The sequence below is a fragment of the Salmonella sp. 741265116_PST genome, assembly GCF_046567715.1.
GTDB classification, from domain to species: Bacteria; Pseudomonadota; Gammaproteobacteria; order Enterobacterales; family Enterobacteriaceae; genus Salmonella; species Salmonella enterica.
Genome location: NZ_JBKFPH010000017.1, coordinates 57672 through 104034, shown reverse-complemented (window position 1 = coordinate 104034; position 46363 = coordinate 57672). Strand labels below are relative to the sequence as shown.

Annotated in this window: 39 protein-coding genes, 1 pseudogene and 1 riboswitch (1 of these 41 running past the window's edge); of the genes and pseudogenes, 27 read left to right on the top strand and 13 right to left on the bottom strand. The window is 54.4% G+C overall.

Features of this window, described 5'->3' with window-relative positions; all coding sequences use genetic code 11:
- The 4 genes from ACLD11_RS13845 to araB form a co-directional block, all read right to left on the bottom strand.
- Nucleotides 1-403: transposase domain-containing protein (locus ACLD11_RS13845; RefSeq protein WP_411015016.1), on the bottom strand; the 403-nt coding region annotated here is incomplete at its 3' end.
- A 112-nt stretch (nt 404-515) separates the two neighbouring features.
- On the bottom strand, nt 516-1211 hold the full coding sequence (gene araD / locus ACLD11_RS13840; RefSeq protein ID WP_411011804.1) for an L-ribulose-5-phosphate 4-epimerase: 696 nt from the start codon (nt 1209-1211) through the stop codon (nt 516-518).
- Nucleotides 1212-1351: 140 nt separating this feature from the next.
- Nucleotides 1352-2854 carry an L-arabinose isomerase gene (gene araA, locus ACLD11_RS13835; RefSeq protein ID WP_411011803.1) on the bottom strand — a complete coding sequence of 501 codons (1503 nt, stop codon included), beginning with the start codon at nt 2852-2854 and terminating at the stop codon, nt 1352-1354.
- A 10-nt stretch (nt 2855-2864) separates the two neighbouring features.
- Nucleotides 2865-4574 carry a ribulokinase gene (gene araB, locus ACLD11_RS13830; protein WP_411015015.1) on the bottom strand — a complete coding sequence of 570 codons (1710 nt, stop codon included), beginning with the start codon at nt 4572-4574 and terminating at the stop codon, nt 2865-2867.
- 340 nt (nt 4575-4914) lie between these two features.
- On the opposite strand from araB, the gene araC reads away from it, so the two are divergent.
- A complete protein-coding gene (araC, locus tag ACLD11_RS13825; RefSeq protein WP_000852387.1) occupies nt 4915-5760 on the top strand; it encodes an arabinose operon transcriptional regulator AraC in 846 nt (281 codons plus the stop codon).
- A gap of 118 nt (nt 5761-5878) precedes the next feature.
- Nucleotides 5879-6646: a DedA family protein gene (locus ACLD11_RS13820; protein ID WP_411015014.1), complete on the top strand. Its 768-nt coding sequence runs from the start codon at nt 5879-5881 to the stop codon at nt 6644-6646.
- Between the two features lie 38 nt (nt 6647-6684).
- On the opposite strand, the gene thiQ is transcribed toward ACLD11_RS13820, so the two are convergent.
- The 4 genes from thiQ to sgrR all read right to left on the bottom strand — a co-directional run bounded on the left by thiQ (nt 6685) and on the right by sgrR (nt 11782).
- Entirely contained in the window at nt 6685-7392 is a 708-nt protein-coding gene (thiQ, locus tag ACLD11_RS13815; protein WP_023220757.1) for a thiamine ABC transporter ATP-binding protein ThiQ, read from the bottom strand.
- Nucleotides 7376-8986 carry a thiamine/thiamine pyrophosphate ABC transporter permease ThiP gene (gene thiP, locus ACLD11_RS13810; RefSeq protein ID WP_411015013.1) on the bottom strand — a complete coding sequence of 537 codons (1611 nt, stop codon included), beginning with the start codon at nt 8984-8986 and terminating at the stop codon, nt 7376-7378. The genes thiQ and thiP overlap by 17 nt, the downstream gene beginning before the upstream one ends.
- Complete coding sequence (gene thiB / locus ACLD11_RS13805; protein WP_411015012.1) at nt 8962-9945, bottom strand: thiamine ABC transporter substrate binding subunit; 984 nt, start codon at nt 9943-9945, stop codon at nt 8962-8964. Before thiB ends, thiP begins: the two co-directional genes overlap by 25 nt.
- Nucleotides 9946-9976: 31 nt before the next feature.
- A riboswitch (TPP riboswitch) is annotated at nt 9977-10076 on the bottom strand.
- A gap of 47 nt (nt 10077-10123) precedes the next feature.
- The gene (sgrR, locus tag ACLD11_RS13800) at nt 10124-11782 is read right to left on the bottom strand and encodes an HTH-type transcriptional regulator SgrR (RefSeq protein ID WP_064043304.1); all 1659 of its coding nucleotides are present in this window, start codon (nt 11780-11782) and stop codon (nt 10124-10126) included.
- Nucleotides 11783-11874: 92 nt separating this feature from the next.
- On the opposite strand from sgrR, the gene sgrT reads away from it, so the two are divergent.
- A complete protein-coding gene (sgrT, locus tag ACLD11_RS13795) occupies nt 11875-11997 on the top strand; it encodes a glucose uptake inhibitor SgrT (protein WP_183059859.1) in 123 nt (40 codons plus the stop codon).
- Nucleotides 11998-12331: 334 nt separating this feature from the next.
- Here the strand turns inward: sgrT and leuD are convergent, their stop codons facing one another.
- From leuD to leuL, 5 genes are all read right to left on the bottom strand, one after another.
- Nucleotides 12332-12937: a 3-isopropylmalate dehydratase small subunit gene (gene leuD, locus ACLD11_RS13790; RefSeq protein WP_411015011.1), complete on the bottom strand. Its 606-nt coding sequence runs from the start codon at nt 12935-12937 to the stop codon at nt 12332-12334.
- 10 nt (nt 12938-12947) lie between these two features.
- Nucleotides 12948-14348 carry a 3-isopropylmalate dehydratase large subunit gene (leuC, locus tag ACLD11_RS13785; protein ID WP_411015010.1) on the bottom strand — a complete coding sequence of 467 codons (1401 nt, stop codon included), beginning with the start codon at nt 14346-14348 and terminating at the stop codon, nt 12948-12950.
- Nucleotides 14349-14350: 2 nt separating this feature from the next.
- Complete coding sequence (gene leuB / locus ACLD11_RS13780) at nt 14351-15442, bottom strand: 3-isopropylmalate dehydrogenase (protein WP_411011798.1); 1092 nt, start codon at nt 15440-15442, stop codon at nt 14351-14353.
- Nucleotides 15442-17013, bottom strand: coding sequence for a 2-isopropylmalate synthase (gene leuA, locus ACLD11_RS13775; protein ID WP_411015009.1), 1572 nt, complete (start codon nt 17011-17013; stop codon nt 15442-15444). The genes leuB and leuA overlap by 1 nt, the downstream gene beginning before the upstream one ends.
- 87 nt (nt 17014-17100) lie before the next feature.
- Nucleotides 17101-17187 carry a leu operon leader peptide gene (gene leuL, locus ACLD11_RS13770; RefSeq protein WP_001575587.1) on the bottom strand — a complete coding sequence of 29 codons (87 nt, stop codon included), beginning with the start codon at nt 17185-17187 and terminating at the stop codon, nt 17101-17103.
- Nucleotides 17188-17843: 656 nt separating this feature from the next.
- Between leuL and leuO the strand changes: the two genes are divergently transcribed.
- The 24 genes and pseudogenes from leuO to secA form a co-directional block, all read left to right on the top strand.
- The gene (gene leuO, locus ACLD11_RS13765) at nt 17844-18788 is read left to right on the top strand and encodes a transcriptional regulator LeuO (RefSeq protein WP_001115420.1); all 945 of its coding nucleotides are present in this window, start codon (nt 17844-17846) and stop codon (nt 18786-18788) included.
- 321 nt (nt 18789-19109) lie between these two features.
- Complete coding sequence (gene ilvI / locus ACLD11_RS13760) at nt 19110-20834, top strand: acetolactate synthase 3 large subunit (protein ID WP_411011796.1); 1725 nt, start codon at nt 19110-19112, stop codon at nt 20832-20834.
- A 2-nt stretch (nt 20835-20836) separates the two neighbouring features.
- Nucleotides 20837-21328 (top strand): acetolactate synthase small subunit, encoded by a 492-nt coding sequence (gene ilvN, locus ACLD11_RS13755; protein WP_001563086.1) that lies wholly within the window; start codon nt 20837-20839, stop codon nt 21326-21328.
- Between the two features lie 215 nt (nt 21329-21543).
- Nucleotides 21544-22548, top strand: coding sequence for a catabolite repressor/activator (cra, locus tag ACLD11_RS13750; protein WP_000762406.1), 1005 nt, complete (start codon nt 21544-21546; stop codon nt 22546-22548).
- 605 nt (nt 22549-23153) lie between these two features.
- Nucleotides 23154-23612: a division/cell wall cluster transcriptional repressor MraZ gene (mraZ, locus tag ACLD11_RS13745; RefSeq protein ID WP_000488294.1), complete on the top strand. Its 459-nt coding sequence runs from the start codon at nt 23154-23156 to the stop codon at nt 23610-23612.
- Nucleotide 23613: 1 nt separating this feature from the next.
- On the top strand, nt 23614-24555 hold the full coding sequence (gene rsmH / locus ACLD11_RS13740; protein WP_000970444.1) for a 16S rRNA (cytosine(1402)-N(4))-methyltransferase RsmH: 942 nt from the start codon (nt 23614-23616) through the stop codon (nt 24553-24555).
- A complete protein-coding gene (gene ftsL / locus ACLD11_RS13735) occupies nt 24552-24917 on the top strand; it encodes a cell division protein FtsL (RefSeq protein ID WP_000625651.1) in 366 nt (121 codons plus the stop codon). The genes rsmH and ftsL overlap by 4 nt, the downstream gene beginning before the upstream one ends.
- A gap of 15 nt (nt 24918-24932) precedes the next feature.
- The gene (gene ftsI / locus ACLD11_RS13730; protein ID WP_000642235.1) at nt 24933-26699 is read left to right on the top strand and encodes a peptidoglycan glycosyltransferase FtsI; all 1767 of its coding nucleotides are present in this window, start codon (nt 24933-24935) and stop codon (nt 26697-26699) included.
- Entirely contained in the window at nt 26686-28173 is a 1488-nt protein-coding gene (gene murE / locus ACLD11_RS13725; protein WP_023204299.1) for a UDP-N-acetylmuramoyl-L-alanyl-D-glutamate--2,6-diaminopimelate ligase, read from the top strand. Before ftsI ends, murE begins: the two co-directional genes overlap by 14 nt.
- On the top strand, nt 28170-29528 hold the full coding sequence (gene murF / locus ACLD11_RS13720) for a UDP-N-acetylmuramoyl-tripeptide--D-alanyl-D-alanine ligase (RefSeq protein WP_000626637.1): 1359 nt from the start codon (nt 28170-28172) through the stop codon (nt 29526-29528). The genes murE and murF overlap by 4 nt, the downstream gene beginning before the upstream one ends.
- The gene (gene mraY / locus ACLD11_RS13715; RefSeq protein WP_000964138.1) at nt 29522-30604 is read left to right on the top strand and encodes a phospho-N-acetylmuramoyl-pentapeptide-transferase; all 1083 of its coding nucleotides are present in this window, start codon (nt 29522-29524) and stop codon (nt 30602-30604) included. Before murF ends, mraY begins: the two co-directional genes overlap by 7 nt.
- A 2-nt stretch (nt 30605-30606) precedes the next feature.
- Complete coding sequence (gene murD / locus ACLD11_RS13710) at nt 30607-31923, top strand: UDP-N-acetylmuramoyl-L-alanine--D-glutamate ligase (protein ID WP_411015008.1); 1317 nt, start codon at nt 30607-30609, stop codon at nt 31921-31923.
- Nucleotides 31923-33167, top strand: a complete 1245-nt coding sequence (gene ftsW, locus ACLD11_RS13705; RefSeq protein ID WP_411015007.1) for a cell division protein FtsW — start codon at nt 31923-31925, stop codon at nt 33165-33167. The genes murD and ftsW overlap by 1 nt, the downstream gene beginning before the upstream one ends.
- Nucleotides 33164-34231, top strand: a complete 1068-nt coding sequence (murG, locus tag ACLD11_RS13700) for an undecaprenyldiphospho-muramoylpentapeptide beta-N-acetylglucosaminyltransferase (protein WP_000016613.1) — start codon at nt 33164-33166, stop codon at nt 34229-34231. Before ftsW ends, murG begins: the two co-directional genes overlap by 4 nt.
- A gap of 118 nt (nt 34232-34349) precedes the next feature.
- Entirely contained in the window at nt 34350-35825 is a 1476-nt protein-coding gene (murC, locus tag ACLD11_RS13695; protein WP_411011794.1) for a UDP-N-acetylmuramate--L-alanine ligase, read from the top strand.
- Nucleotides 35818-36738, top strand: a complete 921-nt coding sequence (locus ACLD11_RS13690) for a D-alanine--D-alanine ligase (RefSeq protein WP_411011793.1) — start codon at nt 35818-35820, stop codon at nt 36736-36738. Before murC ends, ACLD11_RS13690 begins: the two co-directional genes overlap by 8 nt.
- A gap of 1 nt (nt 36739) precedes the next feature.
- Nucleotides 36740-37570 (top strand): cell division protein FtsQ, encoded by an 831-nt coding sequence (gene ftsQ / locus ACLD11_RS13685; protein WP_000075728.1) that lies wholly within the window; start codon nt 36740-36742, stop codon nt 37568-37570.
- The gene (gene ftsA, locus ACLD11_RS13680; protein ID WP_000588463.1) at nt 37567-38829 is read left to right on the top strand and encodes a cell division protein FtsA; all 1263 of its coding nucleotides are present in this window, start codon (nt 37567-37569) and stop codon (nt 38827-38829) included. The genes ftsQ and ftsA overlap by 4 nt, the downstream gene beginning before the upstream one ends.
- Before the next feature lie 60 nt (nt 38830-38889).
- Nucleotides 38890-40041 carry a cell division protein FtsZ gene (ftsZ, locus tag ACLD11_RS13675; RefSeq protein WP_111753461.1) on the top strand — a complete coding sequence of 384 codons (1152 nt, stop codon included), beginning with the start codon at nt 38890-38892 and terminating at the stop codon, nt 40039-40041.
- A 100-nt stretch (nt 40042-40141) separates the two neighbouring features.
- Nucleotides 40142-41059, top strand: coding sequence for a UDP-3-O-acyl-N-acetylglucosamine deacetylase (gene lpxC, locus ACLD11_RS13670; protein ID WP_000595487.1), 918 nt, complete (start codon nt 40142-40144; stop codon nt 41057-41059).
- 566 nt (nt 41060-41625) lie between these two features.
- Nucleotides 41626-42936: a hypothetical protein gene (locus tag ACLD11_RS13665; protein ID WP_411015006.1), complete on the top strand. Its 1311-nt coding sequence runs from the start codon at nt 41626-41628 to the stop codon at nt 42934-42936.
- A pseudogene (locus tag ACLD11_RS13660) lies at nt 42937-43114 on the top strand (3,4-dihydroxy-2-butanone-4-phosphate synthase); the annotation flags it as partial.
- 394 nt (nt 43115-43508) lie between these two features.
- Nucleotides 43509-44006, top strand: coding sequence for a secA regulator SecM (gene secM, locus ACLD11_RS13655; protein WP_411011791.1), 498 nt, complete (start codon nt 43509-43511; stop codon nt 44004-44006).
- A gap of 61 nt (nt 44007-44067) precedes the next feature.
- Nucleotides 44068-46363, top strand: partial view of a preprotein translocase subunit SecA gene (secA, locus tag ACLD11_RS13650; protein WP_411011790.1) — the 5' portion only. Its footprint extends 410 nt past the window's final position; only the first 2296 of its 2706 coding nucleotides appear in the window; it begins with the start codon at nt 44068-44070; its stop codon lies off the right edge, out of view.

Here is a 46363-nt window from a genome sequence, read left to right as displayed (position 1 = left end):
CACCGTCCACCGCCAGCAGTGTCAGACCACACCAGTGCGGATGTGTTGTGGCGCCATGCCAGAGCTGGGCTGTCTGGGTGAACACCCGGCGAACCGCCTCACTTCCCAGACGCTGTCGGGCCTGGATCACAGCGCTGGGAGCGACAAAGGGGCGACTGCCGGGTAACATGATGTCCAGGTGGTTGACGATGTGATGAAGAGGCTTTTCACGCTCCAGCGCCATGCCAACAACGCACCAGACCATCATCTCCAGCGGCAGGCGACGCTTGCGCAGGGTGACAGTTCCCGCCTCTTCAAGGCATCGGGCAATCAGGTCCGGGTCAAGGTAATCCCCGAGAGAAGTCAGAGGGTTACGCAGAGAATCGTAGCGGGAAACGAGATCGAGAGCCTGTCCAATGTGCATAAAAAAATCCGGAAACGGGTGAGCATTTCCGGATTCTTACACAACCACTGGATCGGTCAACCGATCCTTAACTGATCGGCATTACCCCCAATGGGACGCGTTTTTAGAGGCATTACTGCCCGTAATAGGCTTTTGCGCCGTGTTTGCGTAGATAGTGTTTATCCAGAAGGGATTGCTGCATGCCGGGCAACTGTGGCGCAAGCTGGCGGCAGAAGATCCCCATATAGGCCACTTCTTCCAGCACGATGGCGTTATGCACGGCATCCTCGGCATTTTTACCCCAGGCAAACGGGCCGTGCGAATGGACAAGCACGCCGGGCATTTGAGCGGCGTTAATGCCTTGTTTTTCAAAGGCCTCAACAATGACATTGCCCGTTTCCCATTCATACTCGCCATTAATTTCCGCCTCGGTCATTTTGCGAGTGCAGGGAATTGTACCGTAGAAATAGTCGGCATGGGTGGTTCCTGTCGCCGGAATCGACTGACCCGCCTGCGCCCAGATAGTCGCGTGGCGCGAATGGGTGTGTACGATGCCGCCGATAGTCGGAAATGCCTGATATAACAAACGGTGGGTTGGCGTATCGGACGACGGTTTTTTATGACCTTCAACGACTTCACCAGTCTCCAGGCTGACCACCACCATATCGTCAGCGGTCATGACGCTATAATCGACGCCGGACGGCTTAATCACCAATACGCCGCGTTCGCGAACGATGGCACTAACGTTACCCCAGGTGAGGGTGACCAGGTTGTGTTTTGGCAGCGCCAGATTGGCTTCCAGTACCTGGCGTTTGAGATCTTCTAACATTGTTTTCTCCCTGCCGGATGGCGCTTCGCTTATCCGGCCTACGAGCGACGGTGTGCCGGATGGCGACATAAATGCCTTATTCGGCCTACAGGACCGTAGGCCCGGTAAACGCAGTGCCACCGGGCATTCAGACTCCACTTTTAGCGTTTTAAACCGTAATACACCTCGTTCCAGCGCAGAGCGTCCTTAAAGGCTGGCAGACGGGTATCGTTATCAATCACCGCGATTTCGATATCGTGTATTTCTGCGAACTGGCGCATATCGTTCAGATCCAGCGCGTGGCTGAAGACGGTATGGTGCGCGCCGCCAGCCAGAATCCACGCTTCGGAGGCGGTCGGCAGATCCGGCTGCGCCTTCCACAGCGCGTTAGCCACCGGCAGTTTCGGCAGGGAGTGCGGCGTTTTTACGGTGTCAATGCAGTTGACCAGCAGGCGATAACGATCGCCGAGGTCGATCAGACTGGCGACGATCGCCGGGCCGGTTTGGGTATTGAAAATCAAACGCGCCGGATCTTCCTTGCCGCCAATGCCGAGGTGCTGGACGTCGAGGATCGGTTTCTCTTCCACCGCGATGGACGGACACACTTCCAGCATGTGCGAGCCGAGCACCAGATCGTTGCCTTTCTCGAAGTGGTAGGTGTAATCCTCCATAAATGAGGTGCCGCCCTGCAGACCGGTTGACATCACTTTCATAATGCGAAGCAGAGCGGCGGTTTTCCAGTCGCCTTCGCCCGCAAAGCCGTAGCCCTGTTGCATCAGACGCTGTACGGCCAGACCCGGAAGCTGTTTCAGACCGTGTAAATCTTCAAAGGTAGTAGTAAATGCGTGGAAGCCGCCCTGTTCCAGGAAACGCTTCATACCGAGTTCAATACGCGCCGCTTCCCGCACGTTCTGGCGTTTATCGCCGTGGATCCGGGTGGCGGGCGTCAGGGTATAGCTGCTTTCATACTCGTCAATCAGAGCGTTGATATCGCCGTCGCCGATGGAATTCACCACCTGCACCAGATCGCCGACCGCCCAGGTATTGACCGAAAAGCCAAATTTGATTTGCGCGGCCACTTTATCACCGTCAGTCACTGCGACTTCACGCATATTGTCGCCGAAGCGGCAGACTTTTAGCTGGCGGGTATCCTGTTTAGAGACCGCCTGGCGCATCCAGGCGCCGATACGCGTATGGGCCTCTTTATCCTGCCAGTGGCCAGTGACGACCGCGTGCTGCTGGCGCATCCGCGCGCCGATAAAACCGAACTCGCGGCCGCCGTGCGCAGTCTGGTTCAGGTTCATAAAGTCCATATCGATGCTGTCCCACGGCAGGGCGGCGTTAAATTGGGTATGGAATTGCAGTAGTGGTTTGTTAAGGATACTCAGCCCGTTGATCCACATTTTGGCCGGGGAGAAGGTGTGCAGCCAGACCACCAGCCCCGCGCAGCGATCGTCATAATTGGCGTCACGACAAATGGCGGTAATCTCATCCGGCGAGGTGCCCAGCGGTTTTAATACCAGTTTACATGGCAGTTTGGCTTCGGTATTCAGCGTGTTGACCACATGCTCGGCATGTTGAGTGACCTGACGCAGGGTTTCTGCGCCATACAAATGCTGGCTGCCAATCACAAACCATACTTCATAATTATCAAAAATCGTCATTGTCGTGTCCTTAATGAGTCAGGATTGCCTGATTGGCCGGGGTCGTTGGCGCCGGCGCGGCAGTCGGAAGATAATGTTGTTCTGCGCTTAGCGCCCACTGCTGGTAGCGGCGGTAAAGCTGTTCGAAGCGTTGCGCCTGTTCAGGGCAAGGGCGTAGAGTGCGTTCTACCGCGCTCGCCATGCTTTGCTGGGCGGCTGGAATGTCTGCATGGACCTTCGCAGCGACGGCGGCAAAGATAGCGGCGCCTAATGCGCAGCACTGGTCGGAAGCGACGATCTGCAACGGACGATTCAGTACGTCGCAGCAGACCTGCATAATGACCTGATTTTTACGGGCGATGCCGCCAAGCGCCATCACGTTATTGACCGCAATACCTTGATCGGTAAAACACTCCTGAATGGCGCGCGCGCCGAAGGCGGTCGAGGCGACCAAACCGCCAAACAGCGCTGGCGCGTCGGTGGCGAGATTGAGATCGGTAATGACGCCTTTCAGACGCTGATTAGCGTTTGGCGTGCGGCGACCGTTAAACCAGTCGAGCACCACCGGCAGGTGATCCAGGGACGGATTTTTCGCCCAGGCGTCGGTGAGCGCTGGCAGTAGCTGCTTCTGGCTAGCGTTAATCTGATCTTTAAGTTCCGGATGCTGCGCGGCAAGCTGCGCCAGCGGCCAACTGAGTACGCGACCAAACCAGGCGTAAATGTCGCCGAAAGCAGATTGCCCCGCTTCCAGACCGATAAAGTTCGGCACCACGCTGCCGTCAACCTGACCGCAAATGCCTTTCACCGCGCGTTCGCCGACGCTCTGTTTATCCGCAATCAGAATGTCGCAGGTAGACGTGCCGATGACTTTTACCAGCGTATTGGGCTGTGCGCCCGCGCCGACCGCGCCCATGTGACAGTCGAACGCGCCGCCGGAAATCACCACGCTTTCCGGCAAGCCGAGGCGCTGCGCCCATTCGGCGCACAGGGTGCCCACGGGCAGATCGGCGGTGAAGGTTTCGCTAAATAACGGGTAGCGCAGATGACGGTTAATGCACGGATCGAGTTCATCAAAGAAGCTCGCGGGCGGCAGGCCGCCCCAGCTTTCATGCCACAGCGTTTTGTGCCCGGCGCTGCAGCGGCCACGGCGGATATCCTGCGGGCGAGTGGTGCCGGAAAGCAGCGCCGGCACCCAGTCACACAGTTCAATCCACGAGACGGCGGCCTGCGCGACGGCGCTATCCTGACGGGTGACGTGCAGAATCTTTGCCCAGAACCATTCGCTGGAGTAAATGCCGCCAATATAGCGGGAGTAGTCGACCTTGCCTGGCTTATGGCACAGACGAGTGATTTCATCGGCCTCTTCCACGGCGGTGTGATCTTTCCACAGCACAAACATCGCATTCGGGTTCTCGGCGAACTCCGGACGCAGCGCCAGGACGTTACCGTCGGCGTCAATCGGCGCTGGCGTAGAACCGGTGCTGTCAACGCCAATGCCAACGACATTTGCGCGTTGCGCGGCGCTTAATTGTGCCAAAACGGCTTTCAGCGCGGCCTCCATTGACTCCATGTAGTCGCGCGGATGATGACGGAACTGGTTGTTCGGGCCGTCGCAATAACGGCCTTCTTGCCAGCGCGGATACCACTCTACACTGGTGGCGATCTCGTCGCCGGTGGCGCAGTCCACTGCCAGAGCGCGCACTGAATCACTGCCAAAATCGAGGCCAATTGCAATTGCCATCGTCTTACTCCATCCAGAAAAACAGGTATGGAGAAACAGTAGAGAGTCGCGGCAAAAACCGTCAGGCAGGATCCGCTAATCTTATGGACAAAAATGCTAATGCTTTGCAAAGTGTGACGCTGTGCAAATATTCAATGTGGACATTCCAGCCATAGTTATAGACACTTCTGTTGCTTAATTTTATCGCCTGAACTGTACGCTTTTGTTACAAAGCGCTTTTCACAAGCGGGGTTGATACGTGCTTTCATCACGCGCAAGGTCTTGCGGAGACGTAACTTCTTTCGTCCTGGTCAATATGGACAATTTGTTTCTTCTCTGAACATCGGGGGGTAGAGAAATAATGGCTGAAACGCAAAATGATCCGCTATTGCCGGGATATTCATTTAATGCCCATCTGGTCGCCGGACTGACGCCAATTGAAGCGAATGGATACCTGGATTTTTTTATCGATCGTCCGTTGGGCATGAAGGGATATATTCTTAACCTGACCATCCGCGGAGAGGGCGTCATTAATAATAATGGCGAGCAGTTTGTCTGTCGGCCTGGCGATATATTATTGTTTCCGCCGGGCGAGATTCATCACTATGGACGGCATCCGGACGCCAGCGAGTGGTATCACCAGTGGGTTTACTTCCGGCCCCGCGCCTACTGGCAAGAGTGGCTGACCTGGCCGACAATCTTTGCCCAGACAGGATTTTTCCGCCCGGACGAGGCGCGCCAGCCGCATTTCAGCGAACTGTTCGGGCAGATCATCAGCGCCGGGCAAGGGGAAGGTCGCTATTCTGAGCTACTGGCGATCAATCTGCTGGAGCAGTTGTTGCTCAGACGTATGGCGGTAATTAATGAGTCGTTGCATCCGCCGATGGATAGCCGTGTGCGCGATGCCTGCCAGTATATCAGCGACCATCTGGCGGACAGCCATTTTGATATCGCCAGCGTCGCCCAGCATGTCTGCCTGTCGCCCTCCCGGTTATCGCATCTGTTCCGCCAGCAGTTAGGCATTAGCGTATTGAGTTGGCGCGAAGATCAGCGTATCAGCCAGGCGAAACTCCTGCTTAGCACTACGCGAATGCCGATAGCGACCGTTGGGCGCAATGTTGGATTTGACGATCAGCTCTATTTTTCGCGGGTATTTAAAAAATGCACCGGGGCAAGTCCTAGCGAGTTCAGGGCCGGATGTGAATAAAAAGTGAATGATGTGTCCACAAAGATGTCATAAGCCGTAACTATTCGGATAATTGACGGCTTGACGAAGGGGGACGGGGTAAGCAGAATCCCTGCTTCATCACGCTGACGGACACACTATGCAAGCACTGCTGGAACACTTTATCACCCAATCCGCTCTCTATTCGCTTATCGCCGTGTTACTGGTCGCCTTCCTGGAATCGCTGGCGCTGGTGGGGTTGATTTTACCCGGTACGGTACTGATGGCGGGGCTGGGCGCGCTTATCGGCAGCGGCGAGCTCAATTTTTGGCATGCCTGGCTGGTGGGTATTATCGGCTGTCTGATGGGCGACTGGATTTCGTTCTGGCTGGGGTGGCGCTTTAAAAAGCCGCTACACCGCTGGTCTTTTATGAAAAAGAACAAGTCGCTGCTGGATAAAACCGAACACGCGCTGCATCAGCACAGTATGTTCACGATCCTGGTCGGACGTTTTGTCGGTCCGACGAGGCCTCTGGTGCCGATGGTGGCAGGGATGCTGGATCTTCCCGTGGCGAAATTTATTGGGCCGAACTTGATTGGCTGTTTGCTGTGGCCGCCGTTTTATTTCCTGCCGGGCATTCTGGCGGGAGCGGCAATCGATATTCCTTCCGATATGCAGAGCGGAGATTTCAAATGGCTGCTGCTGGCGACGGCGTTGCTGCTGTGGGTCGGAGGCTGGCTATGCTGGCGGCTGTGGCGCAGCGGCAAAGCGGCAGTCGATCGTTTAACCGCGTATTTCCCCCGCAGCCGTTTGCTGTATCTGGCGCCGTTGACGCTCGGGATCGGCGTGGTCGCGCTGGTGGTGCTGATTCGCCACCCGCTGATGCCGGTATATATCGATATTCTGCGCAAAGTTGTGGGTTACTAACGATTCCTTTGCCGGATGGCGGCTTCGCCTTATCCGGCCTACAAAATATGGGATTTGATGCCCAATAGCGCTGAGGCGCTGGCTTGACCGCTGAGTAGCTCGTCTGTTTTGCCTTGCCACGCAATGCGTCCGTCGGCCACGACGATTGACCGGGGCGCAATTCGCGCCGCATCTTCCACGCTGTGCGAGACCATCAACAGCGTGAGCTGCCGCTCGCGGCAGATATCGCTGACCAGCGTCAGCATCTCCTGGCGCAGCGCGGGATCGAGTGCGGAGAACGGTTCATCCAGCAACAGTACCGGCTGTTCACGTACCAGGCAGCGCGCCAGAGCTACCCGCTGACGCTGGCCGCCGGACAGTTCGCCCGGCAAACGCGCCATCAGACTCTCAATGCCCATCTGACGTGCGATAGCGTCCCGTTTTTCCCGCTGGCTGGCATTTAGCGTTAACCCAGGGTTTAGCCCCAGACCGATATTTTGCTGCACATTCAGGTGGCTGAATAAATTATTCTCCTGAAACAGCATTGAGACCGGACGGCGTGAGGGCGGCGTAAGCGTATGATCGTCGCCGGCAATCAGTAGCGTACCGCTGGCAGGCGCAAGAAAACCGGCAATTAAATTCAACAACGTGCTTTTCCCCGCGCCGCTGGGGCCAAGAATCGCCACCTGCTCGCCGCGTTCTACCGCCAGCGTAAAACGCATCGGCAAATGATGGTAAAGCCAGGTGATATCAATCAGTTTTAGCATGTCGGCCCGGTAGTTTCTCTATGAGGGTAAATAACGTAAAGCAGAGCAGCAATAGTATCAGCGCGGTCACCGCGCCGTCCTGGCTGCGGTAGGAGCCGATCTGCTGATACAGATAAAACGGCAGCGTGCGGAAATTGTCATTGCCGAAAAGCGCGACGACGCCAAAATCACCGATAGAAAGTACGCAGGCAAACGCCAGCGCCTGCGCCAGCGGACGTTTCAGCGCCCGCAGTTCCACGACCTTTAACCGCGACCAGCCTTCAATTCCTAATGACTGGCACAGCATTCCATAACGGGCGGTAATATCGCGCATTGGGTTTTCCAGGACTTTTAGCGCGTAGGGGATTGCCATCAGCGCATTGGTGAAAATCACGATGCCGTCGGCGGATTCCGGTAAGCCAACGCTGTTATTGAGCAGTAAAAAGAAGCCTGTCGCCAGCACGATCCCCGGCATCGCGAGGATCAACATCCCGCTGAGTTCCAGCGTTTGTCCGGCGAATAGTTGCTGGCGTTGGCGTAGCTCGCGGCTACTCCACAGCAGCATCATGGTCAGCACCACACACAGAACGCCCGCCGCCAGCGCAATGCGTAGCGATGTCCAGACAGCCTGCCACAGAATGGGTTGCGCCAGCACCTGCGGCAGGCTGCGGTTAACGCCATCGACCACCACGGCGACCAGCGGCGGAAGCAGCAGCAGCAGCGCCAGCACGATTAATAAGGCGTCCGTCAGACGGCTGTGGAGACGATCGTCAGGATCGCGCCAGCCCTGCGTCAGCGTCATCCCCGGCGCAATCGCTTTGCTCAAACGTTGGCTTAGCAGCACCAGCGCCAGGCAGCAGACCATCTGGATTAATGCCAGCATCGCCGCGCAGGCGGGATCGTAGTCATAACTGAGCGCCTGAAAGATAGCCAGTTCGATAGTGGTGGCCTGCGGGCCGCCGCCGAGCGACAGGACCGTTGCGAAACTGGCGAAGCAGAGCATAAAAATCAGCGCCGCGACGGGCGGAATTTGGCGGCGCAGCCACGGCCATTCGACAAAACGGAAAAAATGCCAGCCGCGCATACCGAGCTGGGCGGCGAGCTGGCGCTGCTCGCCGGGAATGCTTTCCAACGATTGCAGCAACAAACGGCTCGCCATTGGCAGGTTAAAAAAGACGTGCGCCAGTAAAATGCCCTGCAAGCCGTAGGGGGAGAATGTCCACTGAAGCCCCAGCATCTGCCACAGCGAGGCCAGCCAGCCCTGACGGCCATACACGCTAAGAATACCGAACACGGCAACCAGTACCGGCAGAATCAGCGTCATGGCGCATAGACGCAGCAGCGCCAGACGTCCAGGAAAACGGCGTCGATAAAGCGCGCGAGCGAGAAAAACCGCCGGGACCACAGACAGCACTGCGGACAGAAACGCCTGCCAGAATGAGAAGCGCACCACATGCCACAGGTAGCTATCCCGCCAGATTGCCGACCACGCGCCCGCCGGCGCGTTCAGCCAAAGCGCCAGAAAGGCCGCCAGCGAGACGGTTATCATCAGCGCGGCGGCGCACAGCCCCGGAACCAGCCAGCCGGGAATTAACGGCTGACGGCGCGTTGCCATTCGCTAATCCATGCCTGGCGTTGTGCTGCCACTTGTTGCGGCGTGAATTCCAGCGTTGTGGCGGGTTTGGCCAATGATTCAAACCCTGCTGGTAAGGCGACGTCCGCTACCGGGTACATCCAGTTGCCGGTGGGTATGGCGTTCTGAAACGCCGGAGAAACCATAAATTTGAGGAATTTCTCAGCCAGTTCCGGCTGCTTACTGGCGACGGTACGCGCCGCGACTTCTACCTGTAAGTAATGGCCTTCGCTGAAGTTCGCGGCGGCGTAATTGTCCTTCTTCTCTTCAATAATGTGATATGCCGGAGAGGTGGTGTAACTGAGCACCAAATCGCTTTCATCTTTCAGAAATAAACCGTAGGCCTCGCTCCAGCCTTTCGTCACCGTCACCGTTTTGGCCGCCAGTTTTTGCCAGGCCTGCGGCGCGTTATCGCCATAGACTTTGCGCATCCACAGTAACAGCCCCAGCCCTGGCGTACTGGTACGCGGGTCCTGATAAATCACCCGCCATTTTTGATCGCTCTCGACCAGTTCTTTCAGGCTTTTCGGCGGATTTTTCAGCTTGCTTTTATCGTAGACAAAGGCGAAATAGCCGTAATCGAACGGCACAAATGTGTCGTTTTTCCAGCCGCCGGGCACCTTGACCGCCTCATTCGCCACGCCGCTTTTGGCAAAAAGTTTAGTTTGCGTGGCCGCCTCCAGCAGATTATTGTCCAGCCCCAACACCACATCGGCTTTGCTGTTCTTCCCCTCCATCCGCAGGCGGTTGAGCAGCGAAACGCCATCCTCCAGCGCCACCAGTTTCAGCTCGCAGTTGCAATCGGCTTCAAACGCTTTTTTCACCGCCGGGCCTGGCCCCCAGTCGGCGGCGAACGAGTCGTAGGTATAGACGGTGAGAACGGGTTTGGCGAAAGCAGGCGCCGCGCACAGGAGTAAAAGCGGAAGATATTTTTTTAACACTTTGCACCTCAGTTAAAGAGTGGCAAAGGACTTGAGAGGTAGCCTCAAATCCCTTCGCCGGCATTATCCGGATCAGGTTCGACGGGTATTTTCTCAGCGCGCGCATGAGCGCGGCACCCCGTTGAGTTCGGCGTTAGTGTAGTGATTTTGTTGCCGGGCAGCAATTAAGAGCTGGCTTTTAAGGATCCGGCGGCGCAAACCACGCCGATTTAAAATCAAACCAGCCGAGGGTATTCATGCGCAGCCCGCGCATACTGCGTTGTCCCTGGATAATCAGCCAGTGGTGGATCAGCGGCACAATCGCTTTGTTGGCCAGCAGTTGCTGGCACCAGTTCGCCAGGTTCATCTCGCCAGCGCGCCACTGCGCGGCGTCGCCCTGCCAGTCGCGCGGAATGCAGTTCTGCAAGAGTGGTACTTCGCACAGGTGCGCGAACAGCGAGAAATCCAGCGGCAGCGTAAAGTTAGCACTATTGAGCCAGATATCGCTTTCGATCTCGCCGGCGTGCCATTGATCGTAGTCGATCTCCTGAATATGCAGATGCACCTGATGTTCAGCCAGAAGCGCGCTCATGATACGGGCGATAACCCGGTGCTCAATGTGTTCGCGATAGAAGGTCAGCGTGAGGGTTTCCAGCCCGGCGGGTTTTTCGCCCGGGCCTGGACGGGCGTGATGCCAGCGCGGTAAAAGCCCATAGGCCGGGAACCAGAGCTGCTGTAGCGGTTCATCGGCATGATAGAGTAAATTGGTGGGGGAGAGGACGTGGCTTACCCATTCTCTGACCTGCGGATGCGCGCCGCGCGGCGTTCTGGCGTCGAATAGCAGGTAATAGCACCCCTCTTCCAGTCGGCTTTCTATCGCTTTTTCACCGCCTTGTATCGGCCCTTCCAGCATCAAGCCGCAGGCCGGTTCTTCACTGATATCCGGCAGTACCCAGACGTTCACTTCGTCTATCAACGCCCGATAGCCGAAGTAGTCATCAAAGGCGAGTATCTTGAGTTGGTTTGGCGTATTACGCCGCACGGCATAAGGCCCGGTGCCGATAGGGTGGCTGGCGAAATTAGCCAGCGTTTCCCACTCCCGCGGCAAAATCATCGCCGGGACCTGGCCCAGCAGCCACGGCAACCAGCGATCCGGCTGGGAAAGATGAATATCCAGCGTCCACGCGGTAGGGGAGTCTATCTTTGTGATGTGCGAGTAAAGCGGAAGCGTATTGATACGCGTCAGCGAGGCGATGACATCTTCCATCTCCAGCTCGCGGCCATGATGAAAATGAATGCCGGGGCGCAGGTAGAAGCGCCACAGTAAAGGGGAAATTTGCTGCCAGTGGTGCGCAATGTCCGCTTCCAGTTCCCCGTTTTCCTCATTTACCCGCGTGAGCGAACTGAAAATTTGCCGGGCAATATGAGTTTCCGAGCGACGTAATGCGGTTCCCGGCAGGAGATTGTGCATCGGACGATAGTAAAGAACCCGCAGAATATGCCGCCCCTGGCGGAAGCTGCGTCCCAGATGGGAAATCAGCATTTGCCTGACAGCGCTTTTATCGCCGACCAGTTGTACCAGTTGATCGATTCGATCTTGTTCCAGCAGGTCTTCCGCCCGCTGCTGTTGCAGCGCCAGTCCGGTATACAGGAACGTCAGACGCGAACGCTTTCCGCGTCCGACCTCGGCTTCCCATGTTAGCCAACCGCGCGCCTGCATCGTATTTAGTAGCGTACGCATATGGCGACGCGAACAGTTCAGCAGATCCGCCAGCTCATTAAGCGTGGTGTCTTGCGTTTTACCGTCACAACATTGCCAGAGACGGATAAATTGTTGTTGCAGGCGACCTGAGGGCATAAAAGGGGAACTCCGATGAAAAACTCAGCAATTTTATTATCCCTATATTAGGCCAATAATACCTTTCGATGAAGCAAGAGGAAGAGGTCACTATGCACCAGTTCTGGTTGAGATATTTTGCCGCGACGGAAAAAACGTCCTGGCTGGCTTGCCTGAGCGCGTCGCAGCGCTTAAAAATGCTCGCGGAACTGATGCAGTGGGAGGCGACCGATTGAAGCCAATTGCAGACATCATGTGTGACTGAGTATTGGTGTAGGCGATAGCCTAAAATCACCCGCCAGCAGAGAATACCTGCTGGCTTTTTTTATTTCGGCTGTTTCTGGATAACGACGATGGGACGGCGTCTCAACGGGATTTATACGGCGGTTTCTGTGGTCACGCGGGGGTGAGCGGGTGAGTAAAAGGCGTATAAAAAATGCCGGAATATCCCCGGCATGAGCGACCGATGAGTAACCCGAAGTTTGATGGCGCTACGCTTATCTGGCCTACAGAATATAGTGGCAACCGGGTGATATTGCATAACCTGTAGGCCCGGTAAGGCGTGAAAGGTTACCGCATAAATGCCGGTTGTTTATTTTCGTAGGCGGCAATCGCGTCTTCGTGCTGCAGCGTCAGCCCGATGCTGTCCAGACCGTTCAACATGCAGTGGCGGCGGAAGTCGTCGATTTTAAAGCTGTAGGTTTTATCGCCTGCTTTCACCACCTGTGCTTCCAGATCCACTTCAAAATGAATCCCCGGATTGGCTTTCACCAGAGCAAACAGCTCATCGACCTGTGCGTCGCTCAGGGTTACCGGCAGCAGTTGGTTGTTAAAGCTGTTGCCGTAGAAAATGTCGGCGAAGCTTGGCGCGATCACCACTTTAAAGCCGTAGTCGGTCAACGCCCACGGCGCGTGTTCGCGTGAAGAGCCGCAGCCAAAGTTCTCCCGCGCCAGCAGTATCGACGCGCCTTGATATTCCGGAAAGTTCAGCACGAATTCCGGATTTGGCTGTTGGCCATTTTCGTCCAGGAAGCGCCAGTCGTTAAACAGATGGGCGCCAAAACCGGTGCGCGTAACCTTCTGCAAAAACTGTTTAGGGATAATTGCATCGGTATCGACGTTGGCGGCATCCAGTGGGACAACCAGGCCGGTATGCTGGGTAAATTTCTCTGCCATGGTAGTTTCCTTATTTGATGCTGCGAATGTCGGCGAAGTGGCCGGTAACGGCGGCAGCGGCGGCCATCGCCGGGCTGACTAAATGCGTGCGACCCCCGCGGCCCTGACGGCCTTCAAAGTTACGGTTGCTGGTGGATGCGCAGCGCTCGCCCGGGTTCAGGCGGTCATTATTCATGGCCAGGCACATGGAACAGCCCGGTAAGCGCCATTCAAATCCTGCTTCGATAAAGATCTTGTCCAGACCTTCCGCTTCCGCCTGCGCTTTCACCGGACCTGAACCCGGCACCACCAGCGCCTGCACGCCCGGCGCAACTTTGCGCCCTTTGGCGACTTCCGCCGCCGCGCGCAAATCTTCAATGCGCGAATTGGTACAAGAGCCGATAAAGACTTTATCGATAGCAACGTCCGTTAACGGTATGCCCGGCTGTAAGCCCATATAAGCCAGCGCTTTTTCGGCGCTGGCGCGCTCAACCGGATCGCTAAAGGAGGCGGGATCGGGGATGATGTCGGTGACGGAAATCACCTGGCCCGGATTCGTGCCCCAGGTCACCTGCGGCGCGATCTCTTCTGCTCGCAGGGTGACGACAGTATCAAAGGTCGCGCCGTCATCGGTTTTCAGCGTTTTCCAGTACTCGACGGCTTCGTCAAAATCGCGGCCCTTCGGCGCGTGCAAACGCCCTTTTACGTAGTTGAAAGTGGTTTCATCCGGGGCGACCAGACCGGCTTTGGCGCCCATCTCAATCGCCATATTGCACAGCGTCATGCGGCCTTCCATACTCAGCGCGCGGATAGCGTCGCCGCAAAATTCCACCACGTGTCCGGTGCCGCCGGCGCTGCCGGTTTTACCGATGATCGCCAGCACGATGTCTTTGGCGGTAATGCCCGGCGCGGCGTTGCCCGTGACTTCAATCTTCATGGTTTTAGCGCGCCCCTGTTTCAGGGTTTGCGTCGCCAGTACATGTTCTACCTCAGAAGTGCCTATGCCGAAGGCCAGCGCGCCAAACGCGCCGTGGGTGGCGGTGTGGGAGTCGCCGCAGACGATGGTCATGCCCGGCAGGGTGACGCCCTGTTCCGGCCCCATCACATGGACGATGCCCTGATACGGGTGATTCAGGTCATACAGCTCGACGCCGAACTCGCTACAGTTCTTAATCAGCTCCTGCATCTGGATACGCGCCATTTCACCGGAAGCATTAATGTCTTTAGTCTGCGTCGAGACGTTGTGATCCATCGTGGCGAAGGTTTTCCCTGGCTGACGTACCGGACGATGGTGCGCGCGCAGACCGTCAAACGCCTGCGGCGAGGTGACTTCATGCACCAGGTGGCGGTCGATGTACAGCAGCGGCGTTTCGTTTGGCGCCTCAAAGACCACGTGGGCATCAAATAATTTTTCGTATAATGTTTTGGCCATGATTACACCCCTTCTGCGACATAGCGGGCGATAATATCGCCCATCTCATCGGTACTGACTGCGGCAGCGCCCCTGGCTAAATCGCCGGTGCGAACGCCCTCTTCTAATGCGCGATTGATCGCCTGTTCAATGGCCGTTGCCGCATCGTTGGCATCCAGGCTGTAGCGCAGCAGCAACGCCAGCGACAAGATCTGCGCAATTGGATTGGCGATATTTTTCCCGGCGATATCCGGCGCGGAGCCGCCAGCCGGTTCATACAGGCCAAACCCTTGCTCGTTCAGGCTGGCGGAGGGCAACATCCCCATTGAGCCGGTGATCATGGCGCATTCGTCGGACAGAATGTCGCCGAACAGGTTAGAGCACAGCAGTACGTCAAACTGCGACGGGTCTTTAATCAACTGCATGGTGGCGTTATCGATATACATGTGCGCGAGTTCCACATCGGGATACGTTTTCGCGACATCATTGACGATCTCACGCCACAGGATAGAGCTTTGCAGTACGTTGGCTTTATCAATAGAGGTGACTTTACGGCGGCGTTTACGCGCCGATTCAAAGGCGATACGGGCAATGCGCTCGATCTCAAAGCGGTGATAAACTTCGGTATCAAAGGCTTTTTCGTACTGACCGCTGCCTTCACGGCCTTTTGGCTGTCCGAAATAGATCCCGCCGGTCAGCTCGCGCACGCACAGGATATCGAAACCGTTAGCGGCGATATCGGCGCGCAACGGGCAAAATGCTTCCAGTCCCTGATACAGTTTCGCCGGACGCAGGTTACTGAATAATTTGAAATGTTTGCGCAGCGGCAGCAGAGCGCCGCGCTCTGGCTGGCTTTCCGGGGGCAAATTTTCCCATTTCGGGCCGCCGACGGAGCCAAACAGAATGGCATCCGCCTGCTCACACCCTTCAACGGTGGCTTTCGGCAGTGGATGACCATGATTGTCGATAGCAATACCGCCGGCGTCATAGCGGCTGGTGGTGATACGCATATCAAAACGACTGCGTACCGCATCCATAACTTTCAGGGCTTGCGCCATGACTTCCGGGCCGATACCGTCGCCCGGCAGTACGGCAATATGATAGTTCTTCGACATTACACGGTTTCCTTGTTGTTCTCTTTATTTTGAGCTTTGCGTTGCAATTCTTTTTCAACTTCGGCGGCGCGCCAGATATTGTTCAGTACGTGCACCATCGCTTTGGCGGAGGATTCGACGATATCCGTCGCCAGCCCGACGCCGTGGAAGCGGCGACCATGATGGTTCACGACGATATCGACCTGACCCAGCGCGTCTTTGCCCTGGCCTTTGGCGTTCAGGTCGTATTTAACCAACTCAACGTCGTAGCCAGTGATGCGGTTAATCGCCTGATAGATGGCGTCGACCGGGCCGTTGCCGTTCGCCGCTTCGGCCTTGATCTTTTCACCACAGGCCAGCTTCACGGAAGCGGTGGCGATATCGCTGGAGCCGGACTGCACGCTGAAGTAATCCAGACGGAAATGCTCTGGTTCTTCTTGCTGTTTATTAATAAACGCCAGCGCTTCCAGGTCATAGTCGAACACCTGGCCTTTTTTGTCCGCCAGCTTCAGGAACGCGTCGTACAGGTGGTCCATGTTGTAGTCTGTGTCCTTGTAACCCATCTCTTCCATGCGATGTTTCACGGCGGCACGGCCAGAGCGGGAGGTCAGGTTCAGCTGTATCTGGTTCAGACCGATGGACTCTGGCGTCATGATTTCATAGTTTTCGCGGTTCTTGAGGACGCCATCCTGGTGGATGCCGGAAGAGTGGGCGAAAGCGCCGCTGCCGACAATCGCTTTGTTGGCCGGGATCGGCATGTTACAGATCTGGCTGACGGTCTGGCTGGTGCGCCAGATTTCGTGGTGATTGATGTTGGTGTGTACGTTCATGATGTCTTTGCGTACTTTAATCGCCATGATCACTTCTTCCAGTGCGCAGTTACCGGCACGTTCTCCGATGCCGTTCATCGCGCCTTCAACCTGACGCGCGCCCGCATGTACTGCCGCCAGCGAGTTGCCTACCGCTATCCCTAAATCGTCGTGGGTATGAACGGAGATGATAGCTTTGTCGATATTGGGGACACGTTCATACAGGCCGGAAATGATTCCCGCGAACTCAAACGGCATGGTATAGCCCACGGTATCGGGAATATTAATGGTTCTCGCGCCGGCGTTTATAGCGGCTTCCACCACGCGCGCCAGATCGTCAACAGGCGTCCGGCCAGCATCTTCGCAGGAGAACTCCACGTCATCAGTGTAATTACGCGCACGCTTAACCATGTATACCGCGCGTTCGATGACCTCATCCAGCGTGCTGCGCAGCTTGGTGGCGATGTGCATTGGCGAGGTGGCGATAAAAGTATGAATACGAAACGCGTCGGCGACCTTCAGCGCCTGTGCCGCGACGTCGATGTCTTTTTCTACACAACGCGCCAGGGCGCAAACGCGACTGTTTTTGATGGTGCGGGCGATGGTTTGGACAGATTCAAAATCACCCGGAGAAGAGACCGGGAAGCCCACTTCCATGACATCAACACCCATGCGCTCAAGGGCCAGGGCAATCTGCAGCTTCTCTTTCGCGCTCAGGCTGGCCTGTAACGCTTGTTCGCCGTCGCGTAAGGTCGTATCAAAAATAATGACTTGCTGGCTCATGATGTGGTCCTTGTCTCCAGGGGCGCCTTGCGTCAGGCATAAAAAAACCCGCGCAACGGCGCGGGTTTTGTTTGACTTCGAGCTGACTTAATGTTGAATGCCGCCCACCGGTCTACCGCGCACAATAAATGCGTTGAGTAGTAGTAGCCCAGTGAAACGAACGATATGTGACATTAATTCAGCTCCAGCGAATGCGATATGCTTTTAGTGGTACTGGATATGCCGTTTAATGTCAACTCTGATTTCTGTCGCCATTGCATTTTGTTGACGATATCCGGATACGTACTTTAGCTAATTGTGCTGGGCTGCGCGTCCAATAAAGGATAAAAGAACGAGTGGACATTCATACTTTTCATTGTTTGAAATATTTAGGCATTTTTGTTTGCAAATTGGTTAGGGGAATGGCCTGTTAAAGGTATGCTAAAGGTTTGGTTTATCTTTTTGATTTGTTTTATATTTTAACAAATAACCTTGTTTACTTAATGGATAAGGATAAAGTTATTGATAAATTAATGTTAACTTTTTAGCTATTAATAATATAAACATTTAATTGAAACTTAAATGATCATTCACTTGGTGTATGATTGTGTATTCGCCATAGTTATGGTTATATTGCTTGCGTAATTTAAACATTATGAATCGCAATGGTGTGACTCAGGACACATTACGCTTGCGCTGGCATTCTATTTGTCTCTGTCAGCGTCTTTATGTTTTCCGAATTTTAACGCTTTCCCTTTTTCTTATTTTATATGCATGGTAAATCATATTTTCAGGAATTATTTCTGCCTTCAGCCAGAAAAAGGGAGTTAAGCGTGACAGTGGAGTTAAATATGCCAGAGGTCAAAACCGAAAAGCCGCATCTTTTAGATATGGGCAAACCACAGCTTCGCATGGTTGATTTGAACCTATTGACCGTGTTCGATGCGGTAATGCAAGAGCAGAATATTACGCGCGCCGCCCACACGCTGGGAATGTCGCAGCCTGCGGTCAGTAACGCCGTAGCGCGTCTGAAGGTTATGTTTAATGACGAACTTTTTGTTCGATATGGACGAGGAATTCAGCCGACTGCCCGTGCATTTCAGTTATTTGGTTCAGTCCGTCAGGCGTTGCAATTGGTGCAAAATGAATTGCCGGGATCGGGGTTTGAGCCGACCAGCAGCGAACGTGTATTCAATCTTTGCGTGTGCAGTCCGCTGGATAATATCCTGACGTCACAGATTTATAATCGTGTAGAAAAAATTGCGCCAAATATTCATGTCGTTTTTAAAGCGTCGTTGAATCAGAATACTGAGCATCAGCTACGCTATCAGGAAACCGAGTTCGTTATTAGTTATGAAGAATTCCGTCGCCCTGAGTTTACCAGCGTACCGCTATTTAAAGATGAAATGGTTTTAGTCGCCAGCCGAAAACACCCGCGTATTAGCGGCCCGCTACTGGAAGGCGATGTTTATAATGAACAACATGCGGTTGTTTCTCTCGATCGTTATGCGTCATTTAGTCAGCCGTGGTATGACACGCCGGATAAACAGTCGAGCGTGGCTTATCAGGGCATGGCGCTTATCAGCGTTCTGAACGTGGTTTCGCAGACGCATTTGGTCGCTATTGCCCCGCGCTGGCTGGCGGAAGAGTTTGCGGAGTCGCTGGATCTGCAAATATTGCCGTTGCCTTTAAAACTGAATAGCCGGACATGCTACCTTTCCTGGCATGAAGCGGCTGGGCGTGATAAAGGGCACCAATGGATGGAAGATTTATTAGTTTCTGTTTGTAAGCGATAAAACCGGGCAGAATAAATCAGAAACAAATTCTGGTTTATTCTGCTTTTTAGCGTATATCAAAAATTTTATGCTGAATTAACGGTGAGCGATTCTTTTCGTCGCTGTGAAAAATAGATGAATTGCTGTAAGTCTGCATTTATAAGCGATTATTTATTACCTGGTGTGATTCAGACGGAGTATTTCTCCATTTTTTCTCTTCTTGCCTCCTGATTATTCTAACCTTCCCCGTCTTTACGTCATTCCATCTAATTGCCAGGCGTGATAGCGAGCGGTTAAGGTGTCCGTCAAACCGTGATGACAGGTATAAAGTGGAGGCAAGCCGTGGAGATGTTGTCTGGAGCCGAGATGGTCGTCCGATCGCTTATCGATCAAGGCGTAAAGCAGGTGTTCGGCTATCCTGGAGGCGCAGTGCTTGATATTTATGATGCGCTACATACCGTTGGAGGGATCGATCATGTGCTGGTGCGTCATGAGCAGGCCGCGGTGCATATGGCGGATGGCCTGGCGCGAGCTACTGGCGACGTTGGCGTGGTGCTGGTGACTTCCGGACCGGGAGCGACCAATGCGATTACCGGGATTGCTACGGCCTATATGGATTCCATTCCGCTGGTGATTCTTTCCGGCCAGGTCGCCACCTCATTGATTGGCTATGATGCCTTTCAGGAGTGCGACATGGTGGGGATTTCCCGACCGGTGGTCAAACATAGCTTCCTGGTCAAACAGACGGAAGATATTCCCCTGGTGCTTAAAAAGGCCTTCTGGCTGGCGGCAAGCGGACGTCCTGGACCGGTGGTCGTGGATCTGCCGAAAGATATTTTGAATCCGGCGAAAAAAATGCCGTATGCCTGGCCGGAAACGGTCAGTATGCGCTCTTACAATCCCACAACATCAGGACATAAAGGACAAATTAAGCGTGCTTTGCAAACGCTGGCGTCGGCAAAAAAACCGGTGGTCTATGTTGGGGGAGGGGCGATAAGCGCGGCCTGCTATGCGCCGCTGCGCCACATCATTGAAACCTTTAACCTGCCGGTGGTCTCTTCATTAATGGGACTGGGCGCGTTTCCTGCTACTCATCGCCAGTCGTTAGGAATGCTGGGAATGCATGGCACTTATGAAGCCAATATGACCATGCATAACGCCGACGTGATTTTCGCTGTTGGCGTACGATTTGACGACCGCACGACGAATAATCTCGCTAAATATTGTCCGAACGCGACGGTATTACACATCGACATTGACCCGACGTCCATATCCAAAACGGTTAACGCTGATATCCCGGTGGTGGGCGATGCCCGCCTGGTACTGGAACAAATGCTGGAGCTACTGGCGCAGGATGCGCCGTCTCAGCCGCAGGATGATATTCGCGACTGGTGGCAGCAGATAGAGGTCTGGCGCGCCCGTCAGTGCCTGAAATATGACGCGGAAAGCGAAAGCATTAAACCCCAGGCGGTGATTGAAACCCTCTGGCGTCTGACGAAGGGCGACGCTTACGTGACGTCCGATGTAGGACAACACCAGATGTTTGCCGCCCTCTACTACCCGTTCGATAAACCACGTCGCTGGATTAATTCCGGCGGGCTCGGCACGATGGGTTTTGGCCTACCGGCTGCGCTGGGCGTTAAAATGGCCCTGCCGAAAGAAATGGTGGTCTGCGTGACCGGCGATGGCAGTATACAGATGAACATTCAGGAGCTGTCGACAGCCTTACAGTATGAATTGCCGGTACTGGTTCTGAACCTGAACAACCGTTATCTGGGGATGGTGAAACAGTGGCAGGATATGATCTATTCCGGTCGCCATTCTCAGTCTTATATGCAGTCGTTGCCGGATTTTGTGCGCCTGGCGGAAGCATATGGCCATGTCGGGCTGCAGATTAACCGTCCGGATGAGCTGGAAAGTAAACTCAGCGAAGCCCTTGAGCATGTGCGTAATAACCGACTGGTGTTCGTCGATGTCACCGTTGATGGCAGCGAGCATGTCTATCCGATGCAGATTCGCGGGGGCGGGATGGACGAAATGTGGTTAAGCAAAACGGAGAGGACCTGATGATGCGCCGGATTTTATCGGTATTACTGGAAAACGAATCTGGGGCGTTATCGCGGGTTATCGGCCTCTTTTCGCAACGCGGATATAATATTGAAAGCCTGACCGTCGCGCCGACGGACGATCCGACGTTGTCGCGCATGACTATCCAGACGGTAGGCGATGAAAAAGTGCTTGAGCAAATTGAAAAGCAACTGCACAAGCTGGTTGATGTGCTGCGCGTCAGCGAGCTGGGTCAGGGAGCGCACGTTGAGCGGGAAATCATGCTGGTGAAAATCCAGGCCAGCGGCTACGGACGGGAAGAGGTGAAGCGTAATACGGAAATTTTCCGTGGTCAGATTATTGACGTTACGCCAACGCTGTATACCGTTCAACTGGCGGGCACCAGCGATAAACTGGATGCTTTTCTGGCCTCGCTGCGCGACGTGGCGAAAATTGTTGAAGTGGCGCGTTCAGGCGTCGTCGGGCTTTCGCGCGGCGATAAGATTATGCGCTGAGCAGATTTGCCGGATGACGACGCGCTTGCGTTTTATCCGGCCAACAGGAATTATCGCCCAACCCAATATCACCGGTTGGGCTTTTTTTTGCGAAATCCGTGGTAACCCCGAATAAAAGCGGTTGCCGGAGTGATCAAACTGCGCTTAGATGTTAACGATTTTAACCCATGCCGACATAAAGGTTATGGTTTGTACAATTTACACAAGGGGCAATTGTGAAACTGGATGAAATCGCTCGGCTGGCCGGTGTCTCGCGCACAACTGCAAGCTACGTTATAAACGGTAAAGCAAAGCAATACCGCGTGAGCGACAAAACCGTAGAAAAAGTCATGGCGGTAGTGCGTGAGCACAATTACCATCCTAACGCTGTGGCTGCCGGGCTGCGTGCTGGACGCACACGTTCCATTGGTCTGGTGATCCCGGACCTTGAAAACACGAGCTACACCCGTATCGCAAACTATCTTGAGCGCCAGGCACGCCAGCGTGGCTACCAACTGCTGATCGCCTGTTCTGAAGATCAGCCGGATAACGAAATGCGCTGCATTGAGCACCTTTTGCAACGCCAGGTGGATGCAATCATTGTTTCAACTTCGTTACCGCCGGAGCATCCCTTCTATCAGCGCTGGGCCAACGATCCGTTCCCCATCGTCGCGCTCGACCGCGCGCTGGATCGCGAACATTTCACCAGCGTGGTCGGCGCCGATCAGGATGATGCCGAGATGCTGGCGGAAGAGCTGCGTAAATTCCCGGCGGAAACGGTGCTTTATTTGGGCGCGCTGCCGGAGTTGTCCGTCAGTTTCCTGCGCGAGCAGGGGTTCCGCACCGCATGGAAAGACGATCCGCGGGAGGTGAATTTCTTATATGCCAACAGCTATGAGCGCGAAGCCGCCGCGCAGTTGTTTGAGAAATGGCTGGAAACGCATCCTATGCCGCAGGCGCTCTTTACGACATCGTTCGCGCTATTACAGGGCGTGATGGACGTTACGCTGCGGCGCGATGGAAAACTGCCTTCGGATTTAGCGATTGCGACCTTCGGCGATCATGAGCTGCTGGATTTTCTGCAATGCCCGGTACTGGCGGTGGCGCAGCGTCATCGTGATGTCGCGGAACGCGTGCTGGAGATTGTGCTGGCAAGTCTTGATGAACCGCGTAAGCCGAAACCTGGCTTAACGCGTATTCGGCGAAACCTGTATCGTCGCGGCATTCTGAGCCGTAGCTAAAGGATCGGCGGTAAAAGACTCTCTCTTCTGCCGCCGTCAAACAAATGCGTATCAGTAAAAATATCCCTTAAATAATTAAGATTATTCCTTAAAATTATCCGAAAATTCTTTTTTATTACCTTTCTTTTGTCCGAAATCGTCCATATTCCACTAATTAAGACGTAACGAGTCTTTTCCTTTGTCTTGTTTTGTTACAAGCAGGCAAGAAATCGTCGAATTAACAGCCACTTTTTGTCTTTGGCGCGACAGTCGCTCGTAGGCGCTGGTATAGCAGGCGCTGCACACGTTAAACAGGCACTGTTAACACGGTGCAATATGTCCTAAAATGCCGCTCGCGTCGCAAACTGACACTTTATATTTTTCTCGGATTATATTGAGTCCGTTTTAAACGGCGGTGGGTCTTTGGTTTTTTTCTTACAAATATTCATAACGTTAATTTGACTTGCACGCTGGGTGGAAATTAATCAACGCAGATATTCGCCGTAAACATTGGCTTTTTTACTTAGGTAAGCGTTGTGACTTGCTTGACAAGCTTTTCCTCCGCTCCGTAAACTCCTTCGAGTGGGAATTTGTGGGATAAAGTGGTAAGAAGGGGTGAGACTGGCATGTTCCGGGGGGCAACGTTAGTCAATCTCGACAGTAAAGGGCGCCTGACCGTGCCGACCCGTTATCGGGAGCAACTGATCGAGAGCGCTACCGGTCAAATGGTATGTACCATTGACATCCATCACCCATGCCTGCTGCTTTACCCCCTGCCTGAATGGGAAATTATTGAGCAAAAGTTATCTCGTTTGTCGAGCATGAACCCGGTAGAACGTCGCGTACAGCGTTTACTGTTGGGCCATGCCAGCGAATGTCAGATGGATGGTGCAGGTCGATTACTGATCGCGCCAGTTCTGCGGCAACATGCCGGACTGACGAAAGAAGTGATGCTGGTTGGACAGTTCAACAAATTTGAGCTGTGGGATGAAACGACCTGGTATCAACAGGTCAAGGAAGATATCGACGCTGAACAGTCAGCTACCGAAACGTTATCGGAGCGGCTGCAGGACTTGTCTCTATAAGATGATGGAAAATTTTAAACACACTACGGTACTGTTGGATGAAGCCGTTAATGGGCTGAATATTCGTCCGGATGGTATCTATATTGATGGCACATTTGGTCGCGGCGGCCACTCGCGCCTGATCCTCTCGCAACTGGGCGAAGAGGGGCGCTTGCTGGCGATCGATCGCGATCCGCAGGCGATCGCCGTTGCGCAGACCATTAATGATCCTCGCTTCTCCATCATTCATGGACCTTTTTCCGCGCTGGCTGATTATGTAGCCGAGCGCGAGCTTACCGGCAAGATTGACGGGATCCTTCTCGATCTTGGCGTCTCTTCTCCGCAGCTTGACGATGCGGAGCGCGGTTTTTCATTCATGCGCGACGGTCCGCTGGATATGCGAATGGACCCGACGCGCGGCCAGTCTGCCGCCGAGTGGTTACAAACGGCGGAGGAGGCGGATATCGCCTGGGTGCTGAAAACATTCGGCGAGGAGCGTTTTGCCAAACGTATTGCTCGCGCCATTGTTGAGCGCAATCGCGAACAGCCGATGACCCGCACCAAAGAGCTGGCGGAAGTGGTTGCGGCGGCGACCCCGGTAAAAGACAAATTCAAACATCCCGCGACCCGTACCTTCCAGGCGGTGCGCATCTGGGTAAACAGTGAACTGGAGGAGATAGAGCAGGCGCTAAAAAGCTCGCTCAGCGTACTGGCCCCAGGCGGGCGGCTTTCAATCATCAGTTTCCACTCGCTGGAAGACCGTATTGTGAAACGCTTTATGCGTGAGCAAAGCCGCGGTCCGCAGGTACCGGCGGGATTACCGATGACGGAAGCGCAGCTCAAAAAACTGGGCGGTCGTGAGTTACGAGCGTTAGGCAAGTTGATGCCGGGTGAAAAAGAGGTGGCTGAAAATCCTCGGGCCCGTAGTTCAGTTCTGCGTATCGCAGAGAGGACGAACGCATGATCAGCAGAGTGACAGAAGCCCTAAGCAAAGTTAAAGGATCGATAGGAAGCAACGAACGCCATGCCTTGCCTGGCGTGATCGGTGACGATCTTTTGCGGTTCGGGAAGCTGCCACTCTGCTTGTTCATTTGCATCATTTTAACGGCGGTGACGGTGGTCACGACGGCGCACCATACTCGTTTACTCACCGCGCAGCGTGAACAACTGGTTCTGGAGCGCGATGCATTGGACATTGAATGGCGCAACCTGATCCTTGAAGAAAATGCGCTCGGCGATCACAGCCGGGTGGAGCGGATCGCAACGGAAAAGCTGCAAATGCAGCATGTTGATCCGTCCCAAGAAAATATCGTAGTGCAAAAATAAGGATAAACGCGACGCATGAAAGCAGCGGCAAAAACGCAAAAATCGAAACGCCAGGAAGAACAGACCAACTTCATCAGTTGGCGTTTTGCGTTGCTGTGCGGCTGTATTTTACTGGCGTTGGTTTTTTTACTTGGACGCGCGGCGTGGCTACAGATTATCGCCCCGGATATGCTGGTGCGTCAGGGCGATATGCGTTCGCTGCGTGTTCAGGAAGTCTCCACCTCACGCGGTATGATTACCGACCGTTCCGGGCGTCCACTGGCGGTCAGCGTACCGGTTAAGGCTATTTGGGCCGACCCGAAAGAAGTTCATGACGCCGGCGGCATCAGCGTCGGCGATCGCTGGAAAGCGCTTTCTACTGCGCTCAATATTCCGCTCGATCAGCTCTCCGCCCGTATCAACGCCAACCCGAAAGGGCGTTTTATTTATCTGGCGCGCCAGGTAAATCCTGACATGGCGGACTACATCAAAAAACTCAAACTGCCGGGGATTCATTTACGTGAAGAGTCCCGCCGCTACTACCCGTCAGGAGAAGTAACCGCTCACCTCATCGGTTTTACCAACGTCGACAGTCAGGGGATTGAAGGCGTTGAAAAGAGCTTTGATAAGTGGCTTACCGGTCAGCCTGGCGAGCGAATCGTGCGTAAAGACCGCTATGGCCGCGTGATTGAAGATATCTCCTCCACTGACAGTCAGGCAGCGCACAACCTGGCGTTAAGCATTGATGAACGCTTACAGGCGCTGGTTTACCGCGAACTGAACAACGCGGTGGCGTTTAACAAGGCGGAATCCGGTAGCGCGGTGCTGGTCGATGTCAATACCGGTGAAGTACTGGCGATGGCGAATAGCCCTTCCTATAACCCTAACAACCTTGCCGGTACGCCGAAAGACGCGATGCGTAACCGTACCATCACCGACGTGTTTGAACCGGGTTCTACGGTTAAGCCGATGGTGGTGATGACCGCGCTTCAGCGCGGTATCGTCAACGAAAATACGGTGTTGAATACCGTTCCATACCGAATTAACGGCCACGAAATTAAAGACGTGGCGCGCTACAGCGAATTAACCCTGACCGGGGTTCTACAGAAGTCGAGTAACGTCGGCGTATCCAAACTGGCGTTAGCGATGCCGTCCTCAGCGTTAGTAGATACTTACTCACGTTTTGGGCTAGGAAAGGCGACCAATTTGGGGTTGGTCGGAGAACGCAGTGGCTTATATCCTCAAAAACAACGGTGGTCCGACATAGAGAGGGCCACCTTCTCTTTCGGCTACGGGCTAATGGTAACGCCGTTACAGTTAGCGCGAGTCTATGCAACGATCGGCAGCTATGGCATTTATCGCCCGCTGTCGATTACCAAAGTTGATCCGCCTGTACCCGGCGAACGCATCTTCCCTGAATCCACCGTACGCACCGTGGTGCATATGATGGAAAGCGTGGCGCTGCCGGGCGGCGGCGGCGTGAAGGCGGCAATTAAAGGCTACCGTATCGCGATTAAAACCGGTACGGCGAAAAAAGTGGGGCCGGACGGTCGCTACATCAACAAATACATTGCTTACACCGCAGGCGTCGCGCCTGCGAGTCAGCCGCGCTTCGCTCTGGTGGTTGTCATCAACGATCCGCAGGCGGGTAAATACTACGGCGGCGCCGTTTCCGCGCCGGTATTTGGTGCCATCATGGGCGGCGTTCTGCGCACCATGAACATCGAACCGGACGCGCTGGCAACGGGCGAAAAAAATGAATTCGTAATTAATCAAGGCGAGGGAACAGGTGGCAGATCGTAATTTGCGCGACCTTCTTGCTCCGTGGGTGGCTGGACTACCCGCGCGAGAACTGCGAGAGATGACGCTCGACAGCCGTGTGGCTGCGGCGGGCGATCTCTTTGTGGCAGTAGTGGGTCATCAGGCGGACGGGCGTCGATATATCCCGCAGGCGATAGCGCAAGGCGTAGCTGCCATTATTGCAGAGGCGAAAGACGAGGCGAGCGACGGTGAGATTCGCGAAATGCACGGCGTACCAGTCGTCTATCTCAGCCAGCTCAATGAGCGTTTATCTGCGCTGGCGGGCCGCTTTTACCATGAGCCATCTGAAAACATGCGTCTGGTGGCGGTGACCGGCACCAATGGCAAGACCACCACCACCCAACTACTGGCGCAGTGGAGCCAGTTGCTCGGCGAAACCAGCGCAGTGATGGGAACGGTAGGCAACGGACTGTTGGGTAAAGTGATCCCGACGGAGAACACAACCGGTTCCGCTGTGGATGTTCAGCATGTGCTGGCCAGTCTGGTTGCGCAGGGCGCGACCTTCGGCGCGATGGAAGTCTCTTCTCACGGCCTGGTGCAGCATCGCGTGGCGGCGCTGAAATTTGCCGCCTCCGTGTTTACTAATTTGAGCCGCGACCATCTCGACTATCATGGCGATATGGCGCATTACGAGGCGGCAAAATGGATGCTTTATTCCACCCACCATCATGGTCAGGCAATCGTCAACGCCGATGATGAAGTTGGACGCCGCTGGCTGGCGTCGCTACCCGATGCGGTCGCGGTATCAATGGAAGGGCATATCAACCCTAACTGTCATGGTCGTTGGCTGAAAGCGGAGGCGGTGGACTACCACGACCGCGGAGCGACGATTCGTTTTGCTTCAAGCTGGGGTGAAGGCGAAATCGAAAGCCGCCTGATGGGCGCGTTTAACGTCAGCAACTTACTGCTGGCATTGGCGACGCTACTGGCGCTGGGCTATCCGTTAACGGATTTGCTGAAAACCGCCGCGCGTTTGCAGCCGGTTTGCGGGCGGATGGAAGTGTTCACTGCGCCAGGCAAACCGACGGTGGTGGTGGATTACGCACACACGCCGGATGCGCTGGAAAAAGCGTTGCAGGCGGCGCGCCTGCACTGCGCCGGAAAATTGTGGTGCGTCTTTGGCTGTGGCGGGGATCGTGACAAAGGTAAGCGCCCACTCATGGGGGCCATTGCCGAAGAATTCGCGGATATCGTCGTGGTGACTGACGATAACCCGCGTACCGAGGAGCCGCGCGCCATTATCAACGATATTCTGGCCGGAATGCTGGATGCCGGGCAGGTCAGGGTAATGGAAGGCCGCGCTGAGGCGGTAACCAATGCCATTATGCAGGCAAAAGACAATGACGTCGTGCTGATTGCAGGTAAAGGGCACGAGGATTACCAGATTGTCGGCACGCAGCGTCTTGATTATTCAGACCGCGTGACCGCAGCGCGTTTGCTGGGGGTGATCGCATGATTAGCGTAACGCTCAGCAAAATTGCCGATGTCCTTGGCGCCGAACACCGCGGGGCGGATCTCACGCTCGATACGGTCATTACCGACACACGGAAAGTGACGCCGGGATGCCTGTTCGTGGCGCTGAAAGGGGAACGCTTTGATGCGCATGATTTTGCTGATAAAGCAAAAGCGAACGGCGCTGGCGCCCTGCTGGTCAGTCGTCCTCTGGATATCGATCTTCCGCAGGTGATTGTAAAAGACACGCGTCAGGCATTTGGCCAACTGGCCGCCTGGGTACGTATGCAGGTACCGGCGCGGGTGGTGGCGTTAACCGGTTCGTCCGGCAAAACCTCGGTCAAAGAGATGACCGCCGCGATTCTTAGCCAGTGCGGAAATACTTTGTATACCGCAGGCAATTTTAACAACGACATCGGCGTGCCGATAACGCTGCTGCGCTTAAACCATGATTATGACTATGCGGTAATCGAGTTAGGCGCTAACCACCAGGGAGAAATCGCCTGGACCGTTAGCCTGACGCGCCCGGAAGCGGCGCTGGTCAATAACCTGGCGGCGGCGCATCTGGAAGGTTTCGGCTCGTTGGCCGGCGTGGCGAAAGCGAAAGGCGAAATCTATACCGGTTTGCCTGAGAACGGTATCGCGATTATGAATGCCGATAATAATGACTGGCTGAACTGGCAAAGCATTATTGGCGATCGTCAGGTGTGGCGTTTTTCGCCGAATGCGGCAAACAGCGACTTTACCGCTGCGAATATCCACGTGACGTCACACGGTACCGAATTTACCCTGCAAACCCCGATGGGCAGCATTGATGTGCTGCTGCCGTTGCCGGGGCGGCACAATATTGCCAACGCGCTGGCGGCCGCTGCTTTATCAATGGCGGTGGGGGCGACGCTGACGGCGATTAAAGCAGGGCTGGCGGCGTTAAAAGCCGTACCCGGGCGTCTGTTCCCGATTCAATTAAGTGAAAACCAACTGGTACTGGATGACGCTTATAACGCCAACGTCGGTTCGATGACCGCCGCAGTGCAGGTTCTTTCTGAAATGCCCGGCTACCGCGTGCTGGTGGTAGGCGATATGGCCGAGCTGGGCGCAGAAAGCGAAGCGTGCCACCTCCAGGTTGGCGAGGCCGCAAAAGCGGCGGGTATTGATCGCGTGTTAAGCACCGGAAAACTCAGTCAGGCTATCAGCCACGCCAGCGGCGTCGGCGAACATTTTGCCGATAAAGCCGCGCTCATTGCGCGTTTACACGCTCTGCTTCAGGAGCAACCAATGATGACTATTTTAGTGAAAGGATCACGCAGCGCCGCGATGGAAGATGTGGTTCATGCGTTACAGGAGAAAGGTTCATGTTAGTTTGGCTGGCCGAGCATTTGGTCAAATATTATTCCGGCTTTAACGTCTTTTCTTATCTGACGTTTCGCGCCATCGTCAGCCTGTTGACCGCGCTGTTCATCTCTTTATGGATGGGCCCGCGTATGATCGCTCGTCTGCAAAAACTCTCTTTTGGCCAGGTGGTACGTAACGATGGCCCGGAATCGCACTTCAGTAAACGCGGTACGCCGACGATGGGCGGCATCATGATCCTGACGGCGATTGTGATTTCCGTTCTGTTATGGGCTTACCCGTCTAACCCGTACGTCTGGTGCGTGCTGGTGGTATTGATTGGCTACGGCATTATCGGTTTTGTCGATGACTACCGCAAAGTGGTGCGGAAAGATACCAAAGGGCTGATTGCGCGCTGGAAATATTTCTGGATGTCGGTTATCGCGCTCGGCGTGGCCTTTGCGCTTTATCTCGTCGGGAAAGACACACCCGCGACCCAACTGGTGGTGCCGTTCTTTAAAGATGTTATGCCGCAATTGGGGCTGTTTTACATTCTGCTGTCCTACTTTGTCATCGTCGGTACGGGTAACGCCGTAAACCTGACCGACGGGCTTGATGGCCTGGCGATCATGCCGACTGTTTTTGTTGCCGCCGGCTTTGCGCTGGTGGCCTGGGCGACCGGGAACATGAACTTCGCCAATTACCTGCATATTCCGTATTTACGTCATGCGGGCGAGCTGGTGATTGTCTGTACGGCGATTGTTGGCGCGGGATTAGGATTCTTGTGGTTTAACACCTATCCGGCGCAGGTTTTTATGGGCGATGTCGGATCGCTGGCGTTGGGCGGCGCGTTGGGCATTATCGCCGTGCTGCTGCGTCAGGAATTTCTGCTGGTGATCATGGGCGGCGTCTTTGTGGTGGAAACTCTGTCGGTCATCCTGCAGGTGGGTTCCTTTAAACTACGCGGACAGCGTATTTTCCGTATGGCGCCTATCCATCACCACTATGAACTGAAAGGCTGGCCGGAACCGCGCGTGATTGTGCGCTTCTGGATTATTTCGCTGATGCTGGTGCTGATTGGCCTGGCAACGCTGAAGGTACGTTAATCATGGCTGATTACCAGGACAAAAACGTCGTCATTATTGGTCTGGGCTTAACCGGACTCTCTTGCGTGGACTTTTTCCTTGCCCGCGGCGTGACGCCGCGGGTGATGGATACTCGCGTGACGCCGCCGGGTCTGGATAAGCTGCCGCAAGAGGTTGAGCGTCACGTTGGCGGCCTGAACGACGAGTGGCTCTTAGCGGCGGATTTAATCGTCGCCAGCCCTGGTATTGCTCTGGCACATCCCTCTCTTAGCGCTGCCGCCAGCGCTGGAGTGGAAATTGTCGGCGATATCGAACTGTTTTGCCGCGAAGCGCAAGCGCCGATTGTGGCCATCACCGGCTCGAACGGCAAAAGCACCGTGACCACCTTAGTGGGCGAGATGGCGAAGGCGGCGGGCGCCAATGTCGGCGTTGGCGGCAATATCGGTCTTCCGGCGCTGATGCTGCTGGATGCCGATCGCGAATTGTACGTGCTGGAATTATCCAGTTTTCAACTGGAAACCACCTCAAGTTTGCAAGCGGCGGCGGCAACGGTGCTCAACGTCACTGAAGATCATATGGACCGGTATCCGTTTGGTTTGCAACAGTACCGGGCGGCGAAACTGCGCGTCTACGAGAAGGCGAAAGTGTGCGTAGTGAATGCCGATGACGCGTTGACGATGCCGGTACGCGGGGCCGATGAACGCTGCGTCAGCTTTGGCGTCAATATGGGTGATTATCACCTTAATCGTCAGCAGGGCGAAACCTGGCTGCGAGTCAAAGGCGAGAAGGTGCTGAACGTGAAAGAGATGAAGCTTTCCGGTCAGCATAACTATACCAATGCGTTAGCGGCGCTGGCGCTGGCGGACGCCGTAGGTTTGCCGCGCGCCAGCAGTTTGAAGGCGTTGACGACATTTACCGGTCTGGCGCATCGCTTCCAGCTGGCGTTGGAGCATAACGGCGTACGTTGGATCAACGACTCGAAAGCGACCAACGTCGGCAGTACCGAAGCGGCGCTAAACGGTTTGCATGTGGACGGTACGCTACATCTGCTGCTGGGCGGCGACGGTAAGTCGGCAGACTTTTCTCCGCTGGCGCGCTATCTGACCGGCGACCGTATCCGCCTGTATTGCTTTGGGCGCGACGGGGCGCAGCTTGCCGCACTGCGTCCGGAAATCGCCCAACAGACTGAGACGATGGAAGAGGCGATGCGTTTGCTGGCGCCGCGCGTTCAGCCGGGTGATATGGTGCTGTTGTCGCCCGCCTGCGCCAGCCTTGACCAGTTCAAGAACTTTGAGCAACGCGGTGACGTCTTTACCCGTTTAGCGAAGGAGTTGGGTTGATGCGCTTCTCTCTCCCTCGTCTGAAAATGCCGCGCGTACCGGGACTGGGTGTCCTGGCGTGGATCTTCGCGGCACTTAAAGGCTGGGTGATGGCTTCGCGTGATAAAGACGCCGACAGTCTGATCATGTATGACCGCACGCTGCTATGGCTGACTTTTGGTCTGGCAGCGATCGGTTTTGTGATGGTGACATCGGCATCGATGCCCGTAGGGCAACGCCTGGCAGGCGATCCCTTCCTGTTTGCTAAGCGTGATGCGCTCTATATCTTCCTGGCATTTTGTCTGGCGATGGTGACGCTGCGTTTGCCCATGACCTTCTGGCAAAAATACAGCACGACGATGCTGATTGCGTCGATCATTATGCTGCTTATCGTGCTGGTCGTCGGGAGCTCGGTTAACGGGGCGTCGCGCTGGATTGCGCTGGGGCCGCTGCGTATTCAGCCTGCGGAGTTTACCAAGCTGTCGCTGTTCTGCTACCTCGCGAACTATCTGGTGCGTAAGGTTGATGAGGTGCGAAATAACCTGCGCGGCTTTTTAAAACCAATGGGCGTGATTCTGGTGCTGGCGGTGTTACTGCTGGCGCAGCCTGATCTCGGGACGGTGGTCGTACTGTTTGTCACCACGCTGGCGATGCTGTTTCTCGCCGGGGCGAAATTATGGCAGTTCATCGCCATTATCGGGATGGGCATCTCGGCGGTGATTCTGTTAATCCTCGCCGAACCGTATCGTATTCGCCGCGTTACCTCGTTCTGGAACCCCTGGGAAGATCCGTTCGGCAGCGGTTATCAGCTAACACAGTCGCTGATGGCTTTTGGTCGCGGTGAGATATGGGGGCAAGGGCTGGGGAATTCGGTGCAGAAACTGGAGTATTTGCCGGAGGCGCACACCGATTTCATCTTCGCCATTATTGGGGAAGAACTGGGTTATATCGGTGTGGTATTGGCGCTTTTAATGGTATTCTTCGTCGCTTTTCGCGCGATGTCGATTGGCCGTAAAGCGCTGGAGATTGACCACCGTTTTTCCGGGTTTTTAGCGTGTTCTATCGGTATCTGGTTTAGTTTCCAGGCGCTGGTAAACGTTGGCGCGGCTGCGGGGATGCTGCCGACCAAAGGTCTTACGCTGCCGCTGATCAGTTATGGCGGGTCGAGTCTGTTGATTATGTCGACGGCCATTATGTTTTTATTACGTATTGATTATGAAACGCGTCTGGAAAAAGCGCAGGCGTTTACACGAGGTTCTCGATGAGTGGTCAACCGAAGCGGTTAATGGTGATGGCGGGCGGTACCGGCGGGCACGTGTTCCCGGGACTGGCCGTTGCGCATCATTTAATGGCCCAGGGCTGGCAGGTTCGCTGGCTGGGTACCGCCGATCGTATGGAAGCGGATTTAGTGCCGAAGCATGGCATCGACATTGACTTTATTCGGATCTCCGGTCTGCGCGGTAAAGGCGTAAAAGCGCTTCTGGCGGCGCCGCTGCGGATTTTTAACGCCTGGCGGCAGGCTCGGGCGATCATGAAGCGGTTTAAGCCGGATGTCGTGCTGGGAATGGGCGGTTATGTTTCCGGCCCCGGCGGTCTTGCCGCCTGGTCATTGGGTATTCCGGTCGTTTTGCATGAGCAAAACGGTATCGCCGGGCTGACCAATCAGTGGCTGGCCAAAATCGCGACCACGGTGATGCAGGCGTTTCCCGGTGCGTTTCCGAACGCGGAAGTGGTGGGTAACCCGGTGCGTACCGACGTACTGGCGTTGCCGTTGCCGCAGGTGCGTCTGGCCGGTCGTGACGGCCCGATTCGCGTGTTGGTGGTCGGCGGTTCTCAGGGGGCGCGAGTCCTGAACCAGACGATGCCGCAGGTTGCCGCCAGACTGGGCGATACGGTTACAATCTGGCATCAAAGCGGAAAAGGCGCGCAGCTCACGGTAGAGCAGGCATATGCCGGGGCGGGACAACCGCAGCATAAGGTGACGGAATTTATCGATGACATGGCCGCCGCCTATGCGTGGGCGGATGTGGTGGTGTGCCGTTCCGGCGCTTTAACGGTGAGCGAGATCGCCGCCGCCGGATTACCGGCGATATTCGTGCCGTTTCAGCATAAAGACAGGCAGCAGTACTGGAATGCACTGCCGTTAGAAAACGCCGGCGCAGCTAAGATTTTTGAGCAGCCGCAGTTTACTGTAGAGGCTGTCGCCGACACCCTGGCGGGGTGGTCGCGCGAGGCGTTGTTAACCATGGCGGAGCGTGCCCGCGCGGTATCCATTCCGGATGCTACCGAACGCGTCGCCAGTGAAGTCAGCCGGGTTGCCCGGACATAATTTGTGGCGGTGCCTTTTGCATCGCAGGGTTTTTCTACCCTCAATAATTTGGGTTGCAGGCAAGCCAACGCATCTGCAATTTGAAGTATGGCGGGTATTGGAGTTAATGGCGTAAAGAATGAATACACAACAACTGGCAAAACTGCGTTCCATCGTGCCCGAAATGCGTCGCGTTCGGCACATTCACTTTGTCGGCATCGGTGGTGCTGGTATGGGCGGTATTGCCGAAGTTCTGGCCAATGAAGGGTATCAGATCAGTGGTTCCGATTTAGCGCCGAATCCGGTGACCCAGCAGTTGACGAGCCTGGGGGCGACGATTTTCTTTAACCATCGTCCGGAAAATGTGCGTGATGCCAGCGTGGTCGTCGTTTCCAGCGCAATTTCCGCGGATAACCCGGAAATTGTCGCGGCGCATGAAGCGCGTATTCCGGTTATTCGCCGTGCGGAAATGCTGGCGGAACTGATGCGTTTTCGCCACGGCATCGCCATTGCCGGGACGCACGGAAAAACCACAACGACCGCGATGGTGTCCAGTATTTATGCCGAAGCGGGGTTGGACCCGACTTTTGTGAATGGCGGTCTGGTGAAAGCCGCAGGCGTTCATGCGCGTCTGGGCCATAGTCGTTACCTGATTGCCGAGGCAGATGAGAGCGACGCGTCCTTCCTGCATTTGCAGCCGATGGTCGCGATCGTCACCAACATCGAAGCCGACCATATGGATACCTATCATGGCGACTTTGAAAATTTAAAGCAGACGTTTATTAACTTCCTGCATAACCTGCCGTTCTACGGTCGCGCGGTAATGTGCATCGACGATCCGGTCATCCGCGAGTTGCTGCCGCGGGTGGGGCGTCAGACCACGACGTATGGCTTTAGCGAGGATGCTGACGTCCGCGTAGAAGATTATCAGCAGATAGGGCCGCAGGGGCACTTTACGCTGTTGCGCCAGGGAATGCCGGATCTGCATGTCACGTTGAATGCGCCGGGTCGCCACAATGCCCTGAATGCCGCGGCGGCAGTGGCGGTAGCGACCGAAGAAGGCATCGCCGATGACGCTATCCTGCGCGCGCTGGAAAGCTTCCAGGGGACCGGGCGTCGTTTTGACTTCCTCGGCGAGTTCCCGCTTGAGCCGGTGAATGGTAAAGCCGGGACGGCGATGCTGGTGGATGACTATGGCCATCATCCGACCGAAGTAGACGCCACCATTAAAGCTGCGCGAGCAGGGTGGCCGGATAAAAACCTGGTGATGCTGTTTCAGCCGCACCGTTACACGCGCACGCGCGATCTGTATGACGATTTCGCCAATGTGCTGACCCAGGTTGATGCGCTGCTGATGCTGGACGTTTACCCGGCGGGCGAAGCGCCGATTCCGGGCGCGGATAGCCGTTCTTTATGTCGCACGATTCGTAATCGGGGAAAAATTGACCCGATTCTGGTTTCCGATCCGGCTCAGGTTGCGACAATGTTAGCGCCGGTGCTGACGGGTAACGACTTGATATTAGTGCAAGGCGCAGGAAATGTTGGCAAAATTGCGCGTTACTTATCTGAAATCAAGCTGAAGCCGCAAATCCAGGAGGAAGAGCAACATGGCTGATAAAATCGCGGTCCTGTTGGGCGGAACCTCTGCGGAGCGGGACGTTTCGTTAAATTCCGGCGCGGCAGTGTTGGCCGGGTTACGTGAAGGCGGCATTGATGCGCATCCCGTCGATCCGCAAGAGGTCGATGTCGCGCAGCTTAAAGCAATGGGCTTTCAGAAGGCCTTTATTGCGTTGCATGGCCGCGGCGGTGAAGATGGCACCTTACAGGGAATGCTTGAACTGCTCGGCCTGCCTTATACCGGCAGTGGTGTGATGGCCTCGGCGCTTTCCATGGATAAACTGCGCAGTAAATTGCTGTGGCAGGGCGCAGGCTTACCGGTTGCGCCGTGGGTCGCGCTGACGCGCGCCGGGTTTGAAAAAGGCCTTAGCGAAGAACAAAAAGCGCGAATTTCGGCGCTGGGTTTACCGCTGATCGTCAAACCCAGCCGTGAAGGCTCCAGCGTCGGTATGACGAAAGTAGTAGAAGAAAACGCTTTACAGGGGGCGTTATCATTGGCTTTTCAGCATGATGACGAAATACTGATTGAGAAATGGCTGTGCGGTCCGGAATTTACGGTGGCGATAGTTGGCGAAGAAATTTTACCGTCAATTCGTATCCAACCGGCAGGAACCTTCTATGATTATGAGGCGAAGTATCTCTCTGATGAGACTCAGTATTTCTGCCCTGCCGGTTTAGACGCGTCCCAGGAAGCCGCGCTACAGTCTCTCGTCCTGCAGGCATGGAAAGCTTTAGGCTGCACGGGATGGGGGCGTATTGACGTCATGCTGGACAGCGATGGTCAGTTTTATCTGCTGGAAGCCAATACTTCTCCGGGGATGACCAGCCATAGTCTGGTGCCGATGGCGGCGCGTCAGGCGGGAATGAGCTTCTCGCAGTTAGTGGTACGAATTCTGGAGTTGGCGGACTGATATGTCGCAGGCTGCGCTGAACACGCGAAACAGTGATGAAGAGACGCCTTCTTCACGCCGTAACAATGGAACGCGTCTTGCAGGAATACTGTTCCTGCTGACGGTACTGTGCACCGTGTTTGTTAGCGGGTGGGTCGTGTTAGGGTGGATGGAAGATGCGCAGCGTTTACCGTTATCAAAGCTGGTATTAACCGGCGAGCGTCACTACACGCGTAACGATGATATCCGTCAGGCGATACTGGCTCTGGGCGCGCCGGGAACCTTCATGACGCAGGATGTGAACATTATCCAGAGCCAGATTGAGCGTTTGCCGTGGATTAAACAGGCCAGCGTCAGAAAACAGTGGCCTGATGAATTGAAGATTCATCTGGTTGAATATGTGCCGATTGCGCGTTGGAATGATCAACATATGGTCGATGCTGAAGGGAACACCTTCAGCGTGCCGTCAGACCGCATCGGCAAACAGGTTTTACCCATGTTGTATGGCCCGGAAGGCAGCGCGAGTGAAGTGTTGCAGGGATACCGCGAGATGGGGCAGGTGCTGGCTAAGGATAAATTCACTCTAAAGGAAGCGGCGATGACCGCACGTCGCTCCTGGCAATTGACGCTTAATAACGGCATTAAGCTCAATCTCGGCAGGGGCGATACGATGAAAAGGTTGGCTCGCTTTGTAGAACTCTATCCGGTTTTACAGCAGCAGGCGCAAACCGATGGCAAACGGATTAGCTACGTTGATTTGCGTTATGACTCAGGTGCGGCAGTTGGCTGGGCGCCGCTCCCCCCTGAGGAATCTAATCAGCAACAGAATCAGGCACAGGCAGAACAACAATGATCAAGGCGACGGACAGAAAACTGGTAGTAGGACTGGAGATTGGCACCGCGAAGGTTGCCGCTTTAGTAGGGGAAGTTCTGCCCGACGGTATGGTCAATATCATTGGCGTGGGCAGTTGCCCATCGCGGGGTATGGATAAAGGCGGGGTGAATGACCTTGAGTCAGTGGTGAAATGCGTTCAGCGCGCCATTGACCAGGCGGAATTGATGGCCGATTGCCAGATCTCCTCGGTATATCTGGCGCTTTCCGGCAAACATATTAGCTGTCAGAATGAAATTGGTATGGTACCCATTTCCGAAGAGGAAGTGACGCAGGAAGATGTGGAAAACGTCGTGCATACTGCGAAGTCAGTGCGCGTGCGCGATGAGCATCGCGTGCTGCATGTGATACCTCAGGAGTACGCCATTGACTACCAGGAAGGCATTAAAAATCCGGTCGGTCTTTCCGGCGTGCGTATGCAGGCGAAAGTACATTTGATTACCTGCCACAACGATATGGCAAAAAACATTGTCAAAGCTGTTGAACGTTGTGGTCTGAAAGTTGACCAACTGATATTTGCCGGACTGGCGGCCAGTTATTCCGTGTTAACGGAAGATGAACGTGAACTGGGCGTCTGTGTCGTGGATATCGGCGGTGGTACAATGGATATCGCCGTTTATACTGGCGGCGCGCTGCGTCATACCAAAGTGATCCCTTACGCGGGGAACGTGGTGACCAGCGATATCGCTTATGCCTTTGGTACGCCGCCGAGCGATGCTGAAGCCATTAAAGTCCGCCACGGTTGCGCGCTGGGTTCCATCGTCGGTAAAGACGAGAGCGTTGAAGTACCGAGCGTAGGCGGGCGTCCGCCGCGCAGCCTGCAACGTCAGACGCTGGCGGAAGTGATTGAGCCGCGTTACACCGAGCTGCTCAATCTGGTCAACGAAGAGATATTGCAATTACAGGAACAGCTTCGCCAACAAGGGGTAAAACATCACCTGGCGGCGGGGATTGTGTTAACCGGCGGCGCGGCGCAAATCGAAGGGCTTGCTGCTTGCGCTCAGCGCGTGTTTCATACGCAGGTGCGTATCGGCGCGCCGCTGAATATCACCGGTCTGACGGATTATGCCCAGGAGCCGTATTACTCAACGGCGGTGGGATTGCTTCACTACGGGAAAGAGTCCCACTTAAACGGTGAAGCAGAAGTGGAAAAACGTGTTACGGCATCAGTTGGCTCGTGGATCAAGCGACTTAATAGCTGGCTGCGAAAAGAGTTTTAATTTTTATGAGGCCGCCAGATATTACGGCCTCAGGCGACAGGCACATGACGGAGAGAGATTATGTTTGAACCTATGGAACTAACCAACGACGCGGTGATTAAAGTCATCGGCGTCGGTGGTGGCGGCGGTAACGCTGTTGAACACATGGTGCGCGAGCGCATCGAAGGTGTTGAATTCTTCGCGGTGAATACCGACGCTCAGGCGTTGCGTAAAACGGCGGTTGGCCAGACCATTCAAATTGGTAGCGGCATTACCAAAGGTCTGGGCGCCGGCGCTAACCCGGAAGTCGGTCGTAACGCGGCGGACGAAGACCGTGAAGCGCTGCGTGCGGCGCTTGAAGGCGCAGACATGGTATTTATCGCGGCAGGCATGGGCGGCGGTACCGGAACCGGCGCGGCGCCAGTGGTTGCTGAAGTGGCAAAAGATTTAGGTATTCTGACCGTTGCCGTGGTGACTAAGCCTTTCAATTTTGAAGGCAAAAAGCGCATGGCATTTGCGGAGCAGGGTATCACCGAGCTGTCCAGGCATGTGGACTCGTTGATCACCATCCCGAACGACAAGCTGCTGAAAGTGCTGGGCCGTGGTATCTCCCTGCTCGACGCGTTCGGCGCGGCTAACGACGTGCTGAAAGGCGCGGTTCAGGGTATCGCAGAGCTGATCACCCGCCCGGGCCTGATGAACGTCGACTTTGCTGACGTGCGTACCGTGATGTCTGAAATGGGCTACGCAATGATGGGCTCCGGCGTGGCGAGCGGTGAAGACCGTGCGGAAGAAGCGGCTGAAATGGCTATTTCCTCTCCGCTGCTGGAAGATATCGACCTGTCCGGCGCGCGCGGCGTGTTGGTCAACATTACGGCGGGCTTCGACCTGCGTCTGGATGAGTTTGAAACCGTCGGTAACACCATTCGCGCGTTTGCGTCGGATAATGCCACCGTGGTTATCGGTACCTCTCTGGACCCGGATATGAATGATGAACTGCGCGTGACGGTAGTGGCGACCGGTATTGGTATGGACAAACGTCCGGAAATCACTCTGGTCACCAATAAACAGGTGCAGCAGCCGGTGTTGGATCGTTATCAGCAGCACGGTATGGCGCCGCTGACGCAGGAGCAAAAAACGGTCGCGAAAGTGGTTAACGACAATACGCCACAGGCGGCGAAAGAGCCGGATTATCTGGATATCCCCGCATTCCTGCGTAAGCAAGCTGATTAAGAATTGGCTGGAATTTGGGATTCTGGGCTCTTTGTGCTAAACTGGCCCACCGAATGTATAGTACACTTCGGTTGGATAGGTAATTTGGCGAGATTATACGATGATCAAACAAAGGACACTTAAACGTATCGTTCAGGCGACTGGCGTCGGTTTACACACCGGCAAAAAAGTCACCCTGACATTACGCCCTGCGCCGGCCAATACCGGGGTCATCTATCGTCGCACCGACTTGAATCCACCGGTAGATTTCCCGGCCGATGCCAAATCTGTGCGTGATACCATGCTCTGTACGTGTCTGGTGAATGAGCATGATGTACGGATTTCAACCGTTGAGCACCTGAACGCTGCTCTGGCGGGCTTAGGTATCGATAACATCGTTATTGAGGTTAATGCCCCGGAAATCCCGATCATGGATGGCAGTGCCGCTCCGTTTGTCTACCTGCTGCTTGATGCCGGTATTGATGAACTGAACTGCGCCAAAAAATTCGTACGCATCAAAGAGACTGTTCGGGTTGAAGATGGCGATAAATGGGCTGAATTCAGACCGTACAATGGTTTTACGTTGGATTTCACCATCGACTTTAACCATCCGGCGATTGATTCCAGCAGCCAGCGCTACGCGATGAACTTTTCTGCGGATGCGTTCATGCGCCAGATCAGCCGTGCGCGTACCTTCGGTTTTATGCGTGATATCGAATATCTGCAGTCCCGCGGCCTGTGCCTGGGCGGCAGCTTCGATTGTGCCATCGTTGTTGACGATTATCGCGTATTGAACGAAGACGGCCTGCGTTTTGAAGATGAATTCGTTCGTCACAAAATGCTTGACGCGATCGGTGACTTGTTCATGTGTGGTCACAATATTATTGGTGCGTTTACCGCGTATAAATCCGGTCACGCATTGAATAACAAGTTGTTACAGGCAGTCCTGGCAAAACAGGAAGCCTGGGAATTTGTGACCTTCCAGGACGACGCAGAACTGCCGTTGGCTTTCAAAGCGCCTTCGACAGTACTGGCATAACGACATACGCTGTCGTATAAAATTCGACTGGTTAACCTGGCACTCTCTCCGGCCAGGCGAGCCAGTCGTTTTTTTTACTATCCTTTATCTGCGCTTCTCTTAATACGGCTATTTTAGCGTGGACTCCCGGCGAATTGATTTTTTCATAATAATTTCAGCAAATAATATTAGCGGCCTCTAACCACAACTCAGATGGCATCAGTTGATGTCAAAACCATGCTGAACCATTGAATAAAAAACAACATGTTATTATCTGTCGCGCAGTAACCTGACTGGCCAGTAATACTGTGAACTCAACGATATTCCCTTCACATCCTTCGCAAATGGCCAAAAAGTAACGTAAAAATTGAAAAACGGGCAAATAAACATGGCGGATATGCTCTGTCTCTCCGGATAAGAGCTGCTGCAGCAGAGAAAATCAGCCAGTGGCCAGACCGGTACAGGATGACCTGCAGCCATGGTTGGAAATGAGAACTATAATCAGGTAAATGCCTGGTAACTAAAAGGGGAAAGATATGGAATAATTTTTTATATAATAACTTCTCTAATAAAGGGGAGCACGCAGTATGATGATTTTCTCTCTAATATCTGCCGTAAACGATGGTGTGCTATTGCCTGCGCGCGCTCATTTTCCTTTAGGTGAGAATGATTTCGATTTCGTTGAGCCTGCTATTATTGGAGGCGATGAAGAACGAACAGTGCAATTTGGTATGTTTCTTAACCAGCTTAAACTTTATCCACATGAAACAGCAGATCCATTACGCGTTTCTATAAACGCGGTGACCCCATGCTGCGGTGAGAGTAATGCCTACCAATTGGTGCTATCTACAGGGCAGCTCCCTTTGTATGTCTCTGAGATTAGTGAATTGATGAAAGATTTTCTTTATCAACATGTCGTTGATGCCAATGGTTATGTAAAAATGACTTTCCCCGATATCGATATATGTAATGGGCTGAATTCGTTATGGAGAATGTTTGCTGAAGAAAATTCAAGCGGAACTTTAAAAACTGAAAAGGTTCTGTGTTCGCCTTGTATCATGCCTGTACCTGTACCTGTACCTGTACCTGTACCTGTGCCGGGAGAAATGAGTTCTCTTGAAGAAGAGAAAATGACGTTGAAGGATGTGAAGAATTTCAAGAAAATACAATCTGCCTTCAAGCATGAGTTGCACTCCATTCAGAAATCGTTAAACGTACTTAATAGCCATGAAGCTGTTGAGCGTTTTAAAGAGAATAAAACGCTCGAACTCTTGTTGCAAACGGGGATGCACACTGGGATTGGTGTCGCTGGTGGCGTGTTGGGCGCTGTCATCGGCACGGCAATCGCTCCCGGCTTGGGGACGCTCATCGGCGTGGGGATCGGCGCAGGATTAGCGTGGGCAGGTAAAAAGCTTTACGATTATGCCGCAGGCGTTGTAAGCAATAAAATAAATCCTAACCCGCATTTAAAAACCCAGGAAATTGACCGGAAAATAAAATCTGCCGAGAAAGGTACCATCTGGGAGTGTGGGGCAAAAATAAAGTCACTCGTTGTGGAACCCTCGCGGGCGGGCGGTATCCTCGTGGCTAGCCTTATCTCTTCAGTAATAAAAGGGGTCTCGTTACCTATTCATGATATAGCCACTGCTTGTCATGATTATGAAAGAGCAAGTGAAGGATTAACACCTGAAAAAGCGTCTAAGATTGAAGCCTTACTGGTAAAGTATCATAGCAAGCTGAATAAAGAATATAAACAGGTGCTCGAGTATCTCGAAGAGAATCCGACACCGGATAACCAGCGACGTAAAAATAAGATCCTTGAACGGGATGCAGTGATTTGCGAGCGATTAGCTGCTATCCGCGAAAGTATTAAGAACGCTGTGGAATCTCGACGTTAGAGTATTCATAAAGGCCACAGTGTAATGACGCTGGATGATGATAATCGTACCCACGAGGCGATATAATTTTCGCCGCTGAAATCATGACGGTTGAACAGATGACGCTAACCATCCGCCATGGTAGCGTCTATATCTGACCGAAGAACGTTGTAAACTGTTTGATCTGCCGATGATAGTGGGTAAACAACGCCAACGCTGTTTTTTTGGTCAAGGTCGCCTGGTGCCGGAAGACAATGTTTCTCTCTATACCCGCGCCTGTTTAGCAGGATTAAGAGCCTATCCCATTAGGGCTATTTTACTTGCCATTTTGGACCTGGGCAGTGCTCAAAATCCTCACGTACTACGTGTACGCTCCGGTTTTTGCGCGCTGTCCGTGTCCAAACTGGCTGCGCCAATAACGCCTGGTGGGATAGGCTCTAAATCGAAATACGGCGCGTTCGCTGTTTTCTTAGCCATTTTTTATCTTTGTTTCTCGTCATTACTGCTGTAGCGCGTACGCTTTAATGATAAGATTTATGCGCAAATTGTTTTGATTCCGTAAGCCCACAAGGGGCATATCAGGTGGCAATGACGTGAGTGGAATACTGACGCGCTGGCGACAGTTAGGCAGACGATACTTCTGGCCGCATCTCTTATTAGGGATGGTCGCGGCGAGTTTTGGTTTGCCCGCGCTCAGTAACGCCGCCGAAACCAATACGCCTGCAAGGACGACCGCCAGCACCGCGTCTAAAGTTAACTTTAGCCATCTTGCGCTGTTAGAAGCCTCTAACCGTCGTCCCAATTTCACCGTAGATTACTGGCATCAGCACGCTATTCGCACGGTGATTCGCCACCTTTCTTTTGCAATGGCACCGCAAACGCTGCCCGTTGCCGACGCGCCGTCGCCATTACAGGCGCATCATATCGCCTTACTGAATACGCTCAACGCGATGCTCACGCAGGAGGGCACGCCGCCGGCGATTGTTCGCCACCTCTCCCGGGCGTATTTTGCGCCACAAACCGCATTTAGCATCCCGGCCTGGATAAGTCAGGCGCAGGGTATCCGCGCCGGTCCTCAACGTCTCAGCTAACGAAAAAAGACCCTTTCACTTTATTTGTAGCTCCGCGGCGCGGGGCATTTGAGACTTTATTATGCTAATCAAATTATTAACCAAAGTATTCGGTAGCCGTAACGATCGTACGCTACGTCGTATGCGTAAGGCCGTCAGCCTTATTAATGCGATGGAACCGGAGATGGAAAAACTCTCCGATGACGAACTGAAAGCGAAAACCAACGAATTTCGCGCCCGTATTGAAAAAGGTGAAGGCGTAGAGAGCCTGATTCCGGAAGCGTTCGCGGTGGTGCGTGAAGCCAGTAAACGCGTCTTTGGGATGCGTCACTTCGACGTTCAGCTATTGGGGGGTATGGTGCTCAACGATCGCTGTATCGCCGAAATGCGTACTGGTGAAGGTAAAACGCTGACTGCAACGCTGCCAGCCTACCTGAACGCGCTGTCCGGCAAAGGCGTTCATGTGGTAACCGTGAACGACTATCTGGCGCAGCGTGACGCCGAAAACAACCGCCCGCTGTTTGAATTCCTCGGCATGACCGTGGGTATCAACATGTCTGGCCTGCCTGCGCCCGCCAAGCGTGAAGCCTACAATGCCGATATTACTTACGGCACTAACAACGAATACGGTTTTGACTACCTGCGCGACAACATGGCGTTCAGCCCGGAAGAGCGCGTACAGCGTAAACTGCATTATGCGCTGGTGGATGAAGTCGACTCCATCCTGATCGATGAAGCGCGTACGCCGCTGATTATTTCCGGTCCGGCGGAAGATAGCTCGGAAATGTACAAAAAAGTGAACAAAATCATTCCGCACCTGATTCGTCAGGAGAAAGAAGATTCTGACACTTTCCAGGGCGAAGGCCACTTCTCCGTTGATGAGAAAGCGCGCCAGGTTAACCTGACCGAACGCGGTCTGGTGCTGATTGAAGAGCTACTGGTGCAAGAAGGCATTATGGATGAAGGCGAGTCGCTCTACTCGCCTGGCAATATTATGCTGATGCATCACGTCACCGCCGCGCTGCGCGCGCACGCGCTGTTTACCCGTGACGTGGATTACATTGTGAAAGACGGCGAAGTCATCATTGTTGATGAACATACCGGTCGTACCATGCAGGGGCGTCGCTGGTCTGACGGTCTGCACCAGGCGGTAGAAGCCAAAGAAGGCGTTGAAATTCAGAATGAAAACCAGACGCTGGCGTCTATCACCTTCCAGAACTACTTCCGTCTGTATGAAAAGCTGGCCGGTATGACCGGTACGGCGGATACTGAAGCCTTCGAATTTAGCTCTATCTATAAGCTGGATACCGTCGTTGTTCCGACCAACCGTCCGATGATCCGTAAAGATTTGCCGGATCTGGTCTACATGACCGAAGCGGAAAAAATCCAGGCCATTATCGAAGATATTAAAGAGCGTACCGCGAACGGTCAGCCAGTGCTGGTCGGGACGATTTCTATCGAGAAATCTGAAGTGGTCTCCAGAGAGCTGACCAAAGCGGGCATCAAACATAACGTACTGAACGCAAAATTCCACGCCAACGAAGCAGGCATCGTTGCGCAGGCTGGTTATCCAGCGGCGGTCACTATCGCTACCAACATGGCGGGTCGTGGTACCGATATTATGCTGGGCGGTAGCTGGCAGGCGGAAGTCGCCGCGCTGGAAGCGCCGACGGAAGAACAGATTGCGCAGATTAAAGCGGACTGGCAGGTACGCCATGACGCGGTTCTGGCTGCCGGCGGTCTGCATATTATTGGCACCGAGCGCCATGAATCCCGCCGTATCGACAACCAGTTACGTGGCCGTTCCGGTCGCCAGGGCGATCCGGGTTCTTCCCGTTTCTACCTGTCGATGGAAGATGCGCTGATGCGTATTTTCGCCTCCGATCGTGTCTCCGGTATGATGCGTAAACTGGGGATGAAGCCGGGCGAAGCGATTGAGCACCCGTGGGTGACGAAAGCTATCGCTAACGCGCAGCGTAAAGTAGAAAGCCGTAACTTCGATATTCGTAAGCAACTGCTGGAATATGATGATGTGGCGAACGATCAGCGCCGTGCAATTTATACCCAGCGTAACGAACTGCTGGATGTGTCCGACGTGAGCGACACCATTAACAGCATTCGCGAAGATGTCTTTAAGGCGACTATCGACGCCTACATTCCGCCGCAGTCGCTGGAAGAGATGTGGGACATCCCGGGTTTGCAGGAACGCCTGAAAAACGACTTCGACCTGGAGCTGCCGATTGCCGAATGGCTGGATAAAGAGCCGGAGCTGCATGAGGAGACGCTGCGTGAGCGCATCCTGGCGCAGTCCATCGAGGTGTATCAGCGTAAAGAAGAGGTGGTTGGCGCTGAAATGATGCGTCATTTCGAAAAAGGCG

What these genes read in the sequence shown, in the direction of transcription:
- araD (WP_411011804.1), bottom strand. Translation starts at nt 1,211, where the DNA reads ATGTTAGAAGATCTCAAACGCCAGGTACTGGAAGCCAATCTGGCGCTG.
- araA (WP_411011803.1), bottom strand. Translation starts at nt 2,854, where the DNA reads ATGACGATTTTTGATAATTATGAAGTATGGTTTGTGATTGGCAGCCAG.
- araB (WP_411015015.1), bottom strand. Translation starts at nt 4,574, where the DNA reads ATGGCAATTGCAATTGGCCTCGATTTTGGCAGTGATTCAGTGCGCGCT.
- araC (WP_000852387.1), top strand. Translation starts at nt 4,915, where the DNA reads ATGGCTGAAACGCAAAATGATCCGCTATTGCCGGGATATTCATTTAAT.
- ACLD11_RS13820 (WP_411015014.1), top strand. Translation starts at nt 5,879, where the DNA reads ATGCAAGCACTGCTGGAACACTTTATCACCCAATCCGCTCTCTATTCG.
- thiQ (WP_023220757.1), bottom strand. Translation starts at nt 7,392, where the DNA reads ATGCTAAAACTGATTGATATCACCTGGCTTTACCATCATTTGCCGATG.
- thiP (WP_411015013.1), bottom strand. Translation starts at nt 8,986, where the DNA reads ATGGCAACGCGCCGTCAGCCGTTAATTCCCGGCTGGCTGGTTCCGGGG.
- sgrR (WP_064043304.1), bottom strand. Translation starts at nt 11,782, where the DNA reads ATGCCCTCAGGTCGCCTGCAACAACAATTTATCCGTCTCTGGCAATGT.
- sgrT (WP_183059859.1), top strand. Translation starts at nt 11,875, where the DNA reads ATGCACCAGTTCTGGTTGAGATATTTTGCCGCGACGGAAAAAACGTCC.
- leuD (WP_411015011.1), bottom strand. Translation starts at nt 12,937, where the DNA reads ATGGCAGAGAAATTTACCCAGCATACCGGCCTGGTTGTCCCACTGGAT.
- leuC (WP_411015010.1), bottom strand. Translation starts at nt 14,348, where the DNA reads ATGGCCAAAACATTATACGAAAAATTATTTGATGCCCACGTGGTCTTT.
- leuB (WP_411011798.1), bottom strand. Translation starts at nt 15,442, where the DNA reads ATGTCGAAGAACTATCATATTGCCGTACTGCCGGGCGACGGTATCGGC.
- leuA (WP_411015009.1), bottom strand. Translation starts at nt 17,013, where the DNA reads ATGAGCCAGCAAGTCATTATTTTTGATACGACCTTACGCGACGGCGAA.
- leuL (WP_001575587.1), bottom strand. Translation starts at nt 17,187, where the DNA reads ATGTCACATATCGTTCGTTTCACTGGGCTACTACTACTCAACGCATTT.
- leuO (WP_001115420.1), top strand. Translation starts at nt 17,844, where the DNA reads ATGCCAGAGGTCAAAACCGAAAAGCCGCATCTTTTAGATATGGGCAAA.
- ilvN (WP_001563086.1), top strand. Translation starts at nt 20,837, where the DNA reads ATGCGCCGGATTTTATCGGTATTACTGGAAAACGAATCTGGGGCGTTA.
- mraZ (WP_000488294.1), top strand. Translation starts at nt 23,154, where the DNA reads ATGTTCCGGGGGGCAACGTTAGTCAATCTCGACAGTAAAGGGCGCCTG.
- rsmH (WP_000970444.1), top strand. Translation starts at nt 23,614, where the DNA reads ATGATGGAAAATTTTAAACACACTACGGTACTGTTGGATGAAGCCGTT.
- ftsL (WP_000625651.1), top strand. Translation starts at nt 24,552, where the DNA reads ATGATCAGCAGAGTGACAGAAGCCCTAAGCAAAGTTAAAGGATCGATA.
- ftsI (WP_000642235.1), top strand. Translation starts at nt 24,933, where the DNA reads ATGAAAGCAGCGGCAAAAACGCAAAAATCGAAACGCCAGGAAGAACAG.
- murF (WP_000626637.1), top strand. Translation starts at nt 28,170, where the DNA reads ATGATTAGCGTAACGCTCAGCAAAATTGCCGATGTCCTTGGCGCCGAA.
- mraY (WP_000964138.1), top strand. Translation starts at nt 29,522, where the DNA reads ATGTTAGTTTGGCTGGCCGAGCATTTGGTCAAATATTATTCCGGCTTT.
- murD (WP_411015008.1), top strand. Translation starts at nt 30,607, where the DNA reads ATGGCTGATTACCAGGACAAAAACGTCGTCATTATTGGTCTGGGCTTA.
- ftsW (WP_411015007.1), top strand. Translation starts at nt 31,923, where the DNA reads ATGCGCTTCTCTCTCCCTCGTCTGAAAATGCCGCGCGTACCGGGACTG.
- murG (WP_000016613.1), top strand. Translation starts at nt 33,164, where the DNA reads ATGAGTGGTCAACCGAAGCGGTTAATGGTGATGGCGGGCGGTACCGGC.
- murC (WP_411011794.1), top strand. Translation starts at nt 34,350, where the DNA reads ATGAATACACAACAACTGGCAAAACTGCGTTCCATCGTGCCCGAAATG.
- ACLD11_RS13690 (WP_411011793.1), top strand. Translation starts at nt 35,818, where the DNA reads ATGGCTGATAAAATCGCGGTCCTGTTGGGCGGAACCTCTGCGGAGCGG.
- ftsQ (WP_000075728.1), top strand. Translation starts at nt 36,740, where the DNA reads ATGTCGCAGGCTGCGCTGAACACGCGAAACAGTGATGAAGAGACGCCT.
- ftsA (WP_000588463.1), top strand. Translation starts at nt 37,567, where the DNA reads ATGATCAAGGCGACGGACAGAAAACTGGTAGTAGGACTGGAGATTGGC.
- ftsZ (WP_111753461.1), top strand. Translation starts at nt 38,890, where the DNA reads ATGTTTGAACCTATGGAACTAACCAACGACGCGGTGATTAAAGTCATC.
- lpxC (WP_000595487.1), top strand. Translation starts at nt 40,142, where the DNA reads ATGATCAAACAAAGGACACTTAAACGTATCGTTCAGGCGACTGGCGTC.
- ACLD11_RS13665 (WP_411015006.1), top strand. Translation starts at nt 41,626, where the DNA reads ATGATGATTTTCTCTCTAATATCTGCCGTAAACGATGGTGTGCTATTG.